Source organism: Allofrancisella heilbronnii (assembly GCF_000710735.2).
Classification (GTDB): Bacteria; Pseudomonadota; Gammaproteobacteria; order Francisellales; family Francisellaceae; genus Francisella; species Francisella frigidaquae.
In genome coordinates this window covers 1,441,785-1,499,455 of sequence record NZ_CP144673.1, presented here as the reverse complement: position 1 = coordinate 1,499,455, position 57,671 = coordinate 1,441,785, and the positions used below count along the sequence as shown (strand labels likewise).

Genomic DNA, 57,671 nt, shown 5'->3' with positions numbered 1-57,671 from the left:
AAATTAGCTGTGGCTAATGGAAGTTTAATGGCTAGAGATTCTTTCTTGATTAAAAAAGAAAGTAGCTTTGTGAAATTATATCCATACTGCGTAGCTCAGGCTAGAACGTTTATTGGTGATGCCTATATGTCTGGCACAGGAGGTTTACCAAAAGATGGCGCTATAGCATTAGAGTGGTATAAGAAGGCTTATGAACTTAATCATGTATCACCAGTAGAAGTTGGGTTAGCAAAAGTATATTTGGCTAAAGGTGATAAAAAAACAGCTCTAGTATATACTAAACAGGCTATAACTCAGCCTTTTGCACCAGCTTTTGTTTTAGCTGCTGAGCTAACTCAAGATCCTGTGGAAAAGTACGCTTATTTATCTGTGGCAATTGATTTGTTCAAAAAACCTAAGAAGGATTATTGGAAACAGTTTAATGAGTATTGTATGCCAGACTTTTCAAAAAATGGCTTTAAAGATGCCCAAGCTAACTTAGCAGCAATTAAGTTGTCCGAAAGCCAGGTTCAAGCTGCTAAAGAAAAAGTAAAAGCAATAGAAAGTCAGTGGAAGACTATAGTGTCTCCAAAGAATTCTAACTAATTTTTATTTTATTCTTGATTCCTATTTTGGCTTGCCTATGGTTATAATTGGTAAATATGGATTTTATTAATGTTTGTATTCTGTGAAAAAGTTTTTTTCCAATAGTTTAATTATTTCTGGTTTATTGCTTGTATCAAAAGTACTAGGCTTTGTGCGGGATTTGTTATTGGCAACGTTTTTTGGAAGTGGTGGAGCGTTACAGGCATTTTTGGTGGCATTTAGAATACCAGAATTTATGCGTAAAGTTACATCCTCAGGCACTTTTACTCAAATTATTAATCCATATATTGATGGAAAAATCTCAGATGAGCAAAAAGAATTTATAGCAACAATATTGTATTTAATCGCTATAATGCTGATGTTTTTAATCATAGTAGGTTTAGGTTTTAGTAGAGTATGGGTTGATATATACGCTTATGGATTTATTTCTAATAATGAGATGTTACAGCTAGTATGGACGATGTTTATCATAATGCTACCGTACGTTTTATTAAATTGTATCGTTGGATTAGTAGCTGCAATCCTTAATAGTTATAGTAAATATATAATCTCTTCATCTTTTCCAATATTTTTAAACTTAGTAATGATAGGTGGGATAATAATATCTCCAAAGTTTAGTGTACCTATTTATGTTGTGGCTTATAGTGTTTTACTAGCAGGATTATGTCAGTTAATAATAGCGGTATTTTCATTATCTATGCTCTTAGGTAGGATAAATATAACTAAGGCGATACTTTTTGGGAAAAATATAAAAGCAAAGCTTTTTTTCAAAAAGCTACCTATGGCTTTTCTAGGGGCAGCAGTTTTACAAATTAGCTCACTTATAGAAACTTTTTTTGCTTCATTTTTATTATCAGGAAGTTTGGCATGGCTGTATTACGCTGATAGAGTTAACCAGTTTTTATATGGTATATTTGGTACAGCTATAGCTATGGCTATGATTCCATATTTAGTTAAATCTAAGAAAGATAATGCACTATTTTATAAAAATCTAGCTTTAGTAATAAAAGTTATGTTTCTGATGGTAATACCAGCTATTATTGGGCTATCAATATTAGCTAAACCTATAGTTATAACATTATTTTATTATGGTAAGTTTAGTTTAAACGATGTGAATTTCACATATTTAGCAATGCTTGGGTATTTACTTTCATTGTTTTGTTTTGTTTTTATCCGCGTCATAGTTTCTGCTATGTATGTTCAAAACAAAGCAAATATTGTTTTTTGGATTAGTCTATTTATTTTGATTTGTGGGGTTGCGCTTGATACTTACATAATACACCTGTACAGTCATGACAAATATGCTTTTGTGTATTTAGCTGTTGTTAGCTCAATAACAGCTTTAATAAATATGGTTATCCAAATATTGATACTTATTAGATTCAATTTTAAGCTATTTGTTGATGTTTTCTTGCCATTTAAATATTTGCTAAAGATAGCTGTAGCCTGTGTTTGTATGGTAATGACATTAAAGTTATTTAATTTGACTGATGATTATTGGATTAGTTTAACAATGTTTGGTAGACTCAAGAATATATTAATGATTATATTATTTAGCGTTTTGGTGTATGTAAGCGTAATATTTGTTTTACGCTTAAAAAAAATGCTAGTATTAGATAATTAGCCTACCTAAGAGTGTTTGGTTTGGCTGATTTTAACTATTTAGGACTAACATGTACGATCTTAAAAATGTAATGAACCTTAGAGGTATTGAGAGGGAGACTTTACGTATTTATAGTGATGGTAGCTTAGCTTGTTCTGGACACCCGCAATCTTTGGGTCATAAGCTTACTAATAGTAGTATCACGGTGGATTTTTCAGAAAACCTTCTAGAAATAATAACAAAACCACACAAAAATATAGATATAACATTGCATGAGCTTACTACCTTGAGCGCTTTTACTTTGCAAAGTATGTCTAAGGAAGAGTTTATTTTAAATACTAGTATGCCATTATCAGCAACAGAAGCACAAATAAAAGAAGCTGATTTTGGTGACTCAAATTCTGGTAGGATGAAACAAGTGTACCGTAAAGGGTTAACTGCTCGTTATGGTAAGATTATGCAGATTATAGCTGGGATCCATTATAATTTTTCATTTGATAAAAGTTTAATTCTAAAAAAAGCAATTGAGCTTGGGATATCAAATTCAGATGTTTATTTCGGGGTTATAAATAATTATTTTGAATATATGTGGTTATTGCCATATCTATTTGGAGCAAGCCCTATTTGTGCAAAAACTTCTGTCAGGAAAAAACCAGAGTATTTGGTAGATCTGGATGAGGAGTTTTATGTTGGAGAGTTTTCAACTAGTCTTAGGATGAGCGATCTTGGTTACACTAGTCCTGCCCAAAAGGATCTTAATATTTCGTATGACAATGTTAAAGCTTATGTCAAAGATATGCTAAATGCAACGGCTCAAGAATTTAAACAATATAAAGAAATTGGGCTGTACAATGAAAAGGGTGAGAGAATACAACTTAACGAGAGTATTTTGCAGATAGAAAATGAGTATTACAGCCCTATACGACCTAAGCAAATAACAAAAAGATGTGAAAGGCCTGCTTGTGCTTTATCTAATAGAGGAGTGGAGTATATTGAGGTTAGGGTGCTTGATGTTGATCCTTTTGATAAAAATGGGATTAGTAAAAACACATCACTGTTTGTAGAGGCAATGCTAATGACCTGTTTAATGCAAGATTTTAAAGGCTACTCTCAAAGGCAGATCAGTTTAGGTAAACAAAATCTCACTAGTGTTGCTATACAAGGGCGTAAGCCTAATTTAGAGCTAGTTGACCCTGTTGGTGAAAAAGTTCTATTAAAAGAATATGGCTTAGCTTTATTTGGCAAAATTGAGATTGTAGCTAAGCAAATGGGGCAAGAGTATCTAGATGCGGTACTACTTGAGAAACAAAAAATTTTAGATGCTTCCAAAACTCCTTCAGCAAAAGTTGTGAAGTTGGCAAAAGAATTTGGATATAAAAACTTGGTCCTAGAAATCTCTAAGCAAGCTTCAGATGACTTTAGAAAGGTCACTTTAACGCAAAAAGAAAGAGAAACATTGCTTGATCAAGTTAAGCAGTCAATAGAGGCAGAAAAGAGTTTAAGACATAATGATTCAATTCATTTAGATGAGTACATAAGTAGGTATTATGGAACTGTTGCAAACTAAGATTATACTATGCTAATTGCGTTAAAAATATTCTCAAAATGCTCATTTACTATATGTAAACTGTGCTTTTTCAAATATTTTTGCCTAATTTCAACTTTCAATAGTATCGTTATAAGTCTGTAAGGGTGTGGGAGATTGTTGCTGATAAATACAAAAAAACCAGCGAAAGCTGGTTTAAATTGTTTAATAGAATTTGTTTGATAGTATATATTATACTTTTTTAAGAGCACCAAATCTTTTGTTGAATCTGTCAACACGTCCTGCTGTATCAACAACTCTTTGCTTACCTGTATAGAATGGGTGACACTCAGAACAAATATCTATATTCATAGCTTCTTTAGCTATAGTTGATCTAGTTGTGAAGCTGTTACCGCAACTACAAGTTACTTTAACTTCTGTATATTTAGGATGAATTTCTTGTTTCATTATTTATTTTCCTTATTTTTGTAAACTTTGACATCGCCACTTAGACTATCTCATCTAAGCACCATATCCTAATAAAAGTAGAATAGCACAAAGATTTTAGCTTAAACTATTAATAGTATCAAGCTTAATTGGAGGAAATATATTTCTCTCGGCGTACACTTTTAGCTTCAAATCCAACATTTGTAAGTATTTCGTAAGATTGATCAATCATGTTTGGGTTGCCACAAACATAGATGACATCTTTTTCTGGATCTAAGTCAATTTTTTCAAATTGCTGTTGAACGTAACCAGAAACTTCATAGTCTTTTAAACTCTCGGTTTCTCTACTTAGGCAAAGTGTAAAATTTATGTTATTGTGCTTTTTTGCGAATTCTATAAAATCATCTTGGTATAGAGCATCTTTGCGATATTGCACACCTAATAATATGTGTATTTCAGTAGTTTCAGCTCGCTCTAGTAACTCTGGGAACATTGATCTATAAGGAACAATACCAGTACCAGTACCTACAAGTATTAGTTTTCTAACCTTTTCATCCTTTAAGACAAGCCTTCCCGCAGGTCCCATAGCAGCAGCAGTATCACCAATTTTCATATTGAAAAAAAACTCTGAAGCTGTACCACCTTTGACATGAGTTATCCCTATTTCTAGAAGCATATTGTCAGAAGGTAGTGATCCTAAACTATAACTTCTACGCTTTAGGTTACCCTTGTCATCTTTTAAAAGAAAAGTGATAAATTGCCCAGCTATAAAATTAAGTGGTTTTCCATCTGTTCGTTTAAAAACAAAATGTCTTACATTATTAGTAATATCTTTGAATGATACTAATTCTAGATCAAATTTTTCTAATGCCATGATATTTAGCTTATTGTGTATATTTGCAACAGCTATAATTGTATAATAAATTTATCTCGATGATAAGTTTGTATTTTAAATATGTTTAGGTATTTTTATGTATTTTTGATTACACTAATATTGGTAAATACAGCTGTAGCTAAGATGGCTCAAGAAGCTGTTGATAAAGTGTATACAAAACCAATAGTTCTTGAAGATAAACAAAAAATAATAAATATTAGTTTGCCAGTAGATTCAACAGATGGATATAGATGGTTTTTGGTATCCCCTGATTATGATTATATAAGAGCTGTTAGTTTTGTCCATAAAAGTGTGGATATGAAAAACTCAGAATATGGGTCTACAGATAACTTTAAATTTAGGTTACAAGATAGCTTTAAAAAGGTTCCACAAAAGATAGTTCTACATTTTGAATGTTTTAAGCTATTTGGTGAGGATAATCAAATAATTAGTAAAGATATTGTGATATTATCAGCTTTAGACTAAAAAGGAGATAAAAAGATGTTTATGGTTTGGTTAGTATTTTTATTAGTACTTGTTGTTGTATTGCTAGGTTTTTCGATAAGTCTTGTAGCAACACAATCTGTAAATATTATAGAGAGATTTGGGAAATTTGTAAGGATTCAAAAGGCAGGCCTTAATTTTAGAATTCCATTTATAGAAATGGTAGCTGGTAGGGTTAGCTTAAGAGTGCAACAGTTAGATATAATAGCTGAGACTAAGACAAGGGATAATGTATTTGTACATATGAAAGTTTCGGTACAATTTTTAGTGGAAGAATCTCGAGCTGTAGACGCATTTTATAAGCTTACAAATGCTAGAGCGCAAATGGAGTCGTATGTCTTTGACGTGATTAGGTCATCTTTACCACGTATGAGTTTAGATGAGTCTTTTGAGAATAAAGATGCTATAGCTTTAGATATCAAAAAAGAGCTTTCTGAAGAAATGAGTACTTATGGTTATACAATAATTAAATCTTTAGTTGTTGATATAAATCCAGAAGAAAACGTAAAACGCTCTATGAATGAGATTAATGCCGCCCAAAGGCAACTTGAAGCTACAAAAGCAAAAGCAGAAGCCGAAAAGCTTATAAAAATAAAAGAAGCTGAAGGTCAAAAAGAATCGATGAAGCTACTTGGTGAAGGTATTGCTGAGCAACGTAAAGCAATAGCTAGAGGCTTAAGAGTTTCTATAGAAGATGTTAAGGAAGGTACTGACGGTAGTATATCTTCTGAGTATATATCTTCACTTGTGATGATGTACCAATATTTAGATACTTTAGAAAATATGACAAAATCAGGTAAATCGAATGTGATATTTACTCCTAATTCTCCAAGAGGCTTTAATAATTTAATTTCTGAAATGATAAGTGCTTTATCTGCTGCTAAGGATATGTAGTGAAATTATACTTTAGCAAGGCCCTAAAAGAATGTCGGTTCTTTCCACCTTATTACCATTAGACACATTGCTTTGGCTTATTTGTACACCTTTTAAGATTATAATCATTTTGTAGCTTGTTTAATTTAACCAGTAGCTATCAAAAAAGAATATAGATATACTATTTTTTTCCTATATTATTTAACGTTAATATAAGTTATAAGTTTTGATAAGCTTATTAGGCTTGTACTACAGCTATAGTAATACCAGCCCTAAGGTACTAGGGTATAGCAAGTTAGTGACAGGCCATTATATTGAGAACACTGGTTAGAGTAAAAAAGCATATAGTTTATGAACTTGTAGGTTAAGAGGAGCCACATGATTAAAAAGATAATAAATAGGTTTAAAACAAGAAGGTTTGTCACTGAGTTTGAAATTTACAGATATGAAAATAAACTAAGGTTTGTAAAAGTTAGGTGATATTAAGAGAGTTATACTTAGCTGAAGAGAAAAGATTTTCCTAGATTTACCCTGAGCATAAACAAACTATAGAAACTAAAACTAATATGGAGCTTAATAGCAATATAATTTATACGGTTTCTATAAAGCGTCTAAATTATATTTGTGTTAAAAACTAACTTTGAGAGTGAAACTATATAGGCTAGTTAAAAAGATATTGCTAGTATTTTTGAAATTGAAAGAAGTCTAGTTACTAAGCATATAGGAAATATATATTTAGATAATGATGTGGACAAAAACTCAACATGTGCAAAAATTGCACAAATTCAAAATGAGGATTCTAGAACTGTAAAAGGAATATCGAGATATATAACCTGGATATAGTATTAGCAGTTGGTTATAGAACAAATTCATCTAAAGCTATCCTTTTTAGAAAATGGGGACTTAATTTGTCTACAGGTTTATTTGATTATTACACTTAAAAGCATTGAGTTTAAATGGATAAATAAGTGGTAGCTATGACTGGACTTGAACCAGTGACCCCAGCATTATGAATGCTGTGCTCTAACCAACTGAGCTACATAGCCACAAAGATGTAGAATATTATAGTGAAATTATGGTTTTTGTCAATGATAATTGCTTTTCATGACAAAAAAAATCTCCACAAAGCTTTATTGCTTGCTAAAAGATATGATTTTGTAGTAGGATATAGCATAAGTATATAAAAGAGTAGAACTCTACAAATTAGAAAATAAATAAGATGTCTGAAGGTAGAAATAAACTAAACGATTTTTCATTGTTACAGTCTTTGATTGGTGCATCCTCTAAGATAGAGGAAAAAACATCTAGAATGAAACAAGCTAGAGACAAAAATATCTCTAAAAATAAAACTATCCCCCCTACGAAGGCTCCTGCTAAAAAAGTAGAAGATAGAGATACTTCTTTTATACGTATTCCACAATATGGTCATAGAATAAATAATAAAATAGTTGATGAGCTGCAAAACCCTATAGTTGAAGATAGTGAAGAGCTAGTTATTACTGTAGATATTGAAAAAGAAAGACAAAAAGAAGAAGCTAAATTATTTAAATGGTTGTGTGTTCGTTTCCCTAAATGTTTTGACCCAATAAGCAAAAAACCACTCAAAATAGGTATAAGTGAAGAGATAGAAATAATATATCAAAACGAGCATTTCACACCTGTAGATAAACTAGTTTTACGTAATGTTTTGCGTCGTTATGTGGGTGATACTCGTTATCATAGAGCTGTTTTTGAGCTTAAGCAGAGATTTAATTTACAGGGTCAACCAGTTGAAGATTATGCTCTAGAACATGTTGAGTATTCTAAGAGAAGACTAGATGAAATAGCAGAAAAAGCTGAGTTTAGAGCTAAAGGTCTAACTATGAAAGACTACTATGAGTACAAAAAGCAACAAAATTCTGAAGAAGTTGAGACAGAAGAATAAATAAACCTAAAATATTATAAATCCTTGCGTATCTAGTAATAAAAGTTTAAGATTTGCTTTATGAAATAGAAATTTGGAAGGTTTCTATGAGAATAAGAAAACGTTTTCTAAAACTAAAGAGAAATGCAACAATAGTTTTAAGTTTAGTTATTGTATCTGTTGGTTGTATTACAGAAACTCAATCACAAGTTAAAGCTCAACGATTAGCGTTGTTAGACCAAGGGTTTAGTAAATCAAAAGTTACTGCATATAAAGATTACAGCTTTGATTCGGCTAGTTTGCCTAGCGGAATAAAAAATATTGATCAAACGGATCCAACAGAGTTTAATATCAAAGTATATATAACTAATAATAAAGGTTGTAAATTTATTTATATAAAATCTAAAGATGGTATAAAAGATAAGCAGACTGAGTCTGGTTCCTTCAAAGCTTACTTGTCTGATAAAAATGTTTTGTTAAGAGCATCATGTAAAGGAAAAGAGTCAAATATTGATTATAAAATAATCATTAAAGTTAACGACATAGAGTATAACCGTGTAGGTAATTTGTCTTATAGGGCAGAGGCATCTGAATTTTAGAGGTTTACTTCTTCCAGAACTCTGGCATAAATAAAACTAAGATAGTAAAGATCTCCAAACGTCCAGCAATCATAGTGAAGTTGCATATCCAAAGAGCTTGGCTTGGTAAATTTTTGAAGTTAGACCCTATTTCTCCTAATCCAGGACCTACATTAGATAAAGTGGTAGCAGTTGTAGAAAAAGCTGTAGTAACATCTAACCCACATCCTAATAAAGCTAGCCATGCAACAGCAAAAACTATAATATAAACTGAAATGTAGCCAGATACTCTATTTAGAGCTTGTTCTGAGATGTGTATATCACCAAGCTTAACTGTAAAAACACCTTGTGGGTGAATAACTCTCTTTGCTTCAAGCATAGCTTTTTCTTTAAAGAGTATAGCTCGAATCATTTTTAATCCGCCAGCAGTTGAACCACCGCAGCCGCCAATTATAGCCATAAACATAAGCATGACTGGTAGAAAACTGGGCCATAAATAGAAGTTACTGTCAGACACAAATCCTGCACTAGAACTTATAGTTATTACTTGGAATATACTATCAGTTATAATTCTAGGGATCTTTGTTAAATCATCTGTATAAGCTATCATGGTGATAGCTATAATAAATGAACAAAAAAACAAAAAGTAGCAGTATGCTTTAAACTCTATATTTTTGAAATAATGCTTAAGGCTTAGTTTTGATAAAGCTATATAGTGGGCTTTAAAACTTGTAGCACCTAGAAATAAAAATATACCACAAACAATCAGAACCCCGGTAGATTTGTCAGTCATACTGGCATCACTGGGAGCAAAACCGCCAGTTGATACTGTGGAGAACGTATAGCATATCGCGTTAAAAGGATCCATTCCAACAATTATATAAGAGATAAAACATAAAAATGTAAATAGTAAATAAACCATCCAAAGTGCCTTAGCTGTACTAGATATTTTTGGTGTTAGTTTTTCGTCTTTCCATTGTCCTGCTATTTCGGCTTTGTAAAGCTGCATACCACCAACTCCAAGTAAAGGCAGGATAGCTACAGATAAAACGATAATACCCATACCACCAAAAAACTCTGTTTGTTGACGGTAAAATAAAATGCTATGAGGTAAATTATCCAAACCACTTATGACCGTACCGCCAGTTGTAGTAAACCCAGATGTTGACTCAAATACAGCGTGGCTAAAGGATAAGCCCAAACCAGGAAAAGTCATATATGGAATTGCTCCAAACATAGTAACAATAATCCATACTAGCGCAACGATAATAAAACCATCTCGGTTAGAAAGTTTTTTGCTAGAATTTCTACCTATAAGCCACAGTATAAACCCAGCTGAAAAAGTGATTGTAAAACTTATTAAAAAAGGAAATGAGTTATGCTCAGAATATATATAATCTACTATAATGGGGCTAAGCATGGTAACGCTTAGAAACATTAAGAATATTCCAATAATTCTAGGTTTTTGACTTAAACGCATGCGCTTAATACTTAAAAGCTTATGTTTATAAGTGACTTTGGTGTCTAGTTTAGTATAATTATCAGCAAGCCACAAGAAAAATGTAATAGTATAAAGAGAGGTTCTATAATATGATGAAACTTATATTGCGATTAGCGCATTTGTTTGATAATAAGAAAAATAGAGCTTATGTTAGTGAGATTGATAACTTTTTGCAGGAGTTTGATAAAAAAAATCCTCAGAAGTCAGAATCTCAAAAAAAAGAAATCTTAAAACATAGAAATATTTTTAAAAGAGAGTCTAAAAAGAAACTAAGCTTTTTAGATGGTTAGATTTAAATGTATCAAGTTAGCTATATTAATAACTCACCTTACGCAAAAGATTGTAAATTTTAAAAAGATATTTAGAATACTGGACATAGGAAAAAATTCTGTTTTTTAAGAGATGGACAAGGATTTACTAGACATATACACAGATTATCTTATAAGCCAAACTAAGTATGCTACGGCTACAAAATTATCAGATATATTAGATCAAGAAGTATCACATGACAAAATAACAAGGTTTTTAAGTAAGTCAGATTTAACAAGCTTAGAATTTTGGAAATATATAAAGCCTTTAGTTAGAAAACATAATAGCGAATACGATGTTCTTTGTTTGGATGATACAATTAGTGAAAAGCCAAGTACAGATGAGAATGATATAGTCTGTTGGCATCACTCTCATGCTAAAGGTGTTCATGTAAAGGGTATTAATATAGTCTCATGTATGCTTAGTACATCAAATTTATCTATTCCAATAGACTATGAGATAGTGAAAAAGGATGAGCGATATTATGATGAAAAAGATAAACGGTATAAAAGAAGATCTAAAGTTACTAAAAACCAAATGTTTCAAAACATGATAAATCGAGCAGTTATTAATCATGTTAAGTTTAAATATATTTTGGCAGATAGCTGGTTTTGCTCTAAAGATAATATGAATTACATACATCACACATTATCGAAGAAATTCATACTTGGTATGAAGTCAAATAGAGTTGTTGCCTTGAGTGATTATGCTAGAAAGAGTAAGGATTTTATTAAGCTCTCTGAACTTGATATTGCTGATGGAGAATCTTTAAAGATATGGCTTAAAGATATGAATTTTCCTGTACTTTTAACAAAAAAGATTTTCATAAACGAGAACGGTACAAAAGGAATTTTATATCTTGTAACAAATGATTTAGAAATAGATTCTAATCAGTTATATCATGACTATCAAAAAAGATGGCAAATAGAGGTTTATCATAAATCAATTAAGCAAAATACTTCTTTATCAGCCTCGCCAACTAAAGTTGAGAAAACTCAAAGAAATCATATTTTTTGCTCATTAGTGGCTTTTTGTAAACTAGAAATGCTCAAGATAAAAACTTCACTAAACCACTTCGCTCTGAAATATAAGCTCTTGGTTAGATCTAATGCTATTGCTCTTAAGCAACTATATGAAATTAGAAATTCATGACTAACTTGCGTAAGGTGAGTTAATAAAGTAGTTTATTGGTAACAGAAAAAAATATGCTTTTAAAATTAGTTACCAACTTAAACACTTACTAATAAGGGTACGCATATTTTTCATTAGATTCATACATTTGATTACTCTCAAAAAAATTAAGAAAGTCACTACTATTTGCAAAAGGTTCGCCAGCAAAACTACAAAAGTACTGCCTTAAAAAATTACTATCGTAGTTTTTTTTCATAGCACTATATACTTGAAGCATATTCATATTAAGGTTGTTATGCATGTAGATATAGTCGATGAAGTGAAGTACTAAAAAGCCACAGTCATTATTTTGTTGAAAATTGTCTGTAAGGGTGGTTAAAGAATAATTTCTTAATTCAGGAATATCTTTGATAACATCTTTTGCCCAATTGACCCGCTGATCGCCATAGGAGTCGAAAAAATAAAGCGTACGATGTTTGATATCAATGATTAAAAGTATAAAATGCCAGTTGTTAAAACTTATTGGTAATAGGATCAAGTTATTGCTGAATGCTCCTAAACTTCTGGTAAGTTTTAAGATATCGGGCACTATAGGACCTTCAAGCTCATTTTTTGTTACACAACGGCAGGGTTTAATATAAAATTTTTCTGCAGGATTTAAGTTAATCTGTCCTGATAAATGCCTTTTACCTATACAGACATCAATAAAACCACTAGAAACTAAGGAAGCACGTTCTATATCATGACTATTGACGTCGCTTACTATTTCTAGTGCAACACTGCTTCGCATTTCATCGTCTAGTAGATATAATGGAGCTAAATTTTTACTAATCTCCTTAACTTGAGGATGATTTATATCAATTTCTTTTATAACAGGACCTCTTTGATTACCCCTATGAGGGCTGTGTCCTAAATTGCTAGAGTCATACTTGTAGTGGAAACTACGGCTTCTTTTATTTAAAAAGTCAAATTTAATAGCAGGTTTGCTCTTGGAAATTTGTTTTTGTTTTGAAATATAATTTGATAAGTCTCGAGTTAAAAATTCGTAAACGTTACGTACATCATCTCGCCGTTTATTATTTTTTTTAAGGCGGGTGTCTGCAACTTCTATAATTTTATCGATTTTTCTTTGTAGGTCTGGTTCATTTTCATCATTTAATATTTTTTGGATTTCTTTAATTCCCTTCGCTAAATGACTTGTGGTATAAAGATAATCAATTACCTCTCCTATAAGAGTTAGGTGCCACCATTTAAAGTTAAGAACTCCTTTATAATTTTTCCTATTTTCAATTATGTCCTGGCAGATTATAGTGATGAGTTGCTCATATTCATAATTAAGTAAACCACAGGGTAGTACAATAGAGTTAACATCGTAATCGGGAAGTATAATATTATTTGAGAGATACTCATGATACCTGTCAATAGAACTTTTAAAACTACTGAGGTCATAAGATGTTGTAGACGGATCAAAAAGTATACGATTTAATATATGTTTTTCTTCAGTGTCAGGACTATTTAGGTAGTTTGTTAAAGCTTCTTCATTTCTTAACTCATAGATAGTTAAAAGATCTGAGTATGATATAATTATAAAATTCTTATTTTCTTTCATAAAAGAATATATTTTATTAAGCTCATCAGTAGTTCTAGTAAACTTGTCGATTAAGCTAAATTCCTTATATGAGCTACTATAGAATTTGATTTTATCAAAAGATCCAATTTTTAACCGAGACCGGCTACTTGAAATAAATGTCTCGAGTTTAGAAAGATCTAAGCTATTATTATGCTCAAAACCTTTAGATTTTTGAGTTTTTAATGTAAAATTTACATAGATATCAAGTTCTAGCATGCTTATTTTAAATTCTTTGATAATCTTATCTAGTTTTGTGGTTTTGAAATCTGTATTGATAGCTAGTTGAAAGTCTATAATAAGTTTATCTAAGAATTTTTCATATCTATCAGGGTCTTTCTTATCAAAACTTTCCCCAAAAATATTTATAATTGCATCCATATAGTACTCACTCATTTCAGCTAAAATTCTAAGAAATACGTAAAATCTATTATCTATATTATGAGGAATGACTTCTTGTTTAATTTCTTTATCGTAAAATGCACCTAACATTTTTTGGTCATTTTCGTAGTTAAATTTGTGTAAAGAAGTCTCTATATTTGCTACTTCCAAAGCGGTTTTAGACTCTTCTTTGTTAAAGCGTTCTGGTATATTATAAGGGTTTAAGTTTTGATGCCGAGTCAAAGAAGATTCTTCATTGCGGACAAATGTTTTTGATAGATAATAAGCCATATTGTCCGTGAACATATCGTTGGGTTTAAATGGTTTTAAGCTTGTAACAGTGTATTGAGAGAAATAGCATTGGTCGATATGGGTTAGCTTATAATACAGTTCACTAAAAACAGTAACAGCTTGTTTTAAATTAGCTTTACACTTAGATTCTCCTATAGTAGCTTTAGTGATATCTTTATCTTCTAAAAGTTTTCTAATGTTCATTATAAAATCTTCTAATACATTTAATTCTAACCTATCCAATTTTGAACCTGATTCAAGAAAATACCTTTTATAGAAGTCACATTTTTCTAAGATGTAGTTAGTAGCTCGGATTTTTTTGTTTTCTACAGCCTTAGGTGATTTTTTCTTCGCTGATTTTCTTGTATATTTAGATAAATCAAACATTAAGTTTTCTAAAGCTATACAGTTTTCTTTTAAGTCTATAAAAGAGCTAACTGGATCACTTTTTAATTTAACTTGACGAAAGGCTGCAAATATTTCATTAGTATAAAAGCCTTTAAACTTTACTTTCGGTAAATCAGTATCTATTAAAAAACTATCAAAATATTTTTTCATGAATATAATTGCTGCAAGTGCTATAACTGCTGTTTGATCTCCTAACTCCTGTAATTGTTGAAGCTCTTCTTTTATTTCGTTATATTCATTATGAGATAATGTTAGTTTAAATAGAGTTTTATTATCTTTTTTATAAGCTAAAACATGGTTATCTTGATTGATTTCAATAAGGGAGACCCCATCTTTTCTTTCAGTTAGAGAGCGGATAAAAAGTATACATTTAGAACTAATTTTGACATTTTTTTTAGTAGTAAAATATTTCTCCAGTTCTAAAGCGTCAAATTTTTTAGATGTAAAAATTAAACTCTCTATGACAGCGAGCCTTTTGAATCCTATATGGTGGTTTGGATTTTCAGGTTTTATAGAGAAGATGGAGAGAAATTTTAAAACCATACTCTGGGTTGATGGATCTAGCTCATCATAAATAGAGCTGAAAAGGTAATTTAGGTAGATGAAATCTCTGTATAAAATCTCAAAATCATCACCCTTAACACTTTCTATCCCGATGTAATAACTAGAGAGATTATTGCCAAAATTTTCGAAAAAATTTATAAAAGCTCTTAATTTGTACCATTCACAATATATAGTAATTAAAGGGTAAAGAGGATGTTTGTTTGTTCGTTTAGCAATTTCTTGGTACTGTTGTCTCATGTGTGTATTAGGTAGAATGCAACAAAACTCTTCTATACAGTTTTGAGTAATGGGAACAATTGAGCTATTAGCGTCTTTAAAAAAATTTGCTATAACATCTTGGGTCTCGATGTCAAGATTTTGGTCACTACAGATACTATCCATAAGCATAAGAGGGTTTTTTTGTATATCTACTATTAACTTTGATTTCTCTGTAACTATTGTGCGAATATTTGTGTCGTCAAATGGTGTGTTAGTAAATATGTCATTATATATTTTAGAAGTTTCATCATATTCACTTAAAATAGCAGACATTAATTTATAATAAATAAGATACAGGAAATTATCAGTTTTGTTATCAAGCGACTCTATGAATTTATCAAGGGCTTCTTTCCATTTAATAAACCGTGGTAATTTATCAGCATTTACCTCATGTCTTTTAGGTATCTTTGGAGTCTTTGCTACTGTGGGAGCTAACTTTGATAAGCGTTCACTTAATTCTTGTAGCATAGCTACAGTTAAGCTTAGTGTCATTAATATAATAGATTGTTTAAGAGATACGTTAACTTTATTCTTTTTTTGTTCCTTCAGTCGCAAAGCTTTATTCTTGATTTTTTCTATCTCTTTAAAGTAACTATTTGTTTTATTTTGTATGCTTTCAGCGTTCGCTAGTACTGAGTTGAGCTTCGAGGAAATATTGCCATTTTCAAGTTTTTTGGGTAGTTTTTTATAAATGTCTTTATCAATTATGTAATAAATTTCAGGAGCTTTATTTGACTCTTTAATTTTATCGTAGACAAATTTATAGCTGAGATTATCTTTAAAGTAGCAAAGGATGTAATAAAGCATTTGGTAGTGAAAATTTGATTCAAGTGTTATTTGGGGCAGGCCTTTGGGGATTTTTTTGCTGAAATTTGAGTAATCTCGTTCAATTTTGTCTAAAAAAGTACCTTGGTTTCCTGCCACTGTGGTAGTAACCTCTGTAGGCATAAGCAAATCGAATATATAAAAAGGAGCATTCTCTGAAGTATTAAGGCATTCAAATGCGAAGGTATAACCATAGTCTTCATCTTTAGCTATTTCATGTAGTGATGTGGCTAAATTGGCAAGTACATCGCTTCCGTAGAATGATAGTATTAAATTACGTGCTAAGTGGAAGATATTTATATTTTTAATAGAGTTTTCCATTGAAGTAAGAGAGCTATTTTTTTGTTTTGCTAAACAATATTTACGATAAATTTCCTCAACGATTATTTCATGATGCGCTTGTATTATTGCAAGTGCTCGATTTTTTTTATTAGGATCCTCAAGAGCGCGGATAATTTGTGCTAGAGTAACAGTAGATGAGCCTTGTCCTATTATTATGTCGTCTTTTTCTTTTAGTGCTTCGGTGAATTCTTTTAGATTTTCTTTAGTTTTGTTATATATGTCTTCTTCACCACGGAACTTTGTAAGGGAAATAACAGCTAGTAGATCATCTTGTATATAAAGAATCTCAATAGCTTTTTGTATATATTCAAACTCTTCCATCCTACTACTACCTTAACCTTTGTTGGGGTTTTAACTTGGTAACTAAACTAAACCATAAGATATTATTTGCTAATTTCCAAGTTGTTTTATAGCAATTTGCTTGGGTGTTTAAAGAGAAAAAACTGGTTGAGGTAATTAGGTTGAATATAAGTATTTGAGAAGTTGTAAAACTTATTAAGTTTCATCAATTATATCTGTGCCTTTGGGAGGTACGAAGTTGAAGTCATCATTTTTTATATTAGATATATCGGTTTTAGTGTTACTAAAATTTATTTGAGTATATTGATGTAAAGATGTTGAAATATCTAAGTAATCTAGATGATTTTCATCGGTGAATTTTATAGTTAAGCTAGTTATCATCTCATTGTTTTTTGGCTTTAAGATATAAGTATTATTATTTTTTTTATATATATTAAACATTTCACCAATATTCTCAGTATTGTCTGCTAGTAATATCAAATAAGGAAATTGAGCAATATTATCAGATACCTTTTTAACAATTAGTTGCTCAAGGTCGCTATCATAAATCCAAAGTTTTTTACCATTTGATACAATTTCTTGTTTATTAGGGGACTGTGTTACCCATTTAAAAAAGTGAGGTTTTTTTAAGAGTATAAAGCCTTTTGAGCTAATATTATTACTGCTTTGTCCATCAATTAGCTTTTGTGTAAAATCTGCTGTCATTGAGTCTATATTGTTTAGCTTATCAATCAAGCTAATAGAATCAGATTTAGCAAAGCAAGTGCTAGTGATTAGTATTAACAATATGTATAAAATGGCTTTTCTCATTAATTTTCTCTCTTTATAAGTACTTCACGCATACCATTTGAATTCATTTCTGATACTATACCGTTTTCTTCCATCTCTTCCATAAGTCTTGCTGAGCGGTTATAGCCAATTTTGAGCTTACGTTGTATTGCAGATATAGAAGCTTTTTGAGTTTTAATAACTATTTCAACAGCTTCATTATATAGAGGATCTTCACTTTCTCCACTAGAGTTTGAAGCTCCATCATTACTGTCTTCGGTGGATTCTAGTATACTTTCAATATATTCTGGGGCACCATACTCTTTCCAAGCGTCAACAACTTTATGGACTTCATTATCATCCACAAAAGCACCATGGATACGCATAGGGGCACCAAACCCTGGTTTTAGATATAGCATATCACCTTGACCTAATAGTTGTTCAGCTCCTTGTTGATCTAAAATAGTTCTAGAGTCAATTCTTGAAGAAACCTGAAATGACATTCTAGTAGGAATGTTTGCTTTTATAAGACCAGTTACTACATCTACTGAAGGTCTTTGAGTCGCTAAAATTATGTGTATTCCAGCAGCACGAGCTTTTTGTGCAAGTCTTGCTATTAGCTCCTCGACTTTTTTACCAACAACCATAATCATATCAGCAAACTCATCTGCGACTACCACTATATATGGCATTTTTGTTAAAGTGGGCGCTTCGTGTGCTCTTTCTGGATTCATCTTTATGAACATAGTATCTTTTAATGGGCGTCCTGCTTTTTCAGCTTGTTCTATTTTGTCATTTAAAAGAGCTATATTACGCACTCCAGCAGCTGACATAAGAGCATAACGGCGCTCCATTTCCTTGACACACCAGCGTAGTGAGTTAGCAGCTTCTGTCATATCTGTAACTACAGGAGTTAATAAGTGAGGTATGCCATCATAGATAGAAAGCTCTAACATTTTAGGGTCAATCATTATAAATTTTAATTCCTCAGGAGAGCATTTATAAAGCATACTAAGAATCATGGCATTAACACCTACAGATTTACCAGATCCTGTAGTACCAGCAACTAGTAAATGAGGCATTTTTGCAAGCTCAGCAAATGTAGGCTTACCAGAAATATCTACACCTATCCCCATTAAGGTAGGAGCTTTTGATTTGATAAACTCAGGAGCTGATAATACTTCTTTTATACGTACCATTTGGCGATATGAGTTTGGTAGCTCTAAACCAACATATGGCTTACCTGGGATCACCTCTACAACACGCACAGCGGTGGTTGATAAGGCTCTAGCTAAATCTTGAGAAATATTTGTAAGTTTACTAACTTTAGTACCTCTAGCTAAATCAATTTCATATCTAGTAATTACAGGTCCTGGGTATGCTGCGACAACTTTTGCACTAATATTAAAATCATTGAGGGTTTGCTCAAGTAAAGAAGATGTTTGCTTAAGCTCCTCTTGCGAGACTACGGTTTTTTTCTTCTCAGGTTCTATAAGTAAATCAAGAGATGGTAGATCATTTTTTTTAAGAGCAGTATTCGCTTTCGCTGAGCTTTGTACCGTTGTTGAGAAAGACGTTTTTTTTACAAGTTGTTCTGTAGTATTAATTTCTATTTCATTTTTTTTATCTATAAACGTAAGTTCACCCGAAGCTTTTTTATTGCTTAGGATTTCTCTAAAGACATCTTCTTTGGGGTTTGTAGTGTTTTTTATTTCTAAAGAAGATATTTGGTTTTGACCTTTAGCTAGAGGTTTTGTTTGTTGTGTATCAAATTCGTTAAAATCATTTGGATCTGATATTTTATAATTATTAGATCTTGTTTTAGTAATATAACTAATACCTTTTGTTAAAGAGAGGATTATAGTTTTAGTCAGATAAATCCATGTGGTTCCACAATAAAGGGTTAGTCCCACAAAGAGTGTAACTAGTAGAGCAACTGATCCACCAACCATACCTAGGTACTTAGTTGTAAACTTAACAACTTCGTAGCCGATGATTCCGCCGGAGCGTTGAGGCATCCAGTAGTTAGCGAATCCTAGATATAATTCAGCAAGTCCATCACAAGCGAATATAAATGCAATTATCCCTAATGCTTTTATCACTACCATGAGGTAATTAGGGATTTGACTTGGCTTTTTTAACAGAAGGACCCTAATGCAATCAATAAGTAAAAATGGTAGTATGAAACCAATAATACCAAATATTGATAAGATAACACTAGCAACGTAAGCACCTACTGGACCAGCGTAGTTTTTAATATAAGGCTCTGAAGAAACACTACTCCAACCCGGGTCATTTATATTGTAACTAAAAAGTGCTATAAATAAATATATCACAGTGGCAGTTAGAATGACTATTAGAGTTATTTTGAGCCGTCCAGTCGCATGATTTGTTTTTTTAAGCTTACTATCTGTCATATTTTTGTATAAAATTAAAAATTAAAATAATAAATTAAACTAATAAGTATTCTAGCAAAAAAAAGCTTAAAAATGTTAGAGTCTTTAGTTTATATGTAAGTAAACTTATAAAATCGAGATTGTTAAGGAGCTGTTTTGATAAGATTTCATATAGCGTTAGGTGTTGTTGTCTGTTTTATTGCTTGGGTGTTTTTTTTAATTTTACCTAACTTGGATATAACTATAGCTGGTCATTTTTATAATTACTCAACACAAGAGTTTATCGGTAGTTATGACGGTCTTTTAGGGTTTTTGCATCTTTTTGCTAGATTTTTTCCTATTATTTTTTCTGTTGGAGTAATTTTATTTTTGCTTGGATCTTTATTTATTAAGGCTTTGCAAGTCAAGTATAGAAAAGAAGTATTCTTTATAGTTGTTTGTTTATGGGTTGGACCGGGTTTGGTTGTTAATTATATATTTAAAGATCATTGGGGCAGGCCCAGGCCTGAAATGGTGCAAGAGTTTAACGGTGATAAGATTTTCCAAAAACCGTTTGTAATATCTTCACAATGTAATAAAAACTGTTCTTTTGTTTGTGGTGATGCTTCGATGGGTTTTTGGCTATTTGCCTTTATGCCTTTGTTAGCTTCTAGAAAAAAGAAAGCCTTAGTATTTGCTGCAGCAGTAGTTGCTGGTGGCGGTTTAGGTTTGATGAGAATCGCACAAGGTGGGCATTTCTTTAGTGATGTGGTGTTTTGTGGGATATTTGTTTATATATGTACATGGATGGTATATTGGATTATGTATCGCTCAGGGGACAGAAAGACGGATGTCAAATAACAGGGTATAAGTTTTATAGTATGCGATTTACAAATTTTTTTATGCTGGAGTTTCTTCATGGCTCTAAATTAACCTTTAAACAAAAAATATAATTGATTTATTGAGTATTAATAGACATAATGAAGTTAGTAAATTAGTAAATAAAAAATGAGTATGTAAGATGGATTTAGGTTTTATTTTTATGGCAGAGGTTTGGAATATTTAGAAAGAAGGTAAAACTTTCAACCTTGCTTTCTTTTCTCATGTTATTTTTACCTAATAATTCCCTTACAAACTGATGCCTAAATATGGCAAGTAAATTTTATAGTTTTATTTTTGTAATAAAGCTTAAAAGCTATATATGTAGTTTAAGGAGAAAAATATAAATGTCAGAAAGTCTTAGTCGTAATTTACAAAGTCGTCATATGTCAATGATAGCCTTAGGTGGCTGCCTTGGTACGGGATTATTTTTAGCTTTAGGTGGAGCTATAGCTGATGCCGGACCTGGTGGAACTGTTTTAGCATATACCATAATAGCTATTATGGTATATTTTTTAATGGCAAGTTTAGGCGAGATGGCAGCTTATAATCCAGTTGCAGGTACTTTTTGTGAGTATACTACAAAATACGTGGATCCTGCACTTGGGTTTAGTACAGGTTGGAGCTATTGGTTTAATTGGGCAATTACTGTTGCTACAGAGGTTATTGCTGCAGCGATAATTATTCAATATTGGTTTCCTGATACTTCTATATTGTTATGGAGTTCCTTTTTTCTCTTAATTATCTTTTGCTTAAATTTGTTTTCAGTGAGAGTGTATGGTGAATTTGAATATTGGTTTTCTTTTATAAAGGTGTCTACTGTTATTATATTTATCATTGTTGGAGGATTATCAATATTTGGTTTAGTTGGAAATCATACAAATGTTGGTTTTAATAATTGGCATATAGGAGACGCTCCTTTTCATAATGGCTTTTTTGGATTTATGGCTGTGTTTATGATAGCAGGTTTTTCTTTTCAGGGTAGTGAGCTTGTCGGTGTAACAGCAGGAGAAGCAAAAGACCCTAAAACTTCTGTGCCTAAGGCAATAAAACAAACATTCTGGCGTTTGGTTATCTTTTATATTTTTGCAGTGATAATTATTAGTTTCTTGATCCCGTATAATGATCCTAATCTAGTAAGTGTAGCTAATGAGTCTCATAGCGATATTTCTATGAGTCCATTTACTATAGTTTTTAAAGCTGTTGGGTTATCATCAGCAGCTACTATAATGAATGTTGTGATTTTAACGGCGATATTATCTGCTTGTAACTCTAGTATGTATAGTGCTACTAGAGTTTTATGGCATTTGGGTAAGATTAACCATGCTCCTAGAACCTTTGCAATTACTAATTCTAAAGGCACGCCAATGATGGCGTTACTTGCTACATCTTTGATAGGTAGTTCATTTTTTTTAGTGTATTTTGTGGGAAGTAAGGGTATATTTAATTGGTTAGTAAACGTTTCTAGTCTTGCTGGTTTTTTGGCATGGTTTAGTATAGCAATTAGTCATTATAGGTTTAGAAGAGCATATATAAAACAAGGTAAAAGCTTAAAGGATTTGCCTTTTGTGGCGAAGTTTTTCCCGTGGGCACCTTTGATTGCCTTAGCTCTTGTAAGTATAATTATTCTCGGGCAAGGTATAAATATCTTTACAAACCCTAGTAAGAGCTGGCTTGGAGTTAGTATAGAGTTTTTTTCGACCTACATTGGATTTATAGCATTTGTAGTATTATATTTGGCGTATAAGTTTATTAAAAAGACAAAACTGATAAAATTAGAGGATTGTGATCTGACATCTCAATTATAGAGAGACTTATGAATACATTTTTTATCGAGGGTAAACAAGGCCGTATAGAAGTAGCTCATGATAAAATCAAAGAGGCTAGAGAGGGTATTGTAGCGGTTATATGTCATCCTCATCCCTTATACCAAGGTAGTATGCATAACAAAGTAGTTACTACCATCTCTAGAGCCATGAAAACTTTTAAGATAGAATCATATAGGTTTAACTACAGAGGTGTAGGGGATAGCCAGGGTGAATATGGTGAGGGTTTAGGCGAGCTTGAAGATTTGCTTGTGGTTTGCAAGTGGATAGAGCAAAATACAAGTGTTAAAAAAATAATCTTATGTGGTTTTTCTTTTGGTGGAGCTATAGCATACAAGGGCGTAAGTAAACTAGATAATGTAGTATCTTTAATTACGATAGCTCCAGCTGTAGATAGATTTAATTTGTCAAAATATCCAGAACCAAATTTACCTTGGTTTTTAGTTCAAGGAGTAGACGATGACATTGTTAATCCAAAATCCGTTTTTGATTTTGCTATTAATAAGGTAGAGGCCGATCTAGTAATGCTCAAAATGAATCAAGTTGGACATTTTTTTCATGGTAAATTAACTGATTTGAAGAAAAAAATAGAAAATTTTATATCTCCTATTTTGAGCGATTTATAACTGTAAAACAATTAAAAAAGGATCTGTAAATGAATAGAAAAGTAGCTCTTGAGGCGGTTAGAGTAACGGAGTTGGCAGCTTTAGCATCATGGAGTCAAATGGGTAGAGGAGATAAAATAGCAGCAGATCAAGCTGCTGTTGATGCTATGAGAAATGCCCTTAATGAAGTAGATGTTGATGGTACGGTTGTTATCGGTGAAGGAGAGCTGGATGAGGCGCCTATGCTATACATAGGTGAAAAGGTAGGCAGAGGTGGACCAAAGGTAGATATAGCTCTAGACCCTCTAGAAGGGACCACTATCACGTCAAAAGGTGGGCCAAATGCTCTTACAGTTTTAGCTATGGCTGATGAAGGAGGCTTTTTGAACGCTCCTGATGTATACATGCAAAAAATAGCAGTCGGAGGTATAACAGCTCCTAAAGGGATAGTAGATTTAGATGATTCTGTTACAGAAAATCTTAAACGGATAGCAGAATATAAAGGCGTGCATTTATCAGCGTTGGTTGTGTGTACTATGGATAGGCCGAGGCATGCTGATATTATTAAAGAAGCAAGAGCGTGTGGTGCTAGGGTTATATTGATAGATGATGGTGATGTTTCAGCAGTTATTTCAACGGCTACTGAAGGATCTGGAATAGACGTATATATAGGTACAGGTGGAGCTCCAGAAGGCGTTTTAGCAGCTGCAGCCTTGAAATGCCTAGGTGGGCAGATGCAAGCAAGGCTCGTATTTAATAATGATGAAGAAATTAAAAGAGCTTATAAATGGGGTATAACAGACCTTAATAAGAAATATGATATAGATGACTTAGCATCAGGAAACATTATATTTGCTGCAACAGGAGTTACTGATGGTAATATGCTAAAAGGCGTTAAGAGAATAAACAGTTCTCGCAGAGGCTCATTTGCTGTAACTCATAGCATAGTTATGCGCTCAACAACAAGAACAGTGCGTCATATAACAGCTGAACACAGTTTTGACTTTAAAGACGGTGTTGAGAAGTTTATGGCTTAAATTTTTTTTGATTTTTTTTATTTTTATTTTTAGTAAAAATATTTTGAGTATTATATGACATAAATTTTACTAGATTGGGGTTTTAAAAAGCCTGCTAAAATGTTAATTTTTAATCAAGTGTGATAATTAATTAGAGGCTCTTGATGAATAATATACAAATACTTTGGATAACTTTTATTGTTTACATAGTTATTATATTTACTATAGGTATTTATTCGTATTTTCAAACAAAAAAAGTTTCTGATTATATGCTTGGAGGTAGATCTTTAAGTGCTCCGATAGCGGCATTGGGGGCTGGTGCTTCTGATATGGGCTCTTGGCTATTATTAGCTTTACCTGGTGCTTTTATGATATATGGTTTTAACCAAATATGGTTACCTTTAGGGTTAACTATAGGAGCTTTTATAAATTGGGGTGTTATAGCTAAAAGATTAAGGATATACACTGAAATAGTAAAAGATTCGATTACAATACCTGCTTATTTCGAAAATAGGTTTCATGATGATAAAGGAATACTTCGTTTTGTTACAGCTATAGTTATAGTAATGTTTTTCACGATTTACGTTGGAGCAGGTTTTGTATCCGGAGGAGTATTGTTTGGCTCTATGTTTGGTATTTCATACCATCAGGCTTTGCTTCTTACTGCTTCAATAATGTTTGTTTATACATGTGTGGGCGGTTTTTTGGCTATATCTTGGATAGATTTTTTTCAAGGAACTTTAATGCTATTTGCTCTTTTAGTGGTACCAATTGTTGTATTTAGTAATTTTGGTGAAGCAGATATTATGAGTGCTCTTTCAAATATAAATATATCTGGATTTTATGATATTACGGCTGGTGTTCCTATTATTACAATAATATCTCTATTAGCTTGGGGTTTAGGGTATTTTGGTCAACCACATATTATTGTTAGATTTATGGCTATAAAAGACCCAAATAAAACTTCTAAAGCAATGTGGATATGTATGTCATGGATGATAGCTGCACTCGTAGGCGCTGCTTGTATTGGTATATTAGGAGCTGCTTACTACCAAGCAGAAAAAATAAATCCAGAATCAGTTTTTCTTAGATTATCAGCGGTGTTTTTTAATCCTTGGATAGAAGGGGTTTTACTCGCAGCAGTACTTTCAGCTGTTATGAGTACATCGTCAGCTCAATTATTGTCTTTATCTAGTGCTTTTTCTGTTGATGTATATGCTAAATTTTTTAGGAAAAAAGCCTCGCATACCGAGCAGCTGAATGTAAGTAGATTGACTGTTTTAGCAGTAACTATATTGGCGATTATTATCTCTTATAATCCAGAGAGTAGTATATTAAATCTAGTTAGCTACGCTTGGGCTGGCTTAGGTAGTTCTTTTGGTGCTGTAGTAATATTTTCATTATTTTGGTCAAGAATGAATAAGTATGGTGCTATAGCTGGAATTATTTCAGGGGCGTTTATGGTTTTGATATGGCCACTGTTTAAAAGTTTTGGGGGATGGTTTGAGATTTATGAGATGGTTCCTGCGTTTGCGCTTAGTTGTGTTTGTATAGTTATCTTTAGTTTAGCAACTTCAAAACCAGAAAGCTCAATTACAGCTGAATATGAAAAGTATAAGCTGGCTTTATAGATTTATTTATTGAGGCTATTAACTCTTTTAAGTAAAATGTAGCAGCATTTTGCTTAATTATTAATATGAAAAATATTGTTTTTACTCTTGATGAGAGTATATTGTACTACTTATCATTAATAATTATTGGCTAACTTTTTCACACTTAAAGTGCATAATATCATAATATTTATTTATATTTATATTTATTTTCAAATGTGGTAATGTATAATTAAAATTCTAATTACATATATTAAGTTACTATTTTATGGTTGATGACCTATATGAACTCATTACTACTAATTAATGGTAGTAAGTTAAGTGTTAAGAGAAAGGTTCTTGAAAGGTGAAAAATATGATTAGGAAAAAAGGTTTTTCATTATTGGAAGTGTTAATAGCATCAGCATTAGTTATATTTTTGTTATTTGCAGTATTCTACGCTATTGGTAATCTTTTATCAGGGTCTATTTTGGCTGAGAAAAAAGTTAAGCTAAATAGTGAGCTAGATGATAGGATTAACCATTTTTTTATCACTGGAACATTTGATGATAGTACCTCTGGAGAGATGGATTTTGCTAACAGTGGAGAAAGTGATAGTATTCTAACTTTTACAGGAACCAATTCTAGTTATAATATTAGTGTAACTAAAAGATTGTTCAAATTAGATGAAGCTGAAAATAGTATTAATTCAAGTGGTAGCTCAAAGGTAGTTATATGTCATAAACCTGGCACTGGAGCTCAAAAAACTTTAACAATACCAACTCCTGCTTTAAATGCACATCTTGGTCATGGTGATTATATAGGAGCTTGCTTAAGTAGTTAGGCAAAATAAGATTAAAGTAGAGTGAAGAAAAAAAGGATCTATTAAATGTATGCTAGGAAAAACTTAGCAAGGTTAAGAAAGGGCTTGACGTTAGTAGAATTATTAGTCTCTACAGTAATTGCTATGATAGTTTTTTCTATGGTTATAACTATTTATTACACAGCAAAGACTAAATATAACTCTTTCAAAGATAAACTATCTATTGAAGTCAAAGAGTTAACTATTAAAAAGACTTTGTACGATTTTATCAAAAATACTGGGTTTGCATGTAAGTTTGGTTATAGTAGTCAAACTTATTATGATAAAACTGGGGACTCTTTAGATAGTTTTTTTTTAGGAAATTCGGGATTGCGTGTAGGCCCTTTACCATTAGATAGTAATAATATTAAATCTTCTTTAGGAAGTAGCTGTACCAGTAACTGTTATCAATCAGGAACTAACTATATAATGGTCAAAAAAGAAGATAGTCATACTAAACTTAAAGATACTAACATTTTGTCAACAATATTAAAGCTTGACTCTTTGGACAATCTATCCGTAGGTGTGTACATGGCTTTATGTAATAAAAGCGATATTAACTTAACTAAAGTATCAAGTATAGATAGTAATACCAATACGGTCGAATTAGCTTCTGCACCTAATAGTATATATTACGCTGGTGATTATGCTGGAATATACCGTTTAGAAATCCTTTATATTAAGGCTACAGGAGACCAAGATACAAACGGTAATGATATTTATTCCCTATATGTGTACATAAAGACTAATAATTCTAGTGGTAATACATATGAGCTAGTACGAGGAGTTAAAGATTTGCAAGTAGAGTATGCTACTATAAGTAATGGTAATATTACTTGGAATTCAGTATCTACCGATATGGATATTAAAAGAGCAGATTACCCAGCATTAAAGATATCATTTACAATTGATGGTGAAGCATTTAGTAAGGTGGTAGTCCTGTAGGAGTTATATGCTAAAGTCTAAAAAGTTAAAGGGTTCATCATTGCTAACGGCTCTTATATTTGCTTTTGTATTGATGGTGATAATATCTGCTCTTGCTTATAACTTTAGGATCAGTGCACTTGCAGTAAATACATTGGTGAGTAAGGAGGAGAACATAAATGTTGAAGAAGGATATATAGATGACATTTTTGTAACACACGACGTAGCAAACACCTTAGATGAATCGATAGATGAATCAGCAGGAAGTTTTAGGTTTTTGACAACTCATAACTCTACTATTCCAGGATTTTCTTTTGAAAACATAAATGCAGAGCTATATCAAGCTGATCCATATTTGCTAAGTAGTAATCTTACTTACCAGTTTTTTTATAACAACGTTGTCGAATCCACTACAAATCTTATATTTAATAGCTTAATTGGTGATATTATGATTCAGTATAGTGATAATATTTATCCTTTAAATGTGCCTTATGTTAACTCTGATAGTATAAAAGACTCTTTAGTTATTAATTATAAGTTAGATAATGGTGGTAAAATTGTAAGTAATAAAAGAGCTTATATAGGTTATATTGAAAAAAATAGCAACAAATTAGATATAAAAGCTAGCGGTACTGATTCTAGTGTTACAGTACCAGCTGATTTGTCTATAAGTGATTATAAGTTTAGTGTGGGATGGGATCTTAAAAGTGGCAACTGGAATATTTTTTTAGCTGTTTATGATAGTGATAAAACTTATACATCTTCTACAACTTTAGACAATTTAGTGGATAATGCATCTCAAGCACAAGTTGATTTGGCAAATTGGCAACAAACAGTGATGCCTAGTGGTAGTGGGATAGTTAGTGGAAGTACGGTACTTACTAAATGGTTTCAAGACTCAAGTGTTGATATTCCTAAACTTTTAATTCTAAGGAAAGTTATTAGGTCAGAAGGTGGTCAAGATGTATATGACTTAGATGTACATTCAAGTACTTACGATGCAAATTCCAAGGTATTCACAGCTACTTCACCAGCTAGCTTTAGATCAACTAGTGATTTACTTAGTTCTAATGTGACAGTAGCTTTGCCTGATAATTTGTTTACTTTAGATGTTGTAAACCCTTTGGTGCAAGAAGGGCGAAATTTTATGACATATGACCCTATTAATTATAGTTTAAGTAGTGCTACACAGCTTGCTATTAGTTCAACAGGTACACCAGTTATTCTTAGAAAGAATAATACTGATTTGTATTATATAATCTTTAATGGTAGTCAGTATTACCAATACAATTATACAGGCAGTGCATTTAACGGTAGTCAGCATGTTGATTACTCTGGCGAAACTATTAACAAAATAATAGCTAAATTTGAAGCCTTGTTTATATTTACGGACCAGTACTTGAGAGTCAATGACTTTAGCACCAATACTTTAAGTATACTATCTATAGATAGTACAAAAGAATATCAAATACTCCGAGATGATAATGGCCAGATATATGCTATGCCAGATGGTTTGGCTTGTAATATCAATAATAGTTGTGATTCAAATAGTAGAGTTTATATAGATACGGGTTGTTCTACTTATTGTGACGAAATAACAGCTTTAAATGGTATTTACCAGAATCTAGGTTTGGTATATAGAAGTCTAGTGTAGTGCTAATAAAAAATCTTATTTCATAACATTTACACCAAATAATCATTAACTTCTGCCTTTTAGTTAAAGGCTTATTCTTATCGATAAATACAGTATATATCATATGACCACAAATGTCTTGGTATTGGTATAACATATATAGCTAATTCGAAAATATTTGGTTAAATACATGAGAAATAGCATCAGCTAAATTTTCAAAATTATTATTAATCTTCCTAAGCATTCTTTTAAAATTAGCCCATACCTTTTCAATAGGGTTTAAGTCAGGAGAATAAGCAGGAAGGTATAAGATTTGCACATCAAATTTTTTAGCAATGTCCACTAATTTAGGAGATTTATGAAAGCTGGCATTATCCATTACTACAGTTGTTTTGGGTTTTAGTGATGGACATAAATGTCTTTCAAACCATTCATTAAATATTTGAGTATCAGTATAACCACTATATACCAGTGGAGCTATAATATTCTTATCAAAATAGTTATATCCAGCAATAATACTCTTTCTTTGAGTCTTATATGCTATAACTTCTCCATAACTAGGCTTACCAACAAGTGACCAGCCTCTTAATACTGATAGCTTATTATCAACACCCATCTCATCAAGATAAACAAGTAGCTTTGGGTCAATAGATTTAAGAATATTTAAATATCCTTGTCTATCTTGTTCTTTTCTTTGTTTATATTTTGGCGTCTTTTTTAAAACTAAAACCCAATCTATTTAAGCAATCATAGAATGTGCTTCTAGGAAGATCTGGAGCTAAATATTCTCTAATTTCCAGAGCATTAGCATCAGGATTAGTTTGTAAATATTCTTCTATTGCTTGTTTATCAGTAAAGCTTGCTTGTCTTCCATTATTAAATCCTAACTTAGAGCTATAGTTATCTGTAGTTTTATAACTTTCAACCCAACATCTAACTGTACGTATATCTATGCAAAAAAATCTCTTAGCTCTTTTAATGTGAATTCTTTTTATATTTATTGATTACTATATCTCTAAAATCTTGGCTATAATGCTGGCATCTTTTTTCGATTTATTATAGCATATTAGCGGAAATATTTCGGATTAACTATAGATAAATTTACCTTTTTATTGGTATTAATTAATATCTTTAATAAAATTTTATATAGCTTAAGAGTTTGGTGAATTTAGAACCTAAATCGTTGAGGTTTAGTTTGAGGTTTAGTTTGAGGTTTAGCCCCGGTTTGGGGTAATCCAATTTTATTATCTACGACAAAAGGTTTCTTATTATTTTGAGAAAATGTCTGTTTGCTATCTGTAGACTTCTGGTTTACATTACTTGGAGGAAATGTCTGTAGAAAAACTTTTGGAGCTGCCTTGTTTGAAGTTTTAAACCAAGGGAACCCTGTTTTAATATTTCTTAGCGGTAGTGAGTCACCGAAGGCGTTCATTTCAGCGGTATCCATTTCAGCTACTAAAGAATAACTCGAAAGGGCCGTAGCACCTGTTAATACCTTTTGGTTGATTATTGTAGGATCAAAATCATTAGGGTTGGCAGGATAATATATGCAACGTTGACCTAAGCTTCCATCAAAAGGTGCAGAGTATTGAAAGCTGTAAAAACTATGTTTGAAGTCAGGTTGCACTTTATACCAACAGTCAGTTAGAAATTTTAGATATTCCTTAAGGCCTGCTAAATCTTGGATTGGTTGACAATCGTGCGAACGGGCCTCAAAAACTATATCTTTACTTTTAATACGGTCTGGGTTTCTATTATCCATCTGGTTAAGAATTTTGTTACTAACTTTATTAATAACACCTTTCTTGTCATACATTGGGTTTGGATTATTAATACGAGATTTTTTTATAATTTCTTCATCAGTAGTGTAAAAAACGGCTGATAATGTTTTTGAAATAGGACTAATAGGGTCATCAATAGGAAGTGAATCCTGGAATTCCCCAGACCATTTACCTTGATTAAATTTATTTAAAATTGTTACAGCTTCTGATAGCTCCAGGTCATAATCATTATATTTAGTAACAAGTGATTGTATCTCCTGGTCTGATGATATAATCGCATCAAAGGCAGCACCAACCTTTATAGATTTATCAATTTTTTGTCTATCTAAATTGTTTGTAGTTTGTTCATCATTCTTAGAAAAATAACTCCACCCTAGTTCTGTATCAGGAGTGATCTTTCGTTCAGGAGTACTGAGCACTTCACAAATAAAACTCTTCAAAGACGATGCATTTTGTTTGATGTAATCTTGATCTCTATGATTAAGTGAAATGTAGTAAGCGATAACGCTATGAGTTTTACATAACATAGGGTGATATTGTTTCTCTTCGCCAATAACGAATTTTCTGACATTAACTAAATAGTCATGGTAGTGGTTACGACACCATACCGCCCAAATGAAAATAAAAAGAAAACCTTTGACACGATTCATTTCACGTGGCTTAATCGACGTTCCAGCTTTGAAAATAGATGAAGAAGTAAGAAAAAAAGAGTTAATGCGTTTAGCAATTTCACACCAAGAGTGATAAGCAAAAGGCGAACGACCAAACAAACCTTTTAATCCATCAAAAATAGCTGGATTACAAATGTGAGAAATAGGGATACTCCCATTACTTTGTATACTATATTTACTAGCCCATGAGTTTTTATCAGCAGCATATTTAACAGTACATGGGTTAATGGTATCATAGATATAATTATCCCAATGGTATTGGTCTTGCAAAACCTCTTCAGCTTCCGTGAAAGATGTAGTTAAATCTGTTTTTGGAGCTATATCTTTGTCTGGGTCTTTATTAATTTCCCATTTTTTTATCCGGCCGCATAATTCCTGAAAAGTAGAGCTATGAGACTCCAGTGCGGGGAATATGGTACTGAGACCTTTCTCCTTTAAAAGAGGAACTAAAGGGTTATCATTGACCGATAGCCCACATAAGTATTCATACCACTGTTTTATTGTCCTCCGTTTAGAATAGTGAGTTTTAAGGTTCGGATCTTTAATAAAAGCATTTGCCTTATCAACTGGTCGCATTAAAGCAACACCCTGAGATAGAGTCTTACTGCTAGAATGTTGTTGTTTAAAATCATTAATAAAGGAAGTGTATTCTAAGATGTAACTAATTTCTAGGAATTGAAAAACATCTGCTATTGTTTCATATACATTAACCATCGAATTAGAATCTTTGCGATTCATATCTGGAGTAGATTTTATCTCTATGATAGCTTTGTGTAATTCGCCTGGCCATAATTTACTAATCACGGCCGTAGGATAGCGATCAATCATGGTTTTAATATCTCGAGCAGAGTGATCGATTGCAACTTCTATACGTAAATCTTGAGATAAAGAGATTTCAAATAGCTGGAAATCATAATCATAATCCTCATCACTGCTGATGTGTTCGCTAGCTAAGTATTGATGAGGATTTCTACATAATAGTTGTATTTCACGCCCTTCTACTTCAAATCCAATGCTCATATTTGTCTTTCCTTATTGGTTTCTTGTTGGTAACAACAACTCTAAATTGCTTCTTTTTTCTTATTATCCAATTTGCAACTTATATAGATATATTACACCTTAAAGAAACCATTTTATATACATAAAAATTGATAAGTAGTGTATGTTTTTTGATAAAAAATGTAATTATATTGCTTATCTTTAATAGACTTCCTCGGAAAGTAGATTTTACGTAAAATTTAATATAAAAAAGCTTTGTAGTTGTGTATGAAATACGAACAGAGAAAAAGAAAAGCTTTGCTTAAAAAGGACTGTTGATTTCTTAAAAAAGGACTGTTGATTTAATATCTTCTTCTTAACACTTAATGTGTTCCAAATAGGAGGGTATGATCATATTGCAAAAAATTTTGTCCATGGGAAATGGTTATAAAAACAACCGTCTCTAATTTTTTATTTATATACAGAGAATTTTTTTTTAAAAAATCTACAAATTTAGTTATACTAATAGCTTATAATGTAACGTCTAGAAAAAGTATTTTTTTATTTTATGATTTTTTATAATTCCCTATCAGGTAAAAAAGAGGAGTTTAAGCCAATTACTCCTAATAAAATCAAGATGTATACATGTGGTGTAACAGTATATGATGACTGCCATATTGGTCATGCAAGAACTTATATTGCGTTTGACGTTATAAATAGGTATTTTAAATATCGCGGCTTTGACGTAACTTTAGTGAGAAATATCACAGATATTGATGATAAGATTATTACTCGTGCTAAGCAAAATGATGAATCAACCACTGAGCTTGTAAATAGAAATATCAAAGCTATGCATGAAGTTTTTGATAAACTTAATATCCTTGTCCCTGATAGTGAGCCTAGAGCTACAGAAACAATCCCTGAAATGATAGCTATGATAGAAGACTTGATAGAAAAGGGTTATGCCTACCAAGGAGCAAATAAGGATGTATTTTATCGTGTAACTAAATTTGTCGACTATGGTAAGTTAAGTAAGCAAAATCTAGAATCTTTGCAACAAGGAGCTAGAGTTGAGGTTACTGATGAAAAAGAAAACCCTATGGATTTTGTACTTTGGAAAGCAGCTAAAGAGGGTGAGCCAGTTTGGGATTCACCATGGGGAGAAGGTCGCCCTGGTTGGCATATAGAATGCTCCGCAATGGCAAAAAAACTTTTAGGTAAGAGTTTTGACATCCACGCAGGCGGCTCTGACCTTAGGTTTCCTCATCATGAAAATGAAATTGCTCAGTCAGAAGCTTGTAATGAGTGTACTTTTGCTAACTACTGGTTACATTCTGGCATGGTAAAAGTTAATGCTGAAAAAATGTCTAAATCGTTAAATAATTTTTTTACCATAGTGGATGTTTTACAAGAATATCATCCAGAAGTTGTTAGATATTTCTTAGCTTCGACTAATTATAGAAGTGAGATTAATTATTCAAAGGAAAACTTAGACAACGCTAAAGCTTCTGTTGAGAGATTATTTAATGCTCTTAGAGATATTGAGCCTATAGAGGTTAATTTGCCAGATGATGCTTGTGAATATGAGCAAAAGTTTATAAAGGCAATGGATAATGATTTTAATACTCCAGAAGCATTGGCGGTTTTATTTTCATTAGCTAAAGAGATAAATACACTCAAGGCAATAAATAAATATAAAGCTAGTGGCTATGCTTATTTGTTACGTAAACTATGCGATGTGTTGGGGATTTTATTTACAGATATAGAGGATTACTTTAAACATACTAGTGATGAAGATGTGAATATCGAGCAAATAGAGGAGTTAATAGCTAAGCGTATACAAGCTAAGAAAGATAAAGATTATGCAACAGCTGATCAAATAAGAAGCCAGCTACAACAACAAGGTATTATGTTAGAAGATACAGCCACAGGCACAACTTGGAAAAAAGGATAGTTAATGTTTAGCAGAGAAAAACATAAGGATATTTTAGAAAATCTACACTCTATTAGAGACTATATCCGTTGGGCAATTTCAGAGATGACTTTGCAAAAGGCTTATTTCGGTCATGGTTCAGAGTCTGTGTGGGATGAAGCTGTACATTTGGTGCTTTCGGCAATAAATATATCTCATGATATTGATAGTAATATGATTAGTGCAAAGTTGCTTACCGAAGAAAAAAGCAAAATTGTAGATTATGTTTACCAGCGAGCATATAAACGTAAACCACTACCATATATTCTTAAAAAAGCATGGTTTGCTGATATGGAGTTTGACATAGATGAAAGAGTGATTATCCCTCGTTCACCTATAGCTGAACTTGTTCGTAATGATTTTTCTCCGTGGATAAATGACGTTGATGAGATTAGTGAAGTACTTGATTTATGTACAGGTAGTGGTTGTATCGGTATTGCTTGTTCAGATGTTTTTGAAAAGGCAGATATAACTTTGGTGGATATATCTGATGGTGCTTTAGAGGTAGCTAGACATAATATTGCAAAGCATAAGTTAAATGATAGAGTAAAAGCTATAAAATCAGATTTATTTAATAACTTGGAAGGTAAAAAGTTTGATGTAATAGTTTCAAATCCACCTTATGTTGATAGAGATGATCTAGCAAGTATGCCAAGAGAGTATCACTATGAGCCAAAGCTTGCTTTAGAGGCTGGTGATGATGGTTTAGAACTTGCTAAGAGAATTATTCTAGAGGCTGATCAGTATATGACTGAAAATGGGGTTTTAATTGTAGAAGTTGGAAATAGTCAGTATGCTTTGATGGAGATGTGCCCAGATATCCCATTTACTTGGTTAAGTTTTAGTGAGGGTGGCGATGGTGTATTTTTACTTACATACGCTGAGTTAGTTAAATATAAAGAGCTTTTTAAAGAGTATTTTCAGAAGTTTTAGTATAAAAAGCGTTAACTTAAGTAAGTAAGGTTTAGTACAGTCTTATTATTTAATAACTATGTCAGGAAAGAAGTGTTTAACACACTTAGTGTAATCTCCTGGTGTAAATGCAGAAAACGGAGTTTGGTATCCTACTAATTTACATGTATAAGATTCATTTTTAGGGTTTTCAGCTACCCAACTATCGTCTTTTTCCCAGTAAATGTTAATAGCTCCAGCACCATTAGCATTAAAAGGTTTCATAGCTTTACAACTAAAAACCTCATCTGCAGGCATATCTACTTTAAGGTATTTAGCGAAGTTTTCATAATAGTTGATACGGTTTTTAGATTGGGGAGCCTCTATACCCTTTCCACATTCTACACCACCATTGATGATCTGAGTTGTTACACCAAATCCTGGAAGTAAACCATTAGCTTTATCAGCAGTATTTGGCTCCCATGTTCCATCAATTACATGCAGCATGGATGGCTTTGGTGGTTGTGGGTAAATAAAAAAGAATACTGCAGAAGCTAAATTTAACCAAGTATCAGCAACTAGTTCTGGATTATCTAATAATACCCTTACATCACCAAACATTGCTTGTGAGAAAGGACCGTAGTTATAGTTATTACTTAGTTGTTTTGCCCCTCTACCGAAGTACGATTTGAATGTACCATCTTCGAATTTACCGCAAGGCCAAGTTTCACCTTGCCATGTTGTTGGATCGCATTCTTGGTTATAGCCATCTCTAGATTCTTCAGTAAATCCAGATTCACGTAAGAAAACTAAACCTTGACGCCACTCAGGAGTGATGCTAGATTTAGAAGCATCGTGGCCGCCAGTCTCCTGAGTAAAGTGAGCAAACATAGTAGCTAGTGATTTACGACATATTGCCTCAGCATCTCTGCCATCATTATAACTACCACAGAAAGCTGGAAACTTAGCTACAGCTTTTAGAAAATTTTCATAGCTGTATTCAGGAGCTCTATCAGGGAATAGGTAATTCCAATTTGCTTCAGAGATTATCTTTTCAACTAGCTTTACATTTTCCGGGTTGCTAGTAGCTTTAGCTTTGACGGCCTCAACAGTTTCGTTATCTCTAGTTTTAATAGAGCTTTTTATTTGTAGCAGTTTTGGATCATTAGTTAACTCAGCTTCTTTAGCATCTAATTCTTCTTGGGTAGTAACGTATTTATCACTTGAATTTACAGGAGCTATTGAATTACTTTGGCTATCCTGGTCAACATAATTTTCATATATTGAAAGATCAATACCTCTACTTTTATCAAATCCATCTATATCATATGCCTGAGTATATGATGCTGTACTTATTAGAGCTAGAATAGTAGTTGCAATAAGTTTCATTTTTAGTTTCATAAGTTTTTCCTGCTTTAAATTGTTATTAATAATTTGCATAGGTAAATATATAGATTAGGCGTGTTACTTTATATGTGGCAAATTTGATAAGGTATAGAGAGTTTTTGATAGGGTTTAGTAGTAGATAACCTCTATTTCACCTTCAAAACTATTTGGAATTATTTTGAGTTTTGAGTTTATATTAATTATTCTCAGTATAATTAATTAAGCTAAAGCCAGTCATTAGATGAGAAAAAGCAGGGTGATAAAAATATAAATTTAATTAGTTAAATTTTTTAATTAAATTTATTTAAAATAATATATATGTTAAAATAATTTATTAACACTTAATGAATGGTCATGATGCTAATTGGATACATACGTTTCATATTAGGAAATACAAATAGTCAAAAACATTTACAATTTAATGCTTTAAGAGAATATGGAGTAGGGAAAAAAGATATATATAAGGATTATGTTTTTGGCGATGAAGCTAAAATAGAAGGGTTAAATAAAGCTATGAAGCGTCTTCAAAGAGGTGACACTCTAGTAATGTGGAGCTTAAATAATTTAGCTGAATCTTATTCTCAGATTATAGATATAATAAAAAAGCTTAGTGAGAGAAAGATAAGATGCTTTTTTATCAAAGAAAATTTTGATACCATAGTGTTTGTAAACTCACATAGCTCTTATATGTTTTCTTGGTTTGCTAAACTTGAACAAAAATTAACCCAAGAAAATTTATATTTAAGCTCATGCGCGGTAAGAAATAAAAAATTTGGAAATAGCTATAATCCGAGTATTAACGAGTTTAAATTAATGAACGGTGAATTACCTAACCAAGTATTTGGTAATTTCTCGCTTTCACCATTTTTAGCTTCTAGACCGAAAGGCACAATGAAAGCTTCTATGTTAGGCATGGCTAGAGCACATTTACCTTCAAATTTCACTGGAACAAATAAAAGTGTTTTAGGAGGTGGAGTTGGCGGTCTTCCTCCTAATCAACCTCCTGGTGGAGGAGATAAGAAATCAGGAGGCACTTATTCTCGTGTTAAGAAAAAAACTCTTAGAGTTGTACCTTTTCAAACATATAGGTTAAGGCTTATACCAGGAGGGCCTTATACACATTTTGTTGACTTACCTGATTTAAATAGTCCACACGCAGAAAATTTACTGGTAGAAAGAGAGTATATTATCTATGATATCCAAACTGAAGAACCATACTTTATTGGTTCATTTAATTTGAGTCAAGATAGAAATTCAATACGTGCTATTATGGACTCTTTTTCATACTATCATAATGGCATCGGTTATATTTTTGATCGGGTGGAGGAGAGTAATGATCGAACAATTTTTAATGTTAATTATGATAGTGTTTCTAATCCAGTAATAATTTCCTGTGAAAAGAGTCGTGATTGGATAGATGGCCCAATTAATGATAATGATAGATTTTTTGAGATACCTCTTATGAATATGAGCCGTATTAGTTATAGAATAAGTTATTTGGGTGCTACATGTGTTTTGGATGTAGAAGGCTTGTTCGGAGATGGTTATATTGATGAGGAGGAGAATGTGGATAATTTTAACCTCAAAGAAGTGGACACCTTTAATTTGTCTCATCTTTTTCATAATATACGTGCAATTAGGTTTAGAGCCTTAGCTAACTATGTTGTACTAGAGTGTAGACATAGATATACAGGCCAATGGGTAAATACTGGAGTTAGGGTGCCTTCAATATCTTTACCACAAGTTAATAGAATTTTCTATTTCTAACAAAAAAGTGTAAGTCTTTTGGTTACTCAAATCAGATTTTTATATTATAAATACTAGGGTACAAAAAGTTTTAGAAAGTTATTTAGAAGCTTTGGCTTTGAGCAAAAGCAGAAATTGATCTTAATGAGAAATAGTTATTTAAGATTATTTTTTAATAATTATATCTGGAAAGAAATGCTTAACACAGTTAGTGTAGTCACCAGCTTTGAAAGCTGAGAATGGTGTTTGGTAACCCACTAGTTTACATGCATAAGATTTACCTTCAGGATTTTTAGCTACCCAACTATAGTCCTCTTCCCAGTAGATGCTAGTAGCACCAGCGCCTGCAGCATCAAATTGTTTCATTAGTTTACAACCTAATACTTCATCTGCTGGTATTTCTACACCTAGGTATTTAGCAAAATTCTCATAGTAGTTGATACGGTTCATAGATTGAGCAACCTCTACGCTGCCACCACATTCTACACCACCATTGATAATTTGGGTTGTAACACCAAATCCTGGGGTTAATCCGTTAGTCTTATCAGCAGCGTTTGGTTTCCATGTGCCATCAATTACGTGTAGCATAGAAGGTTTTGGAGGTTGCGGGTATACAAAGAAAAACACAGCAGAAGCTAGGTTTAACCATGTATCTGCAACTAATTCTGGATTGTCTAATAACACTCTTACATCACCATACATAGCTTCTGAGAAAGGACCATAGTTATAGTTATAACTTAACTGTTTCGCGCCTCTACCGAAATATGACTTGAAATCACCATTTTCAAACTTTCCACAAGGCCAAGTTTTTCCTTGCCAAGTATCAGGGTTACATTCACCATTATAGCCACCACGCATGTTTTCATCCCAACCCATTTCACGGACATGAACTAGACCTTGACGCCATTCTGGAACTTCCCAGTGTATTGTGTGACCACCAGTTTCTTGAGTAAAATGAGCAAACATAGTAGCTAGTGACTTACGACAGATGGCATCAGCATTCCTACCATCATCATAACTTCCACAGAAAGCTGGAAATTTAGCAACAGCTTTTAAAAAGTTTTCGTAAGTATACTCTGGTGATCGTTTAGGAAATATGTAATCCCAATCTTTTTCAGAAATTATACTCTCAACTCTTTTTACGTTTTCTGGGTTGCTAGGATCTTTAGCTTTAACTGCTTCGACAATATTATTATCTCTAGTTCGGATCGAGTTTTTAATTTCAGTCATCAATGGATCACTAGTTAATTCAGCTTCTTTTGCATCTAGTTCTGCTTGGGTAGTTACATATTCATTACTTGGATCAACTGGATCAACTGGATCAACTGGATCAACTGGATCAACAGGGTTGCTAGGGTCATAATCTTCCCAAGCCATATACCAAGCACTTCCTGTACCTGGAGCATAAGCCCAAGCTGCTCCTGAACACCAAGCTGCTACTCCGTCTTTACAACGATAAAGTTTTCCATCTTTTTTAACTATATCTCCACTTTTGTATGTAGTAGCTTCCGAATATTGTGGGTATTCTGAACCAGGATCAACAGGATCAACAGGATCAACAGGATCAACAGGATCCGCTAAACCAGCTTTAAAATCTTGAACACTAAAATCAGGAGCACTAGGAGAAAATTGTATAGTAGCAGATTTTCCTTTTTTTAGAATCGTTGGGTTACCACTCCAATCCTTCGAAGTTATAGATACAGAACTACCATTAGTCTCTAGGTCAGTATTACCTAGGTTCCAAACGCTATTTACTTTTACTCCATTAGTTAGTTTAAAGCTAATAGGGTTTTTAACTAAGTCAGTATCTCTATCACAACTAAATTTGATACTAGCTGTCCAACCTGTGTTAACTTCTTCAGTACTACAGTTAGCAAACGCTGCAGTATTTATCAAAGCTAAAGTTAAGGTAGAAATTACTTTCATTTTTAAGCGCATATTTTATTCCTTTGATTTGTTGTTATATCTCCTCTTAAAGACGGAAACATTTTATAATATGAGCTTTAGAAAAGCTAGAGAATAAATGGTTTTGAACTTGTTAGATTTTAATAATATTCTTGTTATTTATGATACGGGTGTCCTTCTAAAATAGTGTGTGCCCTATATATTTGCTCTGCTATTATTATCCTAACTATAGGATGTGGAAAAGTCATTTTTGAAATAGAAATTTTATCTTTAGCTAAGTTTTTAATGCTTTGATCAATACCATCTGGTCCTCCAATCAAAATTACAATATTTGGGTTGTTAAGTTTCCAATTTTGCATTTTGTTAGCTAATTCCTCAGTAGATATTAGCTTAGATTGAACATCTAATATAACTAGATAGTCATTGTCACTAAGCCGGTTTAGTATAGTCTTTGCCTCCTGCTCTAACCATAGAGTAGGGTTACCAGTTTTAGTACGCTTTGCTATAGGTAATTCTATAAGTTCAACAGGGATGGCTTTACTAAGGCGTTTTTTGTACTCTTCAAAACCATCTGTTACCCACTTAGGTGGTTTTTCACCTAGTGATAAAATTTTGATTTTCATAACTATCTAGCAAAACAAAAAAGGTTACTGTGGGAAAATTCAGGATTATATTGGTAGCCCTCAACCTTAAAATTTTTAATATCTTGGATATTCTTGACTCTATTTTCAAGGATAAATCTAGCCATTAAGCCACGAGCTTTTTTTGCGTATATGCCTATGGTTTTGTAAGAGCCATTTTTATTTTCCTTAAAGTCTATATCTAGCCAGTTAGCCTTTAAAAGCTTTTTATCAATAGCTTGAGAATACTCATTAGAAGCTAAGTTTACTAAAGTTTTATTTTCTTGGTTTTCAAAAAGCCTATTTAACTGAGTAGTTATCTTATTCTGCCAGTATTTGTATAGTATCTTATTGTCTATTTTGATTTTTGTACCCATTTCTAATCTATATGCTTGCATTAGATCAAGAGGGCGTAAGAGTCCGTACAAACCAGATAACATTAGTAAATGCTCTTGAGCATAGTTGATAGTTTTTTCATCTAAAGTTTCAGCATTTAAACCTTTATAAACATCACCATTAAAAGTAAATACAGCAGCTTTTGAGTTTGTGCTATCGAAGTTAGTTGGTTCAAAACTGTTATGCTTATCAAAAACTTCTTGTGCCAATTTAGGGCTTATTTTCATTAACTTTTCAATTTCTTCAATTTCATAGTGTTTGAGCTTATTTATCAACTCTTTGGTTTCTTGCTTAAATTCTGGTTGCGTAAAATTATAATTTGCTTTTTTTGACTCAAAGTTTTGGCTCTTTGCAGGGGAAATTACGATGATCATTTGTTTAACATTTATTTAAAAATTCACTTTGCTAAATAATACCAATTTATGAGCAATAATGGAATTTGCAATGAGAACTTGTAATTTAAATTTATCTCTAGTAATATGTAGCCTGCTGACTTGGTTTCCACGCAATGATAGATTGTGAACCCCGCCAGGTCCGGAAGGAAGCAACGGTAACAGTTGATTCATGTGCCGTGATAAGGCTAAGTCAGCGCTTTGAAAAAATACTCTTTTATAAATTTACCCTTATTTGTGTTCTAAAGATTCTCTGGTATTTATGGCGTTTTACATTTTATTTACCTTTACTTTCTGTATGGCACACCCAGAGAGTGTTTTGTAATGGTATTTTAGAGCTAATTGAAAAAAATAGGGTTTATCTTATAATTAGAGGTAAAATGTTTTTTACAATCGAGCTTTAAATGAAAAAAATCCCTATAGGTGTTAGTAGTTGTTTAATTGGTAATAATGTTCGTTTTAATGGTGGTAATTGTCATAAATCATACATAACAGGCGTTTATGCAAACTATTTTGATTATAAAGTAGTCTGTCCAGAGATTGCAGCAGGTTTAGGTGTTCCCCGACCTACTTTATTTCTAGTCGAAGATGCCACAAAAAATTTTTTAGCTGTAAAAACTAGTAAAATGCATGATGATATGACTGATAAAATTAATTCAGGCATTGAGCAAATAATCTCTAAACTGGATACTGTTTATGGATTTATTCTGCGAACAAAGTCTCCTAGCTGTGGAGTTCAAACAGCAAGAGTTTTTGACGCGCAGCATAATTATACTGGAACTAAAGCAGACGGTATATTTGTTAAAGCGTTACGAGAATATGATCCATTACTACCTTTAGAAGATGATGGTAGACTTACAGATAAAACGTTACGTGATCACTTCTTGAGAAAGGTATTTTGTTACTATGATCTTAAAACTACTTTTATGAATTGTGAAAATATAGCACAAATGATGGAGTATCATTCAAAACATAAAGTTTTGTTACGTTTATATAACAATAAGTTAAAAAAAGAGTTAGGCAATATGTTATCGGATTACTCACAAAGCTTAAATCTACAGACGCTTAAGAGTAAGTATATAGAATTTTTTATGCAAGCTATGGATAAGCCTGTAGGAAGAGGAGCTCATTATATGGCTTTACAGAATGTCTTAAGAGAAATAAATAAAAAAATTTCGAAATCGCAACGCCAATATTTACAAGAAATTCTTAATAAGTACAAAGATAGTAAAGTAGCTTGGGATGTTCCAGTAAGTATCATTAAGATGTATTTATTGGAACTCGAATTGCCTTATTTGAATAAACAAAGTTATTTAAATCCTTATCCTGATGACCTTATGACAATTTAAATTTTAATTCTCTTGGGTAGAAACATAGCTACTGGTAGACATATTATTGTAGGTATTAAGATAGTAATAAAAGCATGTTGGTAGCTTGTAATATCATAAAGGTTTGAGCCTGATATCATAGATCCATGTCTTGATAGAATATAGCCTATTGTTGGTAATAGTACTATAGGTATGAGGTTGTTAACTATATTTACACACGCTGTGCTTGACCCGGAAGCCCCTGGTGGTGATATAACTTTAGCTATAGTGAAAGTAATTGCTTGAGGACCAATCATAGCGCCTAATAAAAAATATAAGAGTATAAAGGTATTCCTATCAAGAGGTATATACATTAATATACTTGTAAGAATAGCTAAGCTTGAAAGACTAATAATAATCATTAGTCTAAAACGATTAGTATAAGCTGCAATTATTCCAAAGATACCAAATCCGACCGCTGCACCTATAAATAAAAAACTATTAATATGAGAGGCTATGACTTCGGGTACATTCAATTTTGTTTGGATAAAACTAACTCCCCAAAGTGAGCCTAAAACATTTATAGGCATAAACATAGTAGCCCCTACTGTACTAGCAACCCAAAATCTGACGTTAGTCAAGATGCTTAGTAACCTCAAAGTAGCTTGTTTGAAGCTACTTTCATTAATGTGAGAAAACTTTTGTACATGTTTAGGGTTATCTTTTATAAAAATAATTATTAATATAAAGAGTACTACTCCAAAGTAGGTAAATACATTATTACCTTGTTTCCACCCAAAATTATTTACTAAAGAAGATAATACAGTGTCAGTTACTAAGCCTCCTAGAATTCCTACAATTGTTGTAAAACTAATAAACGTTGAGAAAAATCTTTGAGGTAACCACATAGCAGCCATTTTAGCAGCACCAATAAATCCAAATGCTGAACCAATCCCCATTAGTATTCTACCTGTGAAGGCAATCTCATAATAGTTTGTAGCAGAAAATAAATAATTACCTAACACGCATAGACCAGTAGCCACACCTATTACAGTCTTGCGATTATATTTATCTATTATAACTCCTGCTGGAATTTGCATTAAAGTATACGAAATAAAATAAGCTGAAGACAACCAACCTATTTTTGCACTGTTGATATTAAAAGCATCTGCTAAGCTATGCGACATTACTCCAGGGGCAGCTCTAATAAAGAAATCATAGCTATAGTTTAGAGTAGCAATTAGACAGATGATCCAAGCCATAATAATTAAAAGTTTCTGATTTGGTAAATGTGATTCGTTATGCATAAAGATAAGTTATATATTAAGTAACAAACACGTATAGTAGCCTTTATTTTATAGATTAGCAATATTTAATTTAACTACTTTTTTAGGGTTTATGAACAAAAAATATTAATAGTATCGGATGTGATTAAATATAGTTTTTGAAATTAAATAACTCATTGAATTACTAGTGAAATACTAATGTATCAGAAATAAATTGATCAAGTATGCTACTTATTTCTATACTGGCAAAAAGGTTGGAGATGAGAAGCTATTTGAATTTAATAGGTAGTATCAAATTTTGATAGTTATAATTTAATTTAAAACCTATATACTTATAGAGTCAGTAATGGAAAGGGTAGTAAGTTAATGTAGGTGAATTTAAATTAATTACCTGTTTAATGTGCCACGATGAAAGTAAAGAAATTAATAGTCATTTAGAATGTATAGTGTTTTATTGCAAATAAAAAAAATCAAAAACTTAAATCTTGAGAAAGTAAATATAGCTAGTGTCTTAGGAAATAGATATTTTAACGTTTTTAGTTTAAACCCAAGTGACAATGAATGGAAAGAAAGTGTATCTAAACATAGACATGCTTGGTATTTAACAGAAGAAATTAACAATAAAAGACGTAAAATAACTTTACATTTTAAGCCTGGAAGTATAGATATAACTCTATTAATATTAGATCTCGGCTACGATGGTCTTAGACATTATATATCTAACACTAGAACAATGTGTTGTGTCCTTGGACAGCGTACTGTGGAAAATGCACTAGAGCCGTATGCGTTAAAAATTATTGATAATAAAAATGAACAAATATACCAACAAATAAGTACTCAAAAAACATCATCCGTTTTAAATTTGTTCAGCGATCAAGAGGATTGTGGTACACCAACGTTTCGTGGCTTGAAAGAAAAATGGTATCAAGAACAACAGGATGCTGAGAAGTATCAAGAACAACAGTTTGTTGGTGGAATAACTATTGGAATAGGTGATAAAGCACAATTTCAACCTTATTCAAAAGATTTGTCTGGTATGCGATTTGATAATAAAGCTGTGAATGAGAAAATAGAACCTATTCAATTCATACCACAAAAAGACTTTGAGTATAGCTTTGTTATAGATTACAGTGCAAATAAAGAACAGTGCGTCATTTATGAAGTTCAAAGTTTACATTCTTCTAATATATACCATGGAGATGAAAAGTTTAAACCAAGATACGATAAGTTTTTTATAAACGAAAATAATATTGGTGTCCCTGGTGTAATTGATTACGATAAATGTTTACAGAGAGCAGCAATGGCAGCTTTCAATCTACCAGAAAAATTTTACCCTAAATTTATGATAATAAATAGACCAGGTACACTTGGCGAGCAATTTAAAGAAGGTGAAATAAATAAATTAAAAAATTTCTATGAAGAATCTAAAAGGCAGGCTGTACAAAAGCGTGAAGGTACAATAGGAAGCGCAAATAGATTTTACCATAGAAATGACCCTGATTCGGTATGCCGTGATTTAGCTTCGGGGTGTCTTCATGTAGGTGGTATGAGTTTCGAACATATAATTATGTACGGATTGGAGAAACATCAAAGTTATGATTACTATCAAAGGCAGCAAAATAAAATTAATCAATATGATGATGAAATCGTTGGTCATAAGGTCGTATCTAAAAAAGAATTTGATTCTCGCAATCCACTATCTAGATCAGGGGTATACCTCAGGGATATTGTCTTTTATAATCCAAGAACAACATCTATAAGAGTATATAAAGTATATAAAACTATTATAGGTGATATAAATGTCACTACAGATAACCATTCTGGAAAAGGATTTCTACAAGATAGATGGTATCTAACAAACCTAGATCCAGATCAAACTGGCATTAAAATGGATAAAAGTAAACAAAAAAACCCGCATGTTTGGGAAATGTATACAGAAGTGGGAAAGTGGATTGAGAGGATATGTGGTAATTTAGGTAAGGATGAAAGATATAAGAATTATGGGTATCCTGAAAAGGAATTTGCACATCCGGATCATAGTTTCCAAAATACTTTTTTTGATAAAAATTCTTTGGCAAAACATTGTTTAAATGAAGTCGATTTCGAAAGAACTATAGAACAATTGCGAAATAAAGGAGTTTCAGTTTCAGGTTAAATTGTAGAAGTTCTAATGGTGCTCATTAGATAGATTATCGATAATTTTTTGTTGTTCTTTTTCTTTTTTAACAGCAAGAGTTTTATCTTCGGCTATGTACATGTACACCACAGGTAAAACGAATAATGAGAACATTGCTCCTATCACTAGCCCACTAGAAATAACAACACCTATACAGTTTCTACTAATTGCACCAGCTCCTGAAGAGGTTACAAGTGGTATAACACCTACAACCATTGCTGATACAGTCATAAGTATTGGTCTAAGACGTTGGGATGATGATTTCACAATCGCATCATATTTGTTAAGACCATCTACTTTTTGTAAGTGGTTAGCAAACTCAACTACCATGATCCCTTGTTTTGAGATCAGTCCTATTAGTGTTACTAAACCTAGTTGTGTATATATATTTAATGAAGCCCAACCAGCTCCTAAATATTGCCCTAGGTATAAGGGAATTAGTGCTCCAGATATTGCCATTGGTATGGTTACAAGGATTACTAATGAATCTCTAAAGCTCTCAAACTGAGCTGATAAAGCTAAGAATATAAGAATAATAGCAAAACCAAAAGCAACCATCATAGTGTTACCATTTTCAATATATTGACGTGCAGATCCTGAGAAGTTGTAAGCGAACCCTTCAGTAAGTTCACTTTTTGCTAACTTCTCAACATAGTCTATAGCTTGGCCTTGAGTTACTCCAGGTGACATAACAGCAGAAATTGTTGCAGAGTTGAGCTGTTGGAACGTATTTAATGTAAGAGGTTGGCCTTCTGTATGGAAACTAAGTAAAGCTGATAATGGTAACTCAGAGTTAAACAGATTATCAGTAGCATCTGAACGGATATAAATATTGCTTAGTTGCTCTTGGGTGAGCATTTCATTACGGGCTAACTGTGGAATTACCTGGAAACTATAACCTTTTAAAAAGAAGTAATTGATGTAGCCTCCAGCATATGAATAACTAAGAGTTCTAGCGATATCTGACATAGTAATGCCAAGCATACCAGCTTTTTCACGATCTATATCGATATCTATGACAGGGTTATCAAATTTAAGGTCACTTTGAGCAAATACAAACAAACCACTTTTCATCATCTTACTAATTAGGTTATTTGTCACTTCATTTATAGCTTCATAATCATTGATGCTTTGAATAACTAATGACATAGGAGCTCCACGTGGTATCCCTGGAAGAGAAGGTGTTTGGTATGTATAAGTTTGAATACCAGGAAGATCGGTAACTTTTGATTGGACTATATTTGCAACTTTACCCTGAGAAATGGTACGATCATCCCATGGTTTCATTATAAAGCCACCAAATATTACATTTGAACCCATAACACCATTTAGTATAAAGACATTTTCTTTACCAGGGGTTTCATCTAATACTTTTTCAAGTGGTTTACTAAACGTTTCTAAATAGTTAATGTTGGCTGATGAGGGAGTTGTACCCATTATACCTAAAAAACCTTGGTCTTCATTAGGAGCTAGCTCTGATTTAACACCTCTAATCATAATAAAACAACTAGCAAGGACTATTATACCAACTATAGCTATTGCTGGCTTAATTTCTAATATAAATTCTAAAAGAGCTTTATATTTAGCTGTTAATTTACTAAAAAATCTATCTATAAAGACCACCAGTTTTGAGCTCATCATTTCACGGTTAAGTACTTTTGAGCACATCATAGGAGAAAGTGTATAAGCAACAAGCCCAGATATTAAAACTGAACCGGCAAGAGAATAGGCAAACTCTGTAAATAGCTGACCTGTAAATCCACCCATCATCCCAATAGGGGCGTACACAACCACTAAGGTTAATGTCATTAATATTACAGGATTAGCTATCTCACGAGCCCCTTTAATAGATGCAGCGAAAGGTTCCATACCTTCTTCGATGTGTCTATAAATATTTTCAAGTACTACAATAGCATCATCAACTACTAGACCAATAGCGAGAATCATAGCTAATAAGGTCAGCAAGTTTATTGAAAATCCCATAATCTTCATAAAGAAAAAAGCTCCTATGATAGATAACGGAATAGCAATAATCGGTACAATAATAGCTCTAAGTGAACCTAAAAATAAAAACATCACAATTGATACAATAATTACAGCTTCTATTAAAGTATGTATAACTTCATCAATAGAGCTTTCTATATAAAGAGTGCTATTGTAGGCAATATCAACATCTAAACCATTTGGTAAGCTTGCTTTTATACTTGGCAGCTGATCAACGAGTTTACTTACTACTGTAAGAGGATTCTCTTCCGGAGAAACTACAGCGCCAGCCAAAACAGCATTTTTATTATCAAAAGTTACAGATGAATTATAATCCTGTGCACCAAGTTCTACTTTAGCGACATCTTTTAATCTGATTATTTGATCACCAGATTTTTTTATAATCAGGTTTTCATATTCTTGAGAGGATGACATGCTTGTTTCAGGATTAAGAGTATAATTTAGGTATGGTCCTTGAATTTGTCCGCCAGCAGAAACTAAGCTATTGGATCCAACTGCTGTTGCTAGCTCAGTTGGAGTTATTGCATATTCTGCCATATGTTCTTTATTTGGGTATATACGCATAGCGTATGGTTTAAACCCCCAAATGTTAACATCTGTTAACCCCCCCTGAGCTAGTAGTTTAGGTTTTAGTTCAGAGTTTACATAAGCTGATATCTCAGATGTATTCATAGACTTACTGGTAAAAGCAAGTATCAAAGAGGGGAAATTATCAGCTGGATTTAATTTAATCGAAGGAGAATAGGCATCTTGAGGAAGCCTATTTAATACAGCATTGACGTTCTGGACTACTTCTGATAGTACATCGTTGGAATTATACCCAAGTTTAACGTATACAGTAATACTACTAGTACCTAAAGCAGACTCAGAAGTCATGTAGTCGATACCTTTTGAGGTGCCAACAGATGATTCAAGGGGCCTAGTTACAAACGCTTGGATTGTAGATGGGTTAGCTCCTGGATAACTGGTTGTTATGGTTATTGTTGCACTATCTATATATGGATATTGTCTAATCTGTAATGTGAAAAAAGAGCCAATACCGACAACGATAATCATAAAGCTTATTGAAAGTGATAAGACTGGTTTTCTGATGAAGATATCAATAAGTTTCATTACTGTATCCCTTCGTCGTAGATGTTATTGTCTATTTTTACATCATTATTTATTACAGCGTTGGTACCTTTACGAACTTTGTTTTGCCCAGATGTAACTATCGTAGTGCCAGCTTTGAGTCCAGATACTAGAGCTAAGTTATTTCTGGTGTCTAGAACTTGGATGTTTACTTGGCCTACTTTATATAAGATTTTATCTGTATTTACAGTTTCCATGCTCCCATTAGCAGTTGATGTATAAGAGGCTTTTTGGGGTTTACCATCTGGGTTAAGTGCGGGCTTTAAAGTATATACAGATTCACCATATAGACTATAAGAAACAGCATTTCTTGGTATAACTATGGAGTTTTCCTTTGGTGGTAAGTTTACATGGACTGTTAAAAACATGCCTGGGAAAATCTTACGATCAGGATTATCGTAAGTAGCTTGAACCATGATTGATCTGTTCGTTTGGTTAATAAATGAGTTCATGGCAGTAATTTTTGCTTTAAAAGTTTCTCCTGGAAAAGAGTCTGAGTAGAAGCTTATTTCTTGACCAACGCTAATTAGACTGACTTTGTTTTGTGGTACTGGGAAGGTTATAAATATAGGATTTATTTTTGTCAATGTAGCTGCGCTATCCCCATTATTAAAATACTGACCTAAGCTTATATTTCTAATACCTATCTTACCATCAAAAGGTGCTCTGACTACTTTGAAAGCTATTTGGGATTCAATATTTTGTACTTGTGCTATATTAGATAAATAATCAGCATCAGCTTTATCAGCAGTTTCTTTAGAAGTTGCTTTTTGTTCAGCTAGTTGATCATATCTATCTTTAGTTAATTTGGCAAGTTTTAGTTTTGCAAGAGCTTCTTCTAAATTTGCTTTTAATTGACTTGTGTCAAGCTTAAAAAGTAGATCTCCTTTTTTCACTTCTTGGCCACTTTTAAAATGTATTTCGCTGACAATACCACCTGATTGAGATGATATTTCGGTAGATTGAACAGCTTGGGCTTCACCAATAGTATTAATTATTTGCTTCCATTGTGTTTCTTCAACTACAGATGAAGTTACAGCTACTGGTTGAGGCACATATGATGCCATCCCATGTTTGATTAAGCTTTGTACAAAGCTTGTAAAGCTAAATATTCCTCCAAATATTAAAGCTGCTCCAACTACAACAGCAATAGATGCAACTTTTTTATCCTTTAGTCTTGAAAATTGTTTCTTTATAAATCCTAATTGAAATATAAAGTATACAATGGCTATTGAAACACCAATGTTTCCCAAGGCTAGCCAGGCTAGTACTAAAGTCGCTATAGTAAAAGCTAAATAATTTTTTTTACTAGCATGAATTTTCTGTTTTGTATTGGACAGAATTTTTTTGTAATCTAACATCTATTTTTCTACCTTTTTAAAAAGAATCATAAAAAAAGAAATTGCATTTATGATTAATAAACTTGTAAAGAACATTAAGCTATAAACTGCTAAGCTGATACCAGAAATTTCTTCGGAAATATCAGAACAATTTTCTACAGCACCTGTAAAAGCTTTTGTAGCTTGGATGATCAGAGTATTATCTAACATACCACATGAGCTGTCATATGTTGATGCATTTATTGAAAAATACTGAATATATGTTTGATATGCAGCTACATAAAGCCCCGCGATAATAACTGCGAAAATAATAATTCTAATTATCAAAGAAAAAATAACGAGCTTTTTTTTAACCCACCCTAGAATACTAAAGATTGCTACTGTAATTACACTAAGTTGCTGTAGCAAACACATAGGGCATGGCTTCCAATTTAGTACTATAATTGTAAATACAGTAGTTATGATAGCTAGCGCACAAACTAAAGTATTAATTGGGAATATTAAATTATCACACCTTTTCATTTTTGAATTCAATAAAATATATTATTTTTTGGTTCAAACATTAAATTATTGTATCATAAAAAATATAGTTTTTGACAATATCTAAATGTAGTTGATAAACTCTTGGTTTGAGTAAATTTGTCGGTGTCGAGTTCACTAAGCATTTAATATCTAATTTATTTATATCTGAAACTAATTTTTTAAGTAGCTTAAGTTTAGTTATTGGCTTATGTATATTTTCGCCTTGATACAAAATTTTTGTTAAACGTAAGTATGCTTTCATGGTTTTGCTAAATAGACACTTATCTCTTAACAGGTTTGCATTTTTTAATAGCGATAAGATTTTTTTTGGATCATTTTTTTCTTTAGATTTAAGTATGGTGTGGATGTTATTGACAGCCACTATTAATTTATATTGATTATTCGTTAAGAATAATTCTTTTCTAAAGCTGTTTAATAGATTTGGATCTATGTTAAAGAAAGTTAAAGCTATTTTTATATCAGTAGTTGCTAACCTGTATAGATTATGGTGAAAAAAGTTTCCGGAAGGTATTAAGTTTAATTGTTTATGAATACTAGGAAAGAGTATTTCTAAAGATTTTAATTCATTTAGTGACTCAAAAAAAACCCGAGGATTTTTTAGTGATTTTATAAACTCCATATACAGACGTGCTTTTGCTATATGTAGAAGCTCGTCAGACTCTAATATGTTATTGACCACCTTTTTTGTTTCATCTGCTATTTGAAAGTTAAATTCACATAATTGTGTTTTAAATCTAGCTAGTCTAACCACTCTAAGCGGATCTTCACAGAAGGCCTCTGAAGTATGTCTGAGAATTTTATTTTTTATATCTTGCTGGCCATTAAAAGGGTCAATGATATTATTATTTTCGTCTAAAGCTATTGAGTTAATGGTTAAGTCACGTCGTTTTAGGTCCTCTTCTAAAGTTGTAGTTATAGAAAATTCTGGCTTAAAACCGTGATAGCCTTTAGAAATTTTACGTTCGGTCCTAGCTAGAGCATATTCTTGTTTTGTTATGGGGTGGATGAAAACTGGAAAGCTTGATGCAACTTTTTTAAATCCTAGTTCCTGCATTTTTTCTGGAGTGGCACCGACAACTACCCAATCTTTATCTTTTGGAATTAATCCAAGTAACATATCTCTAACAGCACCACCTACTAGATAAGTTTTCATCGAGCTAAAGCTAAGGTTATTTGTCTGTTTATGTTAACAGAAAAAAGTGTATAATGTTGATTTATGTATTTAGGTTTTTCGGTGCTTTTGTACCTTTTTAGCGGTTATATGGCAAATTTAATAGATAAAATAGAGTTAAAAGGTTCCTCTAGTAATCTTTCAGGCAACGCAAATAAAGAAAAGGTGACAGCACTTTATAAAAGGTTACTTAAGCAAGTAAGTCACCTATGGTATTTTTTAGTGCTTGCCGCGATTGGTAGTATCTTTTTTTCAGCAGCTGATGCTGCGATGATTTATTTGATAAATCCTATTTTAAACTATGGCTTTGGGCCTGATGGAGATATTACTAAGCAAAGTGGTCAAATATTAATGTTGATGGGTTTGGGTATGGTAGGACTGCTGGGGTTAAGATCTATAGGCTCTTTTATTTCACAGTATTTCATAGGCTCCTTAGGGCAAAAGGTTGTATATAAGTTTAGAAAAGATATATATAAAAGATTTACAAACCTACCTGCAAGTTTTTTTGATAAGCATTCCATAGGGCAAATTATATCTAGATTATTATACAATGTTGATCAAGTAACAGAAGCTACCTCTACAGCAGTTATTACTGTGGTTCAAGATGGTACTTTTGTAATTGGCTTGATAATAGTGATGGTAGTTTCAAGTTGGCAATTATCTTTATTTTTGATTATAGTTGGCCCTTTTTTGGGTTTATTTATAACAGTGATAAATAAAAAATTTAGAACTCTAAGTAGAAATACTCAGTCATCAATGGGGGATGTCACTCATACTGCAGAAGAGACACTTAGAAATTATAAAGAGATAAGAATTTTTGGAGCAGAAAAAAAGCAAGAAAATAAATTTTTTAAAAATTTAGATTACACATATTCACAACAAATTAGAACTATAGCTTTGGATGCTCTGACTTCTCCTGTTATACAAATTATTGCATCATTAGTTTTGGCTCTTTCTTTATTTACTATAGCAATCTTTGGCACTAATGAAAGTGGAGCTTCATGGTTAACAGCTGGCTCATTTGCTTCATTTTTTGCAGCAGCTGCGGCTATATTAAAGCCTATTAAAAACTTAACTAAAGTAAATGTTGTTATTCAAAAAGCTGTAGCAGCTACAGAAGATATTTTTTATATACTTGATTATCCAAGTGAAAAAGAGACTGGAAGTAAAGAACTAACGAAGGTTAAAGGCAACGTTAGTATTAAGGATTTAAGTTTTTCATTTGGTGATCAAAAAGTGTTAGACGGTGTAAGCGTAGACATTAAAGCAGGTGAAACAGTAGCTTTTGTTGGTAGATCTGGTAGTGGAAAAACTACACTTACTAGTGTTATATCAAGGTTTTATACACAACATAATGGAGTTGTTTATGTTGATGATGTTGATAGTCGTGATTTAACGTTAAAAAACCTACGTTCTCATTTATCATTAGTTTCACAAAATGTACATCTATTTGATGATACTGTTTATAATAATGTGGCATTTGGTACAGATAAAGATGTGACAGAACAAGAAGTTATAGATGCTTTAAAAAAAGCTAATGCTTATGAGTTTGTAGAAACTTTGCCAGAAGGTATACATACTGGTATAGGTAATAATGGATCTAAGCTCTCAGGAGGACAACGCCAGAGATTATCTATAGCTAGAGCATTATTAAAAGATGCTCCAATACTTATATTTGATGAAGCTACAAGTGCTTTGGATAATGAATCTGAAAGAGTAGTTCAGCAAGCTCTTGAGAACCTGACTACTTCACGTACAACTATAGTGATAGCACATAGGTTAAGTACAGTTGAAAACGCTGATAAAATCATAGTTATGGATAGGGGTAAAGTTGTTGAAAGTGGTAAGCATCAAGAACTTTTGGAAAATAATGGATTATACAGTAAACTATACCAATCAGGACTTAAGTAAGTCAAATGTTAGATAAAATATGGTATCAGCGAAAGACTAACGTTGTGAGTTTTTTGCTAAAACCATTATCAATTGTTTTTTCAAGAGTTGCTAATTTTCGTAAAACCAAGCAACTCCAGTTTCAGTATAGGTCTAATATACCTGTTGTTGTCGTTGGCAATATTTCTGTAGGCGGTACAGGTAAAACTCCTGTAGTTAGGAAGCTGGCGGAAAATTATCTTAGGCAGAATAAAAAACTAGCTATTATAAGTAGAGGCTATGGTGCTAAATCTGCTGAGTATCCTTTTGAAGTAAGCAAAGGTACTCTTCCTAGTCAGTGTGGTGATGAACCTGCTATGCTTTATGATTCTTTAGGTGGTAAAGTGCCTATAGTTATCAGTCCGAAAAGAATAGACTCTGTTAAGTTTATTGAAAAAAAATACCCTAATACAGATATAATAATTAGCGATGATGGCTTACAGCATTATAAATTAGCTAGAGATTATGAGATAGTTGTTGTTGACGCTACACGTATGTTTGGTAATAGTTTGTGTTTACCAGTCGGACCACTAAGAGAGCCTATAGAAAGGTTAAAATCAGTAGATAGTATAATAGTTATTGGTCAATGTGATCTAAAGGATAAAGAGTTCTTAGTATCTTATAATCAAAACGTTATATTTACTAAAATTACAGCTACTAGGTTTGTAAATATTACTTCAGGTAGGTGTGTACCTATAAAAATTTTTGGTAAAAAACCAGTAGTTGCTGTAGCAGGTATTGGTAACCCAAATAAATTTTTTACTAGTTTGGAAAGTTGTGGATTAGATATAGTAGATAAAAAAGTGTTTAAAGACCATCACAAGTTTAGTCAAGAAGATTTTTCTATTATTGGTGACTCACAAACTGTAGTAATGACATATAAAGATGCTATTAAGTGTAAAAATTTTAGTAAAGAAAATTGGTGGTATTTGGATATCGATTTAGAATTATCTCTAACTGACTTAAGTATATTTAACTAAGCTTAGGACATTAAGTGTTTGCTAAACTGGGTTATATAGATTACTATTTAGCTTGATAAAAATTTTTATAAAATTTCTCATGAAAAAAATAGTTTTGGTTGATGGTTCGTCATATTTATTTAGAGCCTTTCACGCGCTACCAAAGCTCACTAATAGTCAAGGTGAGCCTACAGGGGCGATCTTGGGTGTCATCAATATGATTAAAAAACTACCAGTAATGTATCAAACAGAATATATTGCAGTAGTATTTGATCCCAAAGGTAAGAGTTTTCGTCACGAAATTTATCCAGAATATAAGGCAAACCGTAAGGATATGGATGACGAACTAAGGGTTCAAATTAAGCCTTTACATGAAATAATCAAAAAAATGGGTTTTCCTCTTATTATCAAAGAAAATGTCGAAGCAGATGACGTGATAGGTACTTTAGCAAAACGGCTTGAAGCTCAGGGTTATCAGGTGGTTATTTCTACTGGTGATAAAGATATGGCTCAGCTGGTAAGTGAAAATATAATGCTATATGACTCAATGAAAGACGCTACAACAGATATTCCCAAGGTTTTAGAAAAGTATCAAGTTAAACCTAGCCAGATTATAGATTATTTAGCTTTAATGGGAGATTCTTCAGATAATATTCCTGGGGTTCCAAAAGTTGGTCCAAAAACAGCAGTTAAGTGGTTACAAGAGTATAAAAATATTGAAAATATTATAGTAAACAAAGATAAAATAGCAGGCAAAGTTGGTGAGAATTTGCGTAACAATATTGATCTTCTTAGGTTATCTTATCAATTAGCTACTATAAAATGTGACCTTGACCTGAATATTCCTATAAATGAGTTAAAATGTAAAGAAATGGATAAAGAAACTTTACATAAATTCTTTGTAAGATACGAATTTAAATCTCTTTTAAAAGCTCTAGACATTGGTGTAGAAATTGTGGAAAGAAAAACCGTAAATATTGATTATAAGACAGTTTTTACAGATAAAGAGTTAGAAAGTTTGGTGAAAACTTTAGAAACTAAAGAAGGTTTTGCATTTGATACTGAAACAGATTCGTTAGATACTTACGAAGCAAATCTGGTAGGGCTTTCTTTTTGTGCTGAAGAAGGCCAAGCATATTATATCCCTTTACAACATAGATACCTTGGAGTGCCGCAACAGCTTGAGTTAAAAACTGTATTGGAGTCCCTAAAACCAATATTCTCTAACATAAAGAAGTTTAAAGTCGCTCATAATTTTAAGTTTGATGAAAAAGTTTTATCAAAATATGGAGTTAATATTCAAGGAAGTATTCATGATACTATGATTATGTCTTATGTACTAAAAAGTAGTGGTAAGCATGATATGGATAGTGTCTCCAAAGAGTATCTTGATGTCGAGCCTATCCCTTATAGTGCAATAGCTGGGACTGGTAGAAACCAGCAAACTTTAGACCAAGTGGAAATCGACAAAGTAGCTAAGTACGCCGCTGAAGATGCAGATATTACTTTCAGATTATATAATTTTCTAAAAGTTTTATTGGAAAAAGAAGAGACACTTAATAAGCTGTATTTTAAAATAGAAATGCCATTGACCCTAATTTTAAATCAAATGGAAAAATTGGGTGTCAAGATAGATGCTGATAAGTTAATTAGACATAGTCAAGAGCTTGAAAATAGTATTAAAGAGCTAGAAAAAAAGTGTTTTAAGTTGTGTGGACAAGAGTTTAATTTATCTTCACCAGTGCAATTAAGAGAAGTACTATTTGAAAAAATGGGGTTGC

General features: G+C 32.3%; 41 protein-coding genes, 1 tRNA gene, 1 other RNA gene and 3 pseudogenes (2 of these 46 cut by a window edge). 27 read left to right on the top strand and 19 right to left on the bottom strand.

What is annotated here, in order from left to right:
* From FRA_RS06980 to gshA, 3 genes are all read left to right on the top strand, one after another.
* Positions 1 to 585, top strand: the 3' portion of a protein-coding gene (locus FRA_RS06980; RefSeq protein ID WP_035720238.1) for a tetratricopeptide repeat protein. It extends 483 nt beyond the left edge of the window; 585 of the gene's 1,068 nt are visible here — the last part of the coding sequence; its start codon lies beyond the left edge, outside the window; the stop codon is at positions 583 to 585.
* A gap of 82 nt (positions 586 to 667) precedes the next feature.
* A complete protein-coding gene (murJ, locus tag FRA_RS06975; protein ID WP_035720237.1) occupies positions 668 to 2,209 on the top strand; it encodes a murein biosynthesis integral membrane protein MurJ in 1,542 nt (513 codons plus the stop codon).
* 49 nt (positions 2,210 to 2,258) lie between these two features.
* The gene (gshA, locus tag FRA_RS06970; RefSeq protein WP_035720236.1) at positions 2,259 to 3,755 is read left to right on the top strand and encodes a glutamate--cysteine ligase; all 1,497 of its coding nucleotides are present in this window, start codon (positions 2,259 to 2,261) and stop codon (positions 3,753 to 3,755) included.
* 210 nt (positions 3,756 to 3,965) lie between these two features.
* Here gshA and rpmE read toward each other — a convergent pair whose 3' ends face one another.
* The gene (gene rpmE / locus FRA_RS06965) at positions 3,966 to 4,181 is read right to left on the bottom strand and encodes a 50S ribosomal protein L31 (RefSeq protein WP_035720233.1); all 216 of its coding nucleotides are present in this window, start codon (positions 4,179 to 4,181) and stop codon (positions 3,966 to 3,968) included.
* A 124-nt stretch (positions 4,182 to 4,305) separates the two neighbouring features.
* Positions 4,306 to 5,034: a ferredoxin--NADP reductase gene (locus FRA_RS06960; RefSeq protein WP_035720232.1), complete on the bottom strand. Its 729-nt coding sequence runs from the start codon at positions 5,032 to 5,034 to the stop codon at positions 4,306 to 4,308.
* Positions 5,035 to 5,115: 81 nt separating this feature from the next.
* Here FRA_RS06960 and FRA_RS06955 point away from each other — a divergent pair, with 81 nt between their 5' ends.
* The 3 genes from FRA_RS06955 (at position 5,116) to rhuM (ending at position 7,352) form a co-directional block, all read left to right on the top strand.
* On the top strand, positions 5,116 to 5,520 hold the full coding sequence (locus tag FRA_RS06955) for a hypothetical protein (RefSeq protein WP_035720231.1): 405 nt from the start codon (positions 5,116 to 5,118) through the stop codon (positions 5,518 to 5,520).
* A gap of 15 nt (positions 5,521 to 5,535) precedes the next feature.
* Entirely contained in the window at positions 5,536 to 6,432 is an 897-nt protein-coding gene (locus FRA_RS06950; RefSeq protein WP_321174118.1) for an SPFH domain-containing protein, read from the top strand.
* 797 nt (positions 6,433 to 7,229) lie between these two features.
* A complete protein-coding gene (gene rhuM, locus FRA_RS06945) occupies positions 7,230 to 7,352 on the top strand; it encodes a RhuM family protein (protein ID WP_081835932.1) in 123 nt (40 codons plus the stop codon).
* Between the two features lie 28 nt (positions 7,353 to 7,380).
* Here the strand turns inward: rhuM and FRA_RS06940 are convergent.
* Positions 7,381 to 7,457 (bottom strand) — tRNA-Met (locus FRA_RS06940).
* 173 nt (positions 7,458 to 7,630) lie between these two features.
* Between FRA_RS06940 and FRA_RS06935 the strand changes: the two genes are divergently transcribed.
* On the top strand, positions 7,631 to 8,335 hold the full coding sequence (locus FRA_RS06935; RefSeq protein ID WP_035720230.1) for a ProQ/FINO family protein: 705 nt from the start codon (positions 7,631 to 7,633) through the stop codon (positions 8,333 to 8,335).
* Between the two features lie 86 nt (positions 8,336 to 8,421).
* Complete coding sequence (locus FRA_RS06930; protein ID WP_051686775.1) at positions 8,422 to 8,913, top strand: FTL_1709 family lipoprotein; 492 nt, start codon at positions 8,422 to 8,424, stop codon at positions 8,911 to 8,913.
* Between the two features lie 4 nt (positions 8,914 to 8,917).
* Here FRA_RS06930 and FRA_RS06925 read toward each other — a convergent pair whose 3' ends face one another.
* The gene (locus FRA_RS06925; RefSeq protein WP_035720227.1) at positions 8,918 to 10,372 is read right to left on the bottom strand and encodes a potassium transporter TrkG; all 1,455 of its coding nucleotides are present in this window, start codon (positions 10,370 to 10,372) and stop codon (positions 8,918 to 8,920) included.
* A gap of 110 nt (positions 10,373 to 10,482) precedes the next feature.
* On the opposite strand from FRA_RS06925, the gene FRA_RS06920 reads away from it, so the two are divergent.
* Both FRA_RS06920 and FRA_RS06915 read left to right on the top strand, forming a co-directional pair.
* Positions 10,483 to 10,683, top strand: coding sequence for a CBU_0585 family protein (locus FRA_RS06920; protein WP_035720226.1), 201 nt, complete (start codon positions 10,483 to 10,485; stop codon positions 10,681 to 10,683).
* 112 nt (positions 10,684 to 10,795) lie between these two features.
* A complete protein-coding gene (locus FRA_RS06915; protein ID WP_464110826.1) occupies positions 10,796 to 11,854 on the top strand; it encodes an IS701 family transposase in 1,059 nt (352 codons plus the stop codon).
* An 88-nt stretch (positions 11,855 to 11,942) separates the two neighbouring features.
* Here FRA_RS06915 and FRA_RS06910 read toward each other — a convergent pair whose 3' ends face one another.
* The 4 genes and pseudogenes from FRA_RS06910 to FRA_RS06895 form a co-directional block, all read right to left on the bottom strand.
* The gene (locus FRA_RS06910; protein WP_035720222.1) at positions 11,943 to 16,850 is read right to left on the bottom strand and encodes a Ulp1 family isopeptidase; all 4,908 of its coding nucleotides are present in this window, start codon (positions 16,848 to 16,850) and stop codon (positions 11,943 to 11,945) included.
* 174 nt (positions 16,851 to 17,024) lie between these two features.
* Positions 17,025 to 17,639, bottom strand: a complete 615-nt coding sequence (gene lolA / locus FRA_RS06905; RefSeq protein ID WP_035720220.1) for an outer membrane lipoprotein periplasmic chaperone LolA — start codon at positions 17,637 to 17,639, stop codon at positions 17,025 to 17,027.
* Positions 17,639 to 19,165, bottom strand: a pseudogene (locus FRA_RS06900) (DNA translocase FtsK); the annotation flags it as partial. The pseudogene FRA_RS06900 and the gene lolA, both read right to left, overlap by 1 nt.
* Before the next feature lie 206 nt (positions 19,166 to 19,371).
* Positions 19,372 to 20,014 (bottom strand): annotated as a pseudogene (locus tag FRA_RS06895) (DNA translocase FtsK 4TM domain-containing protein); the annotation flags it as partial.
* Between the two features lie 135 nt (positions 20,015 to 20,149).
* On the opposite strand from FRA_RS06895, the gene lpxF reads away from it, so the two are divergent.
* The 8 genes from lpxF (at position 20,150) to FRA_RS06855 (ending at position 29,327) form a co-directional block, all read left to right on the top strand.
* Positions 20,150 to 20,833 carry a lipid A 4'-phosphatase LpxF gene (gene lpxF / locus FRA_RS06890; RefSeq protein ID WP_035720217.1) on the top strand — a complete coding sequence of 228 codons (684 nt, stop codon included), beginning with the start codon at positions 20,150 to 20,152 and terminating at the stop codon, positions 20,831 to 20,833.
* A gap of 365 nt (positions 20,834 to 21,198) precedes the next feature.
* Positions 21,199 to 22,659, top strand: a complete 1,461-nt coding sequence (locus FRA_RS06885) for an amino acid permease (RefSeq protein WP_035720216.1) — start codon at positions 21,199 to 21,201, stop codon at positions 22,657 to 22,659.
* An 8-nt stretch (positions 22,660 to 22,667) separates the two neighbouring features.
* On the top strand, positions 22,668 to 23,303 hold the full coding sequence (locus FRA_RS06880; protein ID WP_035720215.1) for an alpha/beta hydrolase: 636 nt from the start codon (positions 22,668 to 22,670) through the stop codon (positions 23,301 to 23,303).
* Positions 23,304 to 23,332: 29 nt separating this feature from the next.
* Positions 23,333 to 24,319, top strand: coding sequence for a class II fructose-bisphosphatase (glpX, locus tag FRA_RS06875; protein WP_035720213.1), 987 nt, complete (start codon positions 23,333 to 23,335; stop codon positions 24,317 to 24,319).
* Between the two features lie 143 nt (positions 24,320 to 24,462).
* Entirely contained in the window at positions 24,463 to 25,929 is a 1,467-nt protein-coding gene (putP, locus tag FRA_RS06870) for a sodium/proline symporter PutP (protein ID WP_035720211.1), read from the top strand.
* Between the two features lie 334 nt (positions 25,930 to 26,263).
* On the top strand, positions 26,264 to 26,731 hold the full coding sequence (locus tag FRA_RS06865) for a PulJ/GspJ family protein (protein ID WP_051686774.1): 468 nt from the start codon (positions 26,264 to 26,266) through the stop codon (positions 26,729 to 26,731).
* A gap of 45 nt (positions 26,732 to 26,776) precedes the next feature.
* Complete coding sequence (locus FRA_RS06860; protein WP_035720209.1) at positions 26,777 to 27,694, top strand: prepilin-type N-terminal cleavage/methylation domain-containing protein; 918 nt, start codon at positions 26,777 to 26,779, stop codon at positions 27,692 to 27,694.
* Positions 27,695 to 27,701: 7 nt separating this feature from the next.
* Entirely contained in the window at positions 27,702 to 29,327 is a 1,626-nt protein-coding gene (locus FRA_RS06855) for a hypothetical protein (RefSeq protein ID WP_035720208.1), read from the top strand.
* A gap of 142 nt (positions 29,328 to 29,469) precedes the next feature.
* Here FRA_RS06855 and FRA_RS06850 read toward each other — a convergent pair.
* Positions 29,470 to 30,359, bottom strand: a pseudogene (locus FRA_RS06850) (IS630 family transposase).
* A 115-nt stretch (positions 30,360 to 30,474) separates the two neighbouring features.
* Complete coding sequence (locus FRA_RS06845) at positions 30,475 to 32,778, bottom strand: hypothetical protein (protein ID WP_035720206.1); 2,304 nt, start codon at positions 32,776 to 32,778, stop codon at positions 30,475 to 30,477.
* A 526-nt stretch (positions 32,779 to 33,304) separates the two neighbouring features.
* Here FRA_RS06845 and cysS point away from each other — a divergent pair.
* Both cysS and prmB read left to right on the top strand, forming a co-directional pair.
* The gene (gene cysS, locus FRA_RS06840) at positions 33,305 to 34,690 is read left to right on the top strand and encodes a cysteine--tRNA ligase (RefSeq protein ID WP_035720204.1); all 1,386 of its coding nucleotides are present in this window, start codon (positions 33,305 to 33,307) and stop codon (positions 34,688 to 34,690) included.
* Between the two features lie 3 nt (positions 34,691 to 34,693).
* Positions 34,694 to 35,641, top strand: coding sequence for a 50S ribosomal protein L3 N(5)-glutamine methyltransferase (gene prmB, locus FRA_RS06835; RefSeq protein WP_035720203.1), 948 nt, complete (start codon positions 34,694 to 34,696; stop codon positions 35,639 to 35,641).
* Positions 35,642 to 35,686: 45 nt separating this feature from the next.
* Here the strand turns inward: prmB and FRA_RS06830 are convergent, their stop codons facing one another.
* Positions 35,687 to 37,000 carry a chitinase gene (locus FRA_RS06830; RefSeq protein ID WP_321174117.1) on the bottom strand — a complete coding sequence of 438 codons (1,314 nt, stop codon included), beginning with the start codon at positions 36,998 to 37,000 and terminating at the stop codon, positions 35,687 to 35,689.
* A gap of 339 nt (positions 37,001 to 37,339) precedes the next feature.
* On the opposite strand from FRA_RS06830, the gene FRA_RS06825 reads away from it, so the two are divergent.
* Complete coding sequence (locus tag FRA_RS06825) at positions 37,340 to 38,752, top strand: recombinase family protein (protein WP_035720202.1); 1,413 nt, start codon at positions 37,340 to 37,342, stop codon at positions 38,750 to 38,752.
* Positions 38,753 to 38,896: 144 nt separating this feature from the next.
* Here the strand turns inward: FRA_RS06825 and FRA_RS06820 are convergent, their stop codons facing one another.
* The 3 genes from FRA_RS06820 to yaaA form a co-directional block, all read right to left on the bottom strand.
* On the bottom strand, positions 38,897 to 40,669 hold the full coding sequence (locus FRA_RS06820; RefSeq protein WP_035720201.1) for a glycoside hydrolase family 19 protein: 1,773 nt from the start codon (positions 40,667 to 40,669) through the stop codon (positions 38,897 to 38,899).
* A gap of 122 nt (positions 40,670 to 40,791) precedes the next feature.
* A complete protein-coding gene (gene rlmH / locus FRA_RS06815; protein ID WP_035720200.1) occupies positions 40,792 to 41,259 on the bottom strand; it encodes a 23S rRNA (pseudouridine(1915)-N(3))-methyltransferase RlmH in 468 nt (155 codons plus the stop codon).
* A 2-nt stretch (positions 41,260 to 41,261) separates the two neighbouring features.
* Positions 41,262 to 42,026, bottom strand: coding sequence for a peroxide stress protein YaaA (gene yaaA, locus FRA_RS06810; RefSeq protein WP_035720198.1), 765 nt, complete (start codon positions 42,024 to 42,026; stop codon positions 41,262 to 41,264).
* A gap of 118 nt (positions 42,027 to 42,144) precedes the next feature.
* Between yaaA and ffs the strand changes: the two genes are divergently transcribed.
* Both ffs and FRA_RS06800 read left to right on the top strand, forming a co-directional pair.
* An RNA gene (gene ffs / locus FRA_RS06805) (signal recognition particle sRNA small type) lies at positions 42,145 to 42,241 on the top strand.
* Between the two features lie 207 nt (positions 42,242 to 42,448).
* Complete coding sequence (locus tag FRA_RS06800) at positions 42,449 to 43,393, top strand: YbgA family protein (protein ID WP_035720196.1); 945 nt, start codon at positions 42,449 to 42,451, stop codon at positions 43,391 to 43,393.
* On the opposite strand, the gene FRA_RS06795 is transcribed toward FRA_RS06800, so the two are convergent.
* Entirely contained in the window at positions 43,390 to 44,658 is a 1,269-nt protein-coding gene (locus FRA_RS06795; protein ID WP_035720194.1) for an MFS transporter, read from the bottom strand. The two genes, FRA_RS06800 and FRA_RS06795, sit on opposite strands and share 4 nt — an antisense overlap.
* A 418-nt stretch (positions 44,659 to 45,076) precedes the next feature.
* Here FRA_RS06795 and FRA_RS06790 point away from each other — a divergent pair, with 418 nt between their 5' ends.
* Complete coding sequence (locus FRA_RS06790) at positions 45,077 to 46,792, top strand: hypothetical protein (RefSeq protein WP_035720192.1); 1,716 nt, start codon at positions 45,077 to 45,079, stop codon at positions 46,790 to 46,792.
* Positions 46,793 to 46,804: 12 nt separating this feature from the next.
* Here the strand turns inward: FRA_RS06790 and FRA_RS06785 are convergent, their stop codons facing one another.
* From FRA_RS06785 to FRA_RS06770, 4 genes are read right to left on the bottom strand one after another with little or no spacing between them, the layout of a single operon-like run.
* Positions 46,805 to 49,930 (bottom strand): efflux RND transporter permease subunit, encoded by a 3,126-nt coding sequence (locus FRA_RS06785; protein WP_035720190.1) that lies wholly within the window; start codon positions 49,928 to 49,930, stop codon positions 46,805 to 46,807.
* A complete protein-coding gene (locus FRA_RS06780) occupies positions 49,930 to 51,309 on the bottom strand; it encodes an efflux RND transporter periplasmic adaptor subunit (RefSeq protein ID WP_035720188.1) in 1,380 nt (459 codons plus the stop codon). Before FRA_RS06780 ends, FRA_RS06785 begins: the two co-directional genes overlap by 1 nt.
* Positions 51,310 to 51,810: a disulfide bond formation protein B gene (locus tag FRA_RS06775; protein ID WP_035720186.1), complete on the bottom strand. Its 501-nt coding sequence runs from the start codon at positions 51,808 to 51,810 to the stop codon at positions 51,310 to 51,312.
* Between the two features lie 40 nt (positions 51,811 to 51,850).
* Positions 51,851 to 52,984, bottom strand: coding sequence for a tRNA CCA-pyrophosphorylase (locus FRA_RS06770; protein WP_035720185.1), 1,134 nt, complete (start codon positions 52,982 to 52,984; stop codon positions 51,851 to 51,853).
* A 108-nt stretch (positions 52,985 to 53,092) separates the two neighbouring features.
* On the opposite strand from FRA_RS06770, the gene msbA reads away from it, so the two are divergent.
* The 3 genes from msbA to polA all read left to right on the top strand — a co-directional run.
* Positions 53,093 to 54,913, top strand: coding sequence for a lipid A export permease/ATP-binding protein MsbA (gene msbA, locus FRA_RS06765; protein WP_035720223.1), 1,821 nt, complete (start codon positions 53,093 to 53,095; stop codon positions 54,911 to 54,913).
* A 5-nt stretch (positions 54,914 to 54,918) separates the two neighbouring features.
* Entirely contained in the window at positions 54,919 to 55,911 is a 993-nt protein-coding gene (gene lpxK, locus FRA_RS06760; RefSeq protein ID WP_035720182.1) for a tetraacyldisaccharide 4'-kinase, read from the top strand.
* A 79-nt stretch (positions 55,912 to 55,990) separates the two neighbouring features.
* On the top strand, positions 55,991 to 57,671 hold the 5' portion of the coding sequence (polA, locus tag FRA_RS06755) for a DNA polymerase I (protein WP_035720181.1). It continues 998 nt past the right edge of the window; only the first 1,681 of its 2,679 coding nucleotides appear in the window; the start codon lies at positions 55,991 to 55,993; its stop codon lies off the right edge, out of view.

What these genes read in the sequence shown, in the direction of transcription:
- gshA (WP_035720236.1), top strand. Translation starts at nt 2,259, where the DNA reads ATGTACGATCTTAAAAATGTAATGAACCTTAGAGGTATTGAGAGGGAG.
- rpmE (WP_035720233.1), bottom strand. Translation starts at nt 4,181, where the DNA reads ATGAAACAAGAAATTCATCCTAAATATACAGAAGTTAAAGTAACTTGT.
- FRA_RS06960 (WP_035720232.1), bottom strand. Translation starts at nt 5,034, where the DNA reads ATGGCATTAGAAAAATTTGATCTAGAATTAGTATCATTCAAAGATATT.
- FRA_RS06955 (WP_035720231.1), top strand. Translation starts at nt 5,116, where the DNA reads ATGTTTAGGTATTTTTATGTATTTTTGATTACACTAATATTGGTAAAT.
- FRA_RS06950 (WP_321174118.1), top strand. Translation starts at nt 5,536, where the DNA reads ATGTTTATGGTTTGGTTAGTATTTTTATTAGTACTTGTTGTTGTATTG.
- FRA_RS06935 (WP_035720230.1), top strand. Translation starts at nt 7,631, where the DNA reads ATGTCTGAAGGTAGAAATAAACTAAACGATTTTTCATTGTTACAGTCT.
- FRA_RS06930 (WP_051686775.1), top strand. Translation starts at nt 8,422, where the DNA reads ATGAGAATAAGAAAACGTTTTCTAAAACTAAAGAGAAATGCAACAATA.
- FRA_RS06925 (WP_035720227.1), bottom strand. Translation starts at nt 10,372, where the DNA reads ATGCGTTTAAGTCAAAAACCTAGAATTATTGGAATATTCTTAATGTTT.
- FRA_RS06920 (WP_035720226.1), top strand. Translation starts at nt 10,483, where the DNA reads ATGATGAAACTTATATTGCGATTAGCGCATTTGTTTGATAATAAGAAA.
- FRA_RS06915 (WP_464110826.1), top strand. Translation starts at nt 10,796, where the DNA reads ATGGACAAGGATTTACTAGACATATACACAGATTATCTTATAAGCCAA.
- FRA_RS06910 (WP_035720222.1), bottom strand. Translation starts at nt 16,850, where the DNA reads ATGGAAGAGTTTGAATATATACAAAAAGCTATTGAGATTCTTTATATA.
- lolA (WP_035720220.1), bottom strand. Translation starts at nt 17,639, where the DNA reads ATGAGAAAAGCCATTTTATACATATTGTTAATACTAATCACTAGCACT.
- FRA_RS06885 (WP_035720216.1), top strand. Translation starts at nt 21,199, where the DNA reads ATGTCAGAAAGTCTTAGTCGTAATTTACAAAGTCGTCATATGTCAATG.
- FRA_RS06880 (WP_035720215.1), top strand. Translation starts at nt 22,668, where the DNA reads ATGAATACATTTTTTATCGAGGGTAAACAAGGCCGTATAGAAGTAGCT.
- glpX (WP_035720213.1), top strand. Translation starts at nt 23,333, where the DNA reads ATGAATAGAAAAGTAGCTCTTGAGGCGGTTAGAGTAACGGAGTTGGCA.
- putP (WP_035720211.1), top strand. Translation starts at nt 24,463, where the DNA reads ATGAATAATATACAAATACTTTGGATAACTTTTATTGTTTACATAGTT.
- FRA_RS06865 (WP_051686774.1), top strand. Translation starts at nt 26,264, where the DNA reads ATGATTAGGAAAAAAGGTTTTTCATTATTGGAAGTGTTAATAGCATCA.
- FRA_RS06860 (WP_035720209.1), top strand. Translation starts at nt 26,777, where the DNA reads ATGTATGCTAGGAAAAACTTAGCAAGGTTAAGAAAGGGCTTGACGTTA.
- FRA_RS06855 (WP_035720208.1), top strand. Translation starts at nt 27,702, where the DNA reads ATGCTAAAGTCTAAAAAGTTAAAGGGTTCATCATTGCTAACGGCTCTT.
- FRA_RS06845 (WP_035720206.1), bottom strand. Translation starts at nt 32,778, where the DNA reads ATGAGCATTGGATTTGAAGTAGAAGGGCGTGAAATACAACTATTATGT.
- cysS (WP_035720204.1), top strand. Translation starts at nt 33,305, where the DNA reads ATGATTTTTTATAATTCCCTATCAGGTAAAAAAGAGGAGTTTAAGCCA.
- prmB (WP_035720203.1), top strand. Translation starts at nt 34,694, where the DNA reads ATGTTTAGCAGAGAAAAACATAAGGATATTTTAGAAAATCTACACTCT.
- FRA_RS06830 (WP_321174117.1), bottom strand. Translation starts at nt 37,000, where the DNA reads ATGAAACTAAAAATGAAACTTATTGCAACTACTATTCTAGCTCTAATA.
- FRA_RS06825 (WP_035720202.1), top strand. Translation starts at nt 37,340, where the DNA reads ATGATGCTAATTGGATACATACGTTTCATATTAGGAAATACAAATAGT.
- FRA_RS06820 (WP_035720201.1), bottom strand. Translation starts at nt 40,669, where the DNA reads ATGCGCTTAAAAATGAAAGTAATTTCTACCTTAACTTTAGCTTTGATA.
- rlmH (WP_035720200.1), bottom strand. Translation starts at nt 41,259, where the DNA reads ATGAAAATCAAAATTTTATCACTAGGTGAAAAACCACCTAAGTGGGTA.
- yaaA (WP_035720198.1), bottom strand. Translation starts at nt 42,026, where the DNA reads ATGATCATCGTAATTTCCCCTGCAAAGAGCCAAAACTTTGAGTCAAAA.
- FRA_RS06800 (WP_035720196.1), top strand. Translation starts at nt 42,449, where the DNA reads ATGAAAAAAATCCCTATAGGTGTTAGTAGTTGTTTAATTGGTAATAAT.
- FRA_RS06795 (WP_035720194.1), bottom strand. Translation starts at nt 44,658, where the DNA reads ATGCATAACGAATCACATTTACCAAATCAGAAACTTTTAATTATTATG.
- FRA_RS06790 (WP_035720192.1), top strand. Translation starts at nt 45,077, where the DNA reads ATGTATAGTGTTTTATTGCAAATAAAAAAAATCAAAAACTTAAATCTT.
- FRA_RS06785 (WP_035720190.1), bottom strand. Translation starts at nt 49,930, where the DNA reads ATGAAACTTATTGATATCTTCATCAGAAAACCAGTCTTATCACTTTCA.
- FRA_RS06780 (WP_035720188.1), bottom strand. Translation starts at nt 51,309, where the DNA reads ATGTTAGATTACAAAAAAATTCTGTCCAATACAAAACAGAAAATTCAT.
- FRA_RS06775 (WP_035720186.1), bottom strand. Translation starts at nt 51,810, where the DNA reads ATGAAAAGGTGTGATAATTTAATATTCCCAATTAATACTTTAGTTTGT.
- FRA_RS06770 (WP_035720185.1), bottom strand. Translation starts at nt 52,984, where the DNA reads ATGAAAACTTATCTAGTAGGTGGTGCTGTTAGAGATATGTTACTTGGA.
- msbA (WP_035720223.1), top strand. Translation starts at nt 53,093, where the DNA reads ATGGCAAATTTAATAGATAAAATAGAGTTAAAAGGTTCCTCTAGTAAT.
- lpxK (WP_035720182.1), top strand. Translation starts at nt 54,919, where the DNA reads ATGTTAGATAAAATATGGTATCAGCGAAAGACTAACGTTGTGAGTTTT.